A 53,709-nucleotide genomic window follows, 5' to 3' on the forward strand; every position below is an offset into this window, starting at 1 on the left:
CTGCGATGAGCGGGATGTCGAACGTGAACGCGTCGATCTTCCACGTGATGGAGACATCCTCCGGGTCACGGGTTCGCCGCGATGGCACGATCGCCACATCGTCGAAGGAGTACACGCGGCGGGCTCGCTTTGCGCGGCCGATCTCGATCTCAGTCACCTGCCTAGCCTAGCCCTCCCCCGTGCCCGCTGCTGCGGCGCGGCGGCGGGGAGACCCCGACGCGCCACGCCGCTGCGACAGCTAGCGACGGTAGTTCGGCGCTTCCGACACCATCTGCACGTCGTGCGGGTGCGACTCCTTCAGCCCCGCAGGCGTGATGCGCACGAAGCGCCCCTTCGCCTTGAGCTCGGCCACCGTGCGAGCGCCGACGTAGAACATCGACTGGCGTAGGCCACCCGTGAGCTGGAACACCGACTGGCGGATGGAGCCGCGGTACGCGACCTTGCCCTCGATACCCTCCGCGATGAGCTCGTCGTCGCTCGGGACGTCCGCCTGGAAGTAGCGGTCCTTCGAGTACGACGTGCGCTCGCCGCGCGACTGCAGGGCGCCGAGCGAGCCCATGCCGCGGTAGCTCTTGAACTGCTTGCCGTTGACGAAGATGAGATCACCGGGCGACTCGTCCGTGCCAGCGAGCAGCGAACCCACCATGACGGCCGACGCGCCAGCGACGAGCGCCTTCGCGATCTCACCGGAGTACTGCAGTCCGCCGTCCGCGATGACCGGCACGCCCGCGGGAGTCGCGGCGAGCGACGCCTCGTAGACGGCCGTGATCTGCGGCACGCCGACGCCGGCGACGATGCGCGTGGTGCAGATGGAGCCGGGACCGACACCGACCTTGACCGCGTCAGCACCCGCATCCACGAGTGCCTGCGCGCCCTCGCGCGTCGCGACGTTGCCGCCCACGACCTGCACGTGCCCGATGACCGGGTCGCTCTTGAGGCGCCGGATCATGTCGAGCACGCCCGCGGACTGGCCGTTGGCCGTGTCGACGACGAGCACGTCGACCCCGGCCGCCACGAGGCGCTCGGCGCGCTCCCAGCCGTCGCCGAAGAAGCCGATCGCGGCTCCGACGCGCAGTCGCCCGGCGTCGTCCTTCGTGGCGTTCGGGTACTTGTCGCTCTTGTCGAAGTCCTTCACCGTGATGAGCCCGGCGAGCTTGCCCTCGTCGTCGATGAGCGGGAGCTTCTCGATGCGGTGCTTGCCGAGGAGCTTGTAGGCGTCGTCGCCCGAGATGCCGACGGGCGCCGTCACGAGCCCCTCACCGGTCATGACCTCGTGCACGCGCGTCGAACGTTTCTCGGACTCCGGGACGAAGCGCATGTCGCGGTTCGAGATGATGCCGACGAGCTTGCCGGTGACCTCGTCGACCACGGGGAGGCCGGAGACGCGGTACTGCCCGCAGATCTCGTCGACCTCCGCGACGGTCGCGTTCGGCGTCGTCGTGACCGGGTTCGTGACCATCCCGGACTCGGACCGCTTGACTCGATCGACCATCTCGACCTGGTCGTCGATCGACAGGTTGCGGTGCAGGATGCCCATGCCGCCCTGGCGCGCCATGGCGATCGCCATGCGAGCCTCCGTGACCGTGTCCATCGCCGCCGACACGAGCGGGACGCGCAAGGTGATGCCGCGCGTCAGCTGCGTCGTCGTGTCGACCTCAGACGGGATGACGTCGGTGTGCCCCGGGAGCAGCAGCACATCGTCGTAGGTCAATCCGGTGAAGCCAAAGGGGTCCGACTCGGTCATTACGCTCCAGGAGGTATCTGGGATGCGCCGCTCGGCGGCATCCGCGTGTGTGGGGAAACAGCTCAGTGGTGGTGGAACAGCGCGAACCGCGGACGCATTCCCGGGACGTCCCACTCCGCGGCCCTCGGGCCTCAGCCCCGTGTCGGCGGACCGAGCTGGTCAGCCACCGAGGGAATCCTGGCGCCAAGTCTAGCCGTCCGGACGAGGTCGATCGTGAAGAGGATGAGCGCGACCCAGACGATCGCGAACCCGATCCACCGCTCCAGCGGCATGGGCTCCGAGAAGACCGCGACGGCGAGCACGAACTGCAGGATCGGCGCGATGTACTGCATCAGTCCGAGCTCGATGAGGCGAAGACGTCTGGCCGCCGCGGCGAAGAGGAGCAGCGGCACGCTCGTCACCACGCCGGCGAAGAGGAGGACGCCCGTGTTCACCGCCGACACCGTCCCGAACGTGATCCCTCCGCCGAACAGGATCGTCCAGACGAGGCAGATCGCTCCGATGGGGAGGATCAGGGTCGTCTCGACGGCGAGCCCGCTCAGCGCGTCCGCCTGCACACCGACCCGCTTCTTCACGAGCCCGTACAGTCCAAACGTCATGGCGACGCCGAGGCCGAGCCAGGGGATGCGGCCGTAGCCGAGCGAGATGACGAGGACGGCGACGAGCGAGAGGCCCACCGCAACCCACTGCAGCGGGCGCAGCCTCTCGCGGAGGAAGACGAGACCGAGCGCAACTGACACGATCGGGTTCAGGAAGTAGCCGAGCGCGGCATCCAGCGTGTGCCCGGTTGCGACGGCCTGCACGTAGAAGAGCCAGTTCGCGGAGACCAGGACCCCGGCCACGCCGAGGCCGAGCACGACCCGCTTCTTCGAGATGAGTTCCCGGAACGGACGCCATGCACGCATGACGAGCACGCCGAGCAGGCAGAACACGACACTCAGGATGATGCGCCACGCGATGAGCTCGACAGGTGTCGTCGGAGCGGTCGCCACGACGTAGAGGGGCATGAACCCCCAGAGCGCGTACGCGCTGAACGCCAGCCAGAGGCCGGACCGAGGAGATTCCGTCACCTCGCGATCGTACGCCCGAGCCGGCCTCCGGATGCACGAATGGCGCCCACCCGGAGGTGGACGCCATTGCGAGCCAGTCAGTCCCGAAGGACCTGGCAGTCTCAGTGGAGCTGGAGACTAGACGATCTTCGCGAGGATGTCGCGAGCCGAGAGCACGAGCAGCTCTTCGCCGCCGTACTTGACCTCGGTTCCGCCGTACTTGGAGTAGATGACCTTGTCGCCGACCACGAGGTCGAGCGGCACGCGGTTCCCGTTGTCGTCGATGCGGCCGGGGCCGACTGCGACGACTTCGCCCTCCTGGGGCTTCTCCTTGGCGGTGTCCGGAATCACAAGACCCGAAGCCGTGGTCTGCTCGGCCTCGACCTGCTTGATGACGATGCGATCCTCGAGCGGCTGAATGTTCACCGACACGGTTGACCTCTTTCTCAGCGATAGGAAGTTCAGAATTAGCACCCTCCCCATGAGAGTGCTAACTCCGAGTGTAGGGGCGATCCGGCGAGGGTTGCAACGCGGCGCCGTCTTCGGGCGTACGCCGGTAGCGTAGTGAACGTGCAGCGCGACGAACTCCTGGCCCTCCTCACGCCCGAGGCGATGACGCTGCTCGACGATGCCCCGGCCGTCGCGTCGTCCGCAGACGCGCTCGCGCTCGTGACCAGGCTCCGCGCCGCCGGCGGATCGCCCGCGACCGTCGCCGCCGTGGTGACGCAGGCGAAGCTGCGGCGTCGCGCGCTCGCCAAGTTCGGGCCCTTCGCCGAGCGGATGCTCTTCACCGACGCCGGGTTGCAGCAGGCGACCAGGCTGCAGGTCGCGGCCCACCACGCAGACCGGTTCCGTCGAGCGGGCGCGGTCAGCGTCGCCGACCTGGGCTGCGGCATCGGCGCCGACTCGATGGCGTTCGCCTCGCTCGGCCTCGAGGTGACCGCCTACGACCTCGACGAGGTCACGGCGGCGATCGCGGCGCACAACCTCGCACCGTTCCCCAACGCGCGGGTCGAGCACGGCCGGGCGGAGGAGGTCGACCTCGCAGATTTCGATGCCCTCTGGTTCGACCCGGCTCGGCGAACGACCAGCGGCGGAAGCACCGCGCGGCACTTCGACCCCTCTGATTGGAGCCCGGCGCTCGACTTCGTGTTCGCGGCTGGCCGCGAGCGCCCTACAGGCGTCAAGCTCGGTCCTGGCATCGACCACTCGTACCTGCCGGCGGATGCCGAGACCCAGTGGGTGTCGTCTGGCGGCGACCTCGTCGAGGCGACGGTGTGGATGCACGACGCGGCGCGCGCGGGCATCCGCCGGTCGGCGATGGTCATCGGCAAGCGGGGGGCGACCGAGCTCACCAGCAGCGAGGACGTGCACGATGCCGAGGTCGGCGAGCTCGGGGCCGTGCTCTACGAACCCGACCCGGCGATCATCCGTGCCCGCCTCATCGGCGACCTCGCGCGGTCGCTCGAGGCCACCATGATCTCCGAGAGCATCGCGTGGATGACGGCGGACACCTTCGCACCCTCCCCGTTCGCGAGCGCCTTCTCGGTCCGCGAGGTGCTCCCCCTGCATGTGTCATCGCTGAAGAGCGAACTGCGGAAGCGCGATATCGGCGTGCTCGAGATCAAGAAGCGCGGCGTCGACATCGACCCCGCGGAGTTCCGGCGCAGGCTGGCGCTCAAGGGAGCCAGCTCCGCCGTGCTGATCCTCACCAGGATCGGCGACAAGCGAGTCGCGATCCTCGCCGATCGCCTGAGCTGACGGACAGGACCTCAGACGGTCAGGACGACGATGAGCGTCGCGAGGGCGACCAGCACGGCCAGTCCACCGGTGATGAGGCCCACGATCCCGAGCGTGCGCCCGAGGCCCTTGGGCGCACGGAGCCCGGCGATACCGAGCCCGACGGCTCCGAGGCCGAAGACGAGCGAGACGATGTAGGCCCACCCCGGGAGCAGGAGGAGAAGAAGCGAGAGCGCGCCGAGTGCGACCGCGATGATGCCGAGCACGGGCGCTGGCGCCTTCGGCTGCTGCCCGTAGCCCTGTCCACCGAACTGCTGACCGGGCTGCTGGCCGTACTGCGCCTGCTGAGCGGAACCGAACTGTCCCTGCTGCGGCGCGCTGTACTGCGGCTGGCCGTACTGCCCCTGTTGCGCCGGAGCACCGAACTGCGGCTGCCCGTACTGGTCGTGCTGGGGTGCGCCGTAGGCCTGCTGCGCTGGAGCCTGCTGGGCAGACGGCGCCTGCTGCTCGTAGCCCGGGTACCCGGGCTGCTGCTGACCGTAGCCGCCGTCGCCTTGGCCATAGCCTGGCTGCTGACCGTAGCCGCCAGGCTGCTGGCCGAACTGCTGCCCTCCCGGCTGGGCCTGCCCATACTGCTGGGACTGGTCGTATGGTTGCTGGCCATACGGCGCCTGCCCGTTCTGGGGCTGACCATTGTGGGGCTGCCCGCCCTGGTGAGGCTGCTGAGGGTACTGGGGGCCGTTCGGGTCAGACATGGTGTCCTTCTCAGTCGTCGACAAGGCTGCAGGTGCTGTTCAAGCTTAGAGTGCGGGCGGAGACTTCCGCCCGCACTCCTGCCGGTTCTGTCAGCTGGTGATCAGTATCCGTATCCCGACATCTCGTTCAGGAACAGCGCAGCGCCGGCAATAAAAATGATGCCGACGATGGCCGAGATGACGATCGCGGCGATCGAGACCCAGAAGCCCCAGGTGCGGATCGCTCCGGCCTGCGGTTCGCGCTTCTTCGCCATGATCGCGCAGATGAGGCCTGCGACACCGAGCGGGAGCCCGAGGTAGAACTGGCCGAGGAGCCCGAGCAGGACGCCGACTCCACCTAGGGAGAGTCCGACGATGCTGAGCGTGCGCTTCGGCGTCGCCGACTGCGTCGGGTAGCCGGGAGTCGCATAGCCCTGCGTGGCGCCGTAGCCCTGCGGTTGTCCCTGTCCCTGTCCAGGCGCGGACCCGTACGCGGGCGCCTGTCCTGCTGAGGGCGCCTGGGAGTACGGAGCGGCACTGGGCGCGGCAGCTGGTTCGCTCGGCGGCGTGTAGCTCACCGACCCGGAAGCGGCCGACCCGGAAGCGGCCGACCCGGAAGCTGCTGGCGGCGTGTACTGGCTGCCCGCGGCAGAAGGCGGCGTGTAGTCGCCTCCCGAGGACGAAGGCGGCGTGTAGTCGCCTCCCGAGGACGAGGGAGCCGAGGAGTCCGTGCCGGACGCGGCCGGCGGCGTGTAGTCGGTTCCCGAAGCTGCGGGTGCCGAGTAGTCCACGGACTCCGCGGGAGGCGTGTAGGCGGCGGGCGCCTCGTACTGGGGAGGCGTGTTCCCGTCGTCGGGAAGCTTGGGCTTGTCTCCTGGGACCTGGTTGCTGTCGCTCATTGCGGAGCTCCTTCCGGTTCACCGCTCTCGCGGTGTTGTTGGCTGGTGTTCACGTGCGTGGAGCAGGCGAGGGTGCTCTTGCGGGCGTCCGTCAGACCCTAGGTTCCCAGGGTTTGACTGGGAACCGTCACACAAGGTGCGGTCGGTCGTTGACGCTCAGTAGGAGCTGAGGCCGCCGAGGAGTCCGATACCGCCGAAGAAGAGCAGCGCGAGGACGATGAGGAGGAGCAGCCCGAAGACGGAGATGAACCCGAGCACGATGGAGGTGACGGCGAGGGCGCGGCCTCGCGGCTCGCGGCGCAGCGCGATGAAACCGCACACGACGCCAGCGATGCCGACCATCCACCACACGAACTGGAGCACCGGGATCAGCGCGACCAGGAACGAGCCGCCGCTGAGGCAGAGCGCGACGATGCTGAGGGTGAGCGTGCCGGCTACTGGCGGTCGCGGGCCGGCGTATGGGGCTTGCGTGTAGGGGGCGACCGGATAGGCGGGGTGCTGTGCGGGCATGGGCTGCGCACTTCCCGCGTACCCCTGGCCGTACCCCGTCGAGCTGGCTGTGCCTGTCGAGAATCCAGAATCGTAGCCTGACGAGGCGACGTCGGGGGTCGAGAAGAGTGGAACGGATGCGCCGCCACCCCGCTGATCGAGCGAGTCCTGGCGCACATCCGCGGCCCTGTCTTCAGGACGTTCGTTGAGATTCGGGGCGGGGATCCGCGCTCCGTGGCCTTCTGGTGTTGACCAGGTCATGTCCGCTCCTCTCAAAGCGTCTTGGGATGCTCCAACGGTACGGCCGCGGGCTTGGCGGAGCGTCATCCCCGCGGTCAGAGCACCGTCATCCCGCAGGATGACTTCACGGCAGGCAGGACGACCCGCGGCTCTCTGCTTGCCTCAGGCGACGGCGAACGCGAAGCCGACGCAGCCGACGGCGATGACCGCCGCGAGCACGAGAGCCACGACCCAACCGCGATGCCGACGCGCGAGCACTGCCAGCAGCACGGCGACCGCGGCGATGCTCGCACCGGTGTACAGCGGCCAGAGCGGAGACGGCGTCACCGCGACCGAGAGCGCGGTTGCGACGATGCCGGCCGTGAGCGACAGCAGCGCGGAGACGACGAGCGCGAACCGGCTCAGGCCCAGACCTGCGGGCTCAGGCGATCTCGTCGTCGGAGCGGATGCTGACGCGGTCGCGTTGGCCTGGACATGCGCGACGGCCGGGTCGACCTCCACGCGCGGAGCCGACGCCGCGACCGCGGCGGTTTCGGTGCCGGCCTCCGCCGGCGGGTGACCGTCTGCGGTCGTCCGCGGGGTGAGCGCCGAGTAGGCGGCGTTGCTGGTGTCCTCGACCGGGGTGCGGTCGATCGGCGGCAGCTCCACCGGTTTGCGCGGCGGCAGCTTCGGCTGCTCCGGTGTCGTCACGCGATTCCCCCTCCTGCTGAATCCCTCATCGCTGATCCCACCTGCACCCCGAGGGGCGTCGCCACCGGCAGGGTCGAATCCGCGGCGAAGTCGAGCGGCGCCGGCGCCTTGCCCGCGGCGAAGAGCATCGCACCGACCGCGGCGATCATCGCCCCGTTGTCCGTGCAGAGACGGAGGGGTGGGATGCGCAGCTCGATCCCGGCTTCCGCGCAGCGCTCCTCGGCAAGCTCACGCACACGGGCGTTGGCCGCTACTCCCCCGCCGAGAACAAGACGGGGCACGCCGAGTTCGGTGCAGGCGGCGACCGCTTTGGCGGTGAGCACATCGGCCACCGCCTCCCGGAAGCTCGCGGCGACGTCGGCGACGGGCACGGGGTCGCCTGCATCCTCCCGCGCCTCCACCCACCGGGCGACAGCGGTCTTGAGGCCCGAGAACGAGAAGTCGTAGCGATGCTTCTCGAGGTCCTTCGGCTTGGTCAGTCCCCGCGGGAAGCGGATCGCCCTCGGGTCGCCGCCGGCGGCAGCCTTGTCGATCTCCGGACCGCCCGGGTACGGCAGGCGGAGCAGGCGCGCTACCTTGTCGAATGCCTCGCCCGCCGCGTCGTCGATCGTCTCACCGAGCAGCTCGACATCATCGACGAGGTCGCGGACGTGCAGGAGAGACGTGTGCCCGCCCGAGACGAGCAGCGCGACGGCGGGCAGCTCGAGCTGGCCGACATCGTCGCGGAGCACGTCTGCCGCGACGTGGCCGACGAGGTGGTTCACCGCGTAGAGCGGGATGCCTGTGGCGACGTGCAGCGCCTTGGCCGCCGCCGTACCGACCATGAGCGCCCCCGCGAGGCCAGGGCCCTGGGTCACGGCGATGGCATCGAGCTCATCGAGCGTCACCCCCGCTGTCTCGAGGGCCGCGGCGATCGTCGGCACGATGGCATCGGCGTGGGCGCGCGCGGCGATCTCCGGCACGACGCCACCGAAGATGGCGTGCTCATCCATAGACGAAGCCACCTCGTTGGCGAGCAGTTCGCGACCGCGGACGATGCCGACGCCGGTCTCGTCGCACGACGACTCGATGCCGAGCACCAGCGGCTCCCGTCGCGAACCCGCCGCGACGCGCGTTTCCGCAGACACCCGAACCGCTGGCAGCTGGCCGCGCATCACGATCGCATCCACACCCTCTCTTGGGTAGTACTTCGGCCTCCGGCCGATCTCCTCGAAGCCGAGCCCGGAGTACAGGGCCCGGGCCGCCTCACCGTTCTCGCGCACCTCGAGGAACACCTGCTTCGCGCCGCGGCCCTCGGCCCAGGCGAACAGCTCGGCCAGCATCCGCGTCGCCCACCCGCCGCGCCGGAGCCGCTCGTCGACGGCGATCGTCTGCACATCCGCCTCGCCACCGCCCTGCAGCGCCATGACTCCTGCGGCCGCGAGGATCTCACCGGTAGCCGCGTCCTCGACGACGACATACCTCGTGTGCTGGCTCTTGACCTCGCCAGCGAGCATGGACGGCGACCACGGGTCGAGCGGGAACGCCGCCTCGTCGAGCCTCACCATGGCTGGGATGTCGTCATGGGACGCGTCGCGAAGCACGGCCCGCATCATCCGGTCACCCGCTTCGGGCCGTTCGATGGAACGGCATCGGCGCCACGCAGGTAGACGATCGAGTTCGGCTCGGCTTCGAGACCCTGCACCTCGCGGTCGAGCCAGGCGAGGGCGAGGTGAGCGGCCGAGATCGTGCGCGTGTCGAAACGGTGCGCAGCACCGGGAACGGCGTCAGGCCTGTGCAGCTCGCACGAGCTCGCCACCAGGAGGCCCTGCTCGTATCGGGAGCAGGCGAGCTCACCGCGCCGGGCATCCGTCGACACGAGGAGGTCGCCGTTCGCCTCCGGATGCGCGGCACGCCACTCGTGGGCCGCCGCGTCGTGGCTCGGCATCGGGATGAAGCGCGCACCACGAGCGAACGCGAACGTGCGTGCCGCAGCGACCCCCACACGGAGCCCCGTGAACGGGCCGGGGCCCATCCCGCCGATCACCTGCGTGACGTGCTGGGGCGAGAGCCCCGCCTGGGCGAGCACCGTCTGGATGACGTCGCCGACTGCCTCGGCATGGTGGCGGGTGTCAGAGCTGCGCAGCTCACCGAGCACGCGACCGTGCGGGGTGACGATCGCGACATCCGTGCCCGCTGACGTATCGATCGCTAAGAGCATGCGATCGATTCTACGCGGGGGACGCGCCGAACTCGGTGCGCAGCGCGCGCCCGAGCGACTCGCCGACGGGACGGTCCCACACCCCGTGGACGCTCAAGGTCAGACGGCGTGGGTCGAGCGGCTCGTCGTCCGCGTCATCATCATCGTGACCCCCACCCCACAGGGCCCGTTCAGCCTCTGGCACCGCACGGAACGACGCCGTCGAACGGTCGATGGTGAGCTCCAGCCAGCGATCGGCGACCAGCGGCACCGCATCCCGCCCCCACTCGACGACGGTCACGCTCGCAGCCAGATCGAGTCCGAGGTCGTCGAGCTCCGCGGGGTGCCCGAGGCGGTAGGCGTCGACGTGGATGAGCTCGGGCCCGCCCACGAGCGACGGATGGGTGCGGGCGAGCACGAAGGTCGGACTCGTGACCGGTCCACGGACCCCGAGTGCCGAGCCGAGTCCGCGCGCGAACGTCGTCTTGCCTGCGCCCAGTGGGCCGGTGAGCACGAGGACGTCGCCTGCCACCAGCTGGCCGCCGATGATCTCGCCGGCCCGAACCATGTCGTCAGCCGTGGCGAGACCGACGACGGCACTCGGTGCCATCTCAGCTCCCATCTGCCGCCCCCATTCCTTCCCCCTGGAGTTCCCGGCGCACGACGCGGGGGCCCAGCGCCGCCACGAAGGCCCTGGGTTCGACGCCAGACCATGCGGCCCATTCATCGAGGCGGATGTCCTGAGGGCCCGAGCCGAAGACGGAGACCGGCATGCCGATCCACGCCTCCTGATCCTGGAGATCGATGACCACCTGGTCCATGGCCACGCGTCCGACGATCGGTCGCCGCCGGCCACCGACGACCACCTCGGCCCGGCCTGCGACCCGACGGGGAATGGCGTCGGCGTAGCCGAGTGGGACAAGCCCCAGGATGGTGGACTCCTCGGCGACCCAGTCGTAGCCGTAGGAGACGCCGTGCCCTGCCGCGACACGCTTGACGTGCACGAGCTCGCTCGCGAGAGAGACCGCCGCGTGCGCTCCCAGCCCGTCGAACCCGTAGACCGCGCGGGTGCCGGCGTCCCTCGTGCGCTCGTGGTCGACGAGCGTGCTGCTCCGTGCCGACTCCCCGATGTGCGCGAGCTCCGCCGTGGTCGCGACGAGCGGGAGCAGGCCGTGTTCGAGGGCAAGACCGGCGACGAGTCGCGCGCCGAGCCCGTACGCGTCCGCCGAGACGTCGACGCTGAACATCCGAGCCGCCTGGCGAGCTCCCGTCCCATCGGCGAGCGCCTTCGCGAGGCCGCGTGCTCGCTCGCCCATGCGCGTGCGCAGCAGCTCGACGTCGACGGTGAGCTCCCGCCGCGGCGCGAGACCGTCGGTCCGCGCCGGGAAGCCCGCAGCGTCGTCCGGTGCTGCGCCGCCGAGTGCGGACGGGCGGCGCGGGATGCGCGCACTGAGCCGGGTGACGACCTCGTAGTTGATGGTGCCCGCCGCGGCCGCCCAGTCGTCGGCGCTCGCAGAGCGATCCGCGTCGATGACCATCAGGCGAGGCTGCTCGTCACGCGCGGCTGTCTGCTCGGACGGGGCGACGTCAGCGTCGACCGGCTCGATGCGAAGCTCCAGGGCCTCGACCGATGCCAGGCGCCAGCCGGCCCCCGCGTCGTCCGCGAAGAGCAGCGAACCCGGTGCAACCGGGGGCAGCCCGGCTGCATGCCCGACGTCGACTCGAAAACCTCGTTGGTCTTCGCGGATCGGAGCGCTCAGCGCGAGCGCCGGTCGCAGGGCCACGGGACAGTCGGCGTCCGCGGAGAACGGCGAGAGCCCGTACAGCGAGACGCCGAGGCGCACGAGGTCCAAGCGCGCCTCCGGCAACGTCATCGAGCCCGCCGTCGCGGCCAGATGCCGGATCGACGGAGTCAGCCCGCAGCGTTCCGCGAGATCAAGCGCACGCTCGAACGAGGTGAGCTGGGCGACGTCAGCCGCGTGGCCCGCACCCGCGAGGTGGCTGAAGAGCCCGTCGAGCCGGATGATGCCTCGTTGCTCGAGCTCGGCCGCCTTCGTGAACGCGGCTTCCCACTCGAGCACACTGATCCCGTTGCGCCCGAGGCCGGTGTCGAGCTTGAGATGCACCGCCACGGAGCGATCCGAGTGCTCCAGGCGACCAAGACCGATGTCCAGGAGTTCAAGCTGGGCGAGCGAGGAGATGCCCAGCTCGATCTCAGCGCCCAGCGCCGCGAGCCAATCGGTGCGGGCCCCGTGCATCCAAGCGAGGATGGGCGCGGTGATGCCAGCCGCCCGGAGCGCGAACGCCTCAGCGAGGTCGACGACGCCGAGGCGCTCCGCTCCGCCCTCGAGTGCGGCCCGCGCTACGTCGGACGCCCCGTGCCCATAGGCGTTCGCCTTGACGACGGCGAGGAGGGGCGTGCCGGTGAGCTCGGCGACCGCGCGCACGTTCGCCCGGATGGCATCGAGGTCGACCTCGATGCGGGCGCCGGTCACGCGCCGGCTCCAGCGCCGACAGCCCGCTCGGCGATGACAAACGCGGTCGCCGTCGTGCGCTCATGGGTGAGCGAGAGGTGCAGGTGGTCGACACCCACGGCGTCGAGATGCGCGCGGAGCGCGGGCGTCACCGCGAACTCGGGTCGACCCGCGGGACCGCTCTCCACCTCGAAATCGAGGAAGCTGAGCGACCCGATACCGCCGAGCGCCTTCACGGCCGCCTCGCGAGCCGCGAACCGTGCGCCGAGTGACGCCACAGACCGCTCCCGCTCAGCGGGAGTGAAGAGTCGTTCACGCAAGCGCGGCGCCCGCTGCAGAGCCCGCGCGAACCGCGCGAGCTCCACAGTGTCCACTCCGATACCGACGATCACGCTCGACTACTCGACGGTGACGGACTTCGCCAGGTTGCGAGGCTGGTCGACGTCGAGGCCCTTCGCCGTCGCCAGCTCGATCGCGAAGATCTGCAGCGGCACGACCGCGAGGAGCGGCTCGAAGAAGGGCTCTGTCGGCGGAACCGCGATGACCTCGTCGGCGTACGGCAGCACGGCCGCGTCGCCGACCTCGCAGATCGCGAGCACCCGGGCGCCGCGGGCGCGGATCTCCTGGATGTTCGAGACGATCTTCGGGTGCAGCGTGTCGTCGTGGCGAGGGCTCGGCACGATGACGAACACGGGCTGCCCAGGTTCGATGAGCGCGATCGGGCCGTGCTTGAGCTCGCCCGCCGCGAAGCCCTCCGCGTGGATGTACGCGATCTCCTTGAGCTTGAGCGCGCCCTCGAGCGCGATCGGGTAGCCCACGTTGCGGCCCAGGTACAGCACTGAACGGGTGTCGGCCATCCAGTTCGCGAGCTCGTGGATGCGTTCCCGAACGCCGAGGACCGTGCGCACCTTCTCGGGGATCGTCTGGAACTCCGTGAGGAGCTCCTCGCGGCGCTCGTCGGTCATCGTGCCGCGCACGGTGGCCGTGTAGATGCCGAGCAGGTAGAGCGCGGTGATCTGGGCGAGGAACGCCTTGGTCGATGCGACCGCGACCTCGGGTCCCGCGTGCGTGTAGACGACCGCGTCGGACTCGCGCGGGATCGTCGCGCCCTGCGTGTTGCAGATCGAGAGCGTCTTCGCTCCTCGGGACATGGCGTAGCGAACCGCCATGAGCGTGTCCATGGTCTCGCCCGACTGGCTCATCGAGACGATGAGGGTGCGGGAGTCGAGGACAGGGTCGCGGTAGCGGAACTCGTGGGCGAGCTCGACCTGCACGGGTACTCTGGCCCACTTCTCCATGGCGTACGCGCCGACCTGCGCCGAGTATGCGGCCGTTCCGCACGCGACGATGATGATGCGGTGGATGTCGTTGAAGAAGTCGTCCCCGAGCGCATCGAGATCCGGCAGCGCCACTCGACCCTCGACGATGCGACCGCGCAGCGTGTTCGCGACGGCCTCCGGGTCCTCGTCGATCTCCTTGGCCATGAAGCTCGGCCAGCCACCTTTCTCGGCGGCTGACGCGTCCCACGACACCTCGAACGCCTCTGCCGTGGCAGGCTCGCCATCGAACGTCGTGATCTCAACCGAATCCGGTCGCACGAGCACGATCTGCTCCTGACCGACGGCCAGTGCACGCGGCGTGTACTCGACGAAGGCGGCGACGTCGGAGCCAAGGAAGTTCTCTCCATCGCCGAGGCCGATGACCAGCGGCGAGTTGAGACGCGCTCCGACGACGAGTCCGGGCTCGTTCGCGTGCACGGCGAGGAGCGTGAAGGCTCCGTCGAGGCGGCGGACCACGGCGCGGAAGGCCTGCTCGAGGCTGCCGACCTCGCGATAGACGTGGCCGATCATGACGGCCGCGACCTCCGTATCGGTCTCCGACTGGAAGGTGTAGCCCAGCTCGACGAGCTCGGCCTTCAGCTCGGCGAAGTTCTCGATGATCCCGTTGTGAATGACGGCCAGCTTGCCGTCATCGGCGAGGTGCGGATGCGCGTTCGCGTCCGTCGGACCGCCGTGCGTCGCCCACCTGGTGTGGCCGATACCCGTGTGGCCATCGGAAAGCGGGTGGCGCTCCAGGTCCTCACGCAGCACCTTCAGCTTGCCCGCACGCTTGCGGGTCTCGATCTGCCCCTCATCATCGATGACCGCGACACCAGCGGAGTCGTACCCCCGGTACTCGAGTCTTGCGAGGCCGCCCATCAGGATGTCAAGGCTCTCTCGTGGACCAACGTAACCAACAATTCCGCACATACGGGCCATCTTAGGGGCACCGCTCATGCGGGGCCGGACACCGCACTAGACTCGCGTTCTATGTCCGCAACTGGTCAGATTCCGCGCAGCGGAGGAGACTCGCCCTTCGTCGAGATCCTCCGCCAGGACTGGGCCGACCTGGCACCATCCACCCCGATGACGCTCGACGAATCCGACCTCATCCGGCTCCGCGGCCTCGGGGACCACCTTGATCTCGACGAGGTCCGGGACGTCTACGTGCCGCTCTCCCGCCTCATCAACCTGTACGTCTCGAACGCCCGATCCCTGCACCGGGCGACCAGCGGCTTCCTCGGCGAGCGGAGCGCATCCACCCCGTTCGTCATCGGCGTCGCCGGGTCGGTGGCCGTCGGGAAGTCGACGGTGTCGCGCCTGCTGCGCGAGCTCCTGCGCCGCTGGGAGGACACGCCCCGCGTCGAGCTCGTCACCACGGACGGCTTCCTCTACCCCAACGCGGAGCTCGAACGCCGCGGCCTCATGGAACGCAAGGGCTTCCCGGAGTCGTACGACCAGCGGGCGCTGCTGCGGTTCATCACGAAGGTGAAGAGCGGTGCGGCTGAGGCTCGCGCGCCGTTCTACTCGCACCTGAGCTACGACATCGTCCCCGATGCCGAGATCGTCGTGAATCAGCCGGATGTCCTCATCGTCGAGGGGCTCAACGTGCTCCAGCCCCCGCGCGCTCACTCGCTCGCCGTGAGCGACATGTTCGACTTCTCCATCTACGTCGACGCGCGCTCCGAAGACATCGCCCGCTGGTACGAGCAGCGCTTCCTCTCGCTGCAGCGCGGCGCGTTCACGAACCCGAGGTCGTACTTCCGGCGCTTCGCCGATCTCAGCACCGATGAGGCCCTCGAGCATGCCCGCAGCATCTGGTCGCGCATCAACGGCCCGAACCTGCGCGAGAACGTCATGCCGACCCGCTCCCGCGCGCAGCTCGTGCTTCGGAAGGCGAGCGACCACACCGTGCGCAGCGTCCTCCTCCGCAAGGTCTGAGCCCGACTCCTCACGCTCGCACCCTCGGGCGCCCAGGTCGGGGTCTCGTCGTGCGCCGCCGGACCCGGTCGCGCGCCGCGGCGTCGAGGTCTCGGGATGGCGACCTCGCTTCGTTGCGGGAAACTTCCGGCAAGAGAGGAAGCTTCCCATCCCGAGACGACGTGGCACCGCTGGGCGGCCGATCAGCAGGACGCCCCCTCCGAGCTGGCTCGGAAGGGGCGTCCTGACTGCGTGGAGCGGATGCCTAGGCGGTGCGTGCCGCCTGCGCCTGCTCGACCTCGGCGACGACCGCCGCGAAGAGCGCGCCGCTCTCGAGGCCGGTCACCTCGCGAGTGAACGTCTCCGCGTCCAGCGTGGCGAGCTTCTGCTGCAGCTCGACGCTCTCCTGGTCTGCCTCGACGTCGAACCGAAGGGCCGCTCCGATCGCTCGCACGAGGGCGTCGTACGACAGCCCTGCGGCGGCAGCCTCCGATGCCGGACGCACGAAGCGCTCCTTCGCCGAGAGCTTGCGCAGCGGCTGACGGCCGACACGAGCGGGCTGGTCGGGCAGATCACGGTTCGCGAACCTCGAGAGCGTCGTCGCGACGTACTCGGCATGGTCGGCTTCCGAGAAGCCGAACTGCGAGACGAGCACTCGGCTCGTCTCGCCGAGCACCGCTTCGACCTCTGCCGCGACCGCAGGAAGCGCGAGCGCGTCCTGCATGTTCGTGGCACCCGCGACGAAGCCGTGATAGGCGATCGTCGCGTGACCCGTGTTCACCGTGAAGAGCTTGCGCTCGATGTACGGCTCGAGGTCGTCCACGAAGTGCGCTGCCGGGATGTTCGGCTCGGCACCGTCGAACGGCGTCCGGTCGATCGTCCACTCGAAGAAGTCCTCGACGGTGACGTCCACTCCGTCGACAGCCTGCTCGGGAACGATGCGGTCGACGGCGGTGTTGGCGAAGACCGCTCGATCCGCCAGCTCCTCAGCGCCTTCGAGGACAAGCCCCCTGAGCGTGTCGGATGCGCCGATCGCGTTCTCGCACGCCATGACCGCGAGCTTCGGCGCATCAGCCGCGCGGGCTGCGAGGCCCTTGCGGATGACGGGCGCGATGAAACGGAGCACGTTCGGACCGACGGCGCACGTGACGACGTCGGCCGTCGCGATCTCCTGCACGACCTCGTCCTCGTGCGTGGCCGAGTTGATCGCCCTGAAGCGATCGACGACGTGGCTCTTCGCGGATGGGCCGACCTCGTGCACTGTGTAGGTGTCGACCGCCTGAAGGGCGCCGATGAGATCGGCGTTGACGTCGGCGTAGACGACCTCGTACCCGGCTTCATGCAGGACGAGCCCGATGAACCCGCGCCCGATGTTGCCAGCTCCGATGTGGACTGCCTTCATTACTCGTTCACGTCCCCGAGGAGCCGTGCGAGCTCTTCCGGCGTCTCCGCCTTCAGGAGGGCTTCCACGTTGTCCTCGTCGCTGAACACGATCGCGACGCTCGAGAGGATCTCGAGGTGGCCGCCGTCCTTGCCTGCGATGCCGATGACAAAACGAGTCTCGTTTCCGCCCCAGTCGATGGGCTCGTCGTAGCGGATCACGGAGAGGGCGGACCCGAGGATCGAGTCCTTGGCTTCGTTCGTGCCGTGCGGGATAGCGAGGTAGTTGCCCATGAACGTCGAGACGCTCTGCTCGCGATCGTGCATCGCCTGGATGTAGTCCTGCGTCACGGCACCGGCTGCGACGAGCAGCTCGCCCGCTTCCGTGATGGCTTCCTCGCGCGTTCGTGCGGTTCCGCCGAGACGGATGCTGTCGAGGCTCAGTACTTCTGCCATTTTTTCGGTTCCTTTCGATAGGAGGCCCCGAGCTGGAGTGTTCCAGCTCGGGGCCGAGGGTCAATCGATGGCGGGGCTCACTGGTTGGCGAGCCTAGCCACGACCTCGTCATACCTGGGGCTGTTCATGAAGTTTTCCACGGACACGTGGATCGCGTCTGGGGACTTCTGCTTCGCCCGGTCCGTGAGGTCCTGGTGCGTGACGATGAGGTCCGGCGTTGCATCGAGGTTCGCGATCGAGACGTTCTTCACGTTGATCCCCTCGATCCCGGCCTTCTTGATCTTGTTCCTGAGCACGGATGCGCCCATGGCGCTCGAGCCCATGCCGGCATCGCACGCGAACACGACGTTGGTGATCACCCTGGTTCCGACCGCGTCGCCACCGGCCTGCGTGGCAAGACCCGACAGCGCGTCGGACTTCTTGCCCTTGTTCGCTTCGGTCTGCGCGACAGCATCCGCGAAGCTGTTGCCTCCGGCAGCTTCCGCGGCCAGGTCCTTCTTGCGCGAGCTCAGCAGGATCGCGGCAGCGATCGCGAAGGTGACTCCGGCCGAGAACACGACCGACAGGATGACGCCGAGGTGGCTTCCCTGCGCCGTCATGATCATGATCGCGAAGATCGACCCGGGAGAAGCCGGTGCGACGAGACCCGAGCCGAAGATGACGTTCGTGAGGACGCCGGTCGCGCCACCGCCGATGACCGCGAGGATCAGGGCGGGCTTCGCGAGCACGTACGGGAAGTAGATCTCGTGGATGCCGCCGAGGAACTGGATGACGACCGCGCCAGGTGCACTCGCGCGCGCGACGCCGACTCCGAAGAAGCAGAACGCGAGGAGGAGTCCGAGACCGGGGCCGGGGTTCGCCTCGAGGAGGAAGAGGATGCTCTTGCCCGCCTCTTCCGACTGCGCGACGCCGAGGGGCGTGAGGACGCCCTGGTTGATCGCGTTGTTGAGGAAGAGGATCTTCGCGGGTTCGATGAGGATGCTCGCGAGCGGCAGCAGCCCAGCGTTGACGAGTGCGTCGACTCCCTCGCCGAGGCGTTCGGTGAGCCACGTGATGACCGGAGCGATCGCGAAGAACCCGGCGAGGGCCAGAAGCATCGCGAGGATACCGGCGGAGAAGTTGTTGACGAGCATCTCGAAGCCGGCGCGGATCTTGCCGTCCCAGATGCTGTCGACCTTCTTCATGATCCATGCCGCGAGCGGACCCATGATCATGGCACCGATGAACATCGGGATTCCCGCGCCGACGATGACACCCATCGTCGCGATCGCGCCGACGACGCCACCACGCGTGTCGTAGACCATCTTGCCGCCCTGGTAGGCGATGAGAAGGGGCAGCAGGTACGTGATCATCGGGCCGACGAGGCCGGGGAAGGCTGTGCCCTCGGGGTTCTCGTCGCTGATGGTGGCCGGGTCGATCGCCCAGCCACCGAGGGTGCCCCAGAGCTGGCCGTTGGCGGGGAACAGCTCGTTCAGCCAGCCGGTCTCGATGAAGAGCGTGGTGATGAGGCCCCAGGCGATGAACGCCGGGATATTCGGCATGACCATGCCGGAGAGGAACGCACCGAACTTCTGGACGCCGACGCGGGCACCCTTGCGTTCGGTCGTTGTGGCTTCTGCAGTCATTGTTGCTCCAAGCAGTCCCCATGCGCGGGGATCGGAGGGGAGAAGTCAGTGCGACTGTTCCCGGATTTCAAGAATTGGCCGAGTGGCCGGAGCGCGCGCGGCGGCTCAAGCGTCGTGGTCGGTCTCCAGAAGAGCCACGAGCTGGTCGGCGACGGCTTCGTCACCATCAACGGAGAGGGTGATCTCGTCGCCCTTGGAGACGCCAAGCGAGAGAACGCCGAGGATGCTGGCCGCGTTGACGCTCTTGTCGCCCTTCGCGATCGTCACCGGGACGCCCGCTTCGGTTGCTGCCTGCACGAAGATCGCTGCGGGACGTGCGTGAAGGCCGTGTTCCGATGCGACGGTGATCTTGCGTTCGATCATGGAGAGCTCCTTACGATTGGCGGGATTTCCGCGTGTTGAGCATATCCACGCGCGAAGCTCGAGATGCGAGATTGTCACCAAAACTTTGCCTCGGGCTTTGTTTTGTTCGCACACCGAGGTGAGCTCCCCTCGCGGAAGACTCACTGAGGGTGCCAGCGGCGAGGCTGGAGATCAAGAGGAATCCCGCAGAACGAGAACGGGGTTCCGCCGCACCACGTGATGGTGCGGCGGAACCCCGTTCTTGAATGGCGTCCGCGGGTGCCGAGTCTCGCGAATCCGACTCAGAGAGCCAGGCGTTCGCGGACGACTGCGGCAAGCGCCTCCGCGTGACGTTGCGCGGTCTCCTGCTCCCCGGCTTCGATCATGACGCGCACGAGCGGCTCGGTGCCGGACGGGCGCAGCAGCACGCGTCCGCTCTCACCGAGGTCGCGTGCGACCTGGGCGACCGCGGCCTGCAGCGGTTCGTCGGTGGCGCAGTCTTCCTTCCGCACCCCAGGCACGTTGATGAGCACCTGCGGGTAGACGCGCATCACGGATGCGAGTTCGGCGAGGGTCTTGCCCGTGCGCCGCATCTCCGCCGCGATGTGGAGTCCGGTGAGGATGCCATCCCCCGTCGTCGCGTAGTCGGTCAGGATCACGTGCCCCGACTGCTCGCCGCCGAGGGCGAGGCCTCGCTCGTTGAGTTCCTCGAGCACGTAGCGGTCGCCGACCTTGGTCTCGATCATGCGGATGCCTGCTTCGCGCATCGCGATCTTGAGGCCGAGGTTCGACATGACGGTCGCCACGAGCGTGTCTTCACGCAGGGCGCCGCGTCGGCGCATCGAGACGGCCAGGATCGCCATGATCTGGTCGCCGTCGACGACGTTCCCGTCAGCATCGATGGCGAGGCAGCGGTCGGCGTCGCCGTCGTGGGCGATGCCGAGATCAGCCCCGAGCTCCGTCACGGTGCGTGCCAGCTCGCCGAGGTGGGTCGACCCGACACCCTCGTTGATGTTGAGCCCGTTCGGCGCGTTGCCGATGACGGTCACCTGCGCACCCGCGTCCGTGAAGACCTCCGGCGAGACCCCCGCGGCCGCGCCGTGAGCGCAGTCGAGCACGACGTGCAGTCCGCGCAACGGGGACGTGCCGTCTTCGCGCAGCGGAAGGCTGCGCAGCAGGTGGAGCGCGTACCGGTCTTCGGCATCAGCGAACCGCTCGATGCTGCCGACTCCTGCGCCGGTGGGCGTGAGCTTCTCACCGCCGAGCAGCGCCTCGATCTGATTCTCCAGATCGTCCGCCAGCTTGCGGCCCCCACGCGCGAAGAACTTGATCCCGTTGTCTGGCGCTGGGTTGTGCGAGGCGGAGATCATGACACCGAAGTCGGCGCCGATCTCCGCAGTCAGAAACGCAGCAGCCGGCGTCGGTATGACCCCGGCGTCGAGCACGTCGACACCAGAGGAGGCGAGTCCGGCCGCGACCGCGGCCGAGATGAATTCGCCTGAGACCCGCGGATCGCGGGCCAAAACAGCACGAGGCCGCCGCCCGTGCTCGCTAGCAGATGTCGCGAGCACGATGGCAGCGGCCTGGGCGAGGCTGAGGGCGAGCTCGACCGTGAGGTGGTCGTTCGCAAGCCCACGAACCCCGTCCGTTCCGAAAAGCCTAGGCATTCGAAATGTCTGGACTTAGCGCTTCGAGTACTGAGGCGCCTTACGGGCCTTCTTGAGTCCGGCCTTCTTGCGCTCCTTGACGCGAGCGTCACGGGAGAGGAAGCCAGCCTTCTTGAGCTCCGGGCGGTTGTTCTCGCGGTCGATCTCGTTGAGAGCGCGCGCGATGCCGAGGCGGAGTGCACCGGCCTGACCCGAGGGTCCGCCACCCGAGATGCGCGCGATGACGTCGTACGCGCCACCGAGGCTCAGGATCGTGAACGGGTCGTTGATGAGCTGCTGGTGCAGCTTGTTCGGGAAGTAGTCGGCGATGTCGCGGTCGTTGACCGTGATGGTGCCGGTTCCCGGGATGAGGCGCACGCGGGCGATGGCCTGCTTGCGGCGACCGACAGCTGCACCGGGAACGGTGAGTGCCGGACGAGGAGCCTGGACGGCTGCCTCTGCCTCTGGGGTTTCGGTCGAGTAGCTCTGCGGCTGCTCGATGGACTCTGCAATGGTTGCCACTGTGTTCTCTTTCCTAGCTCGGGCCGCTACTGGGCAACCTGGTCGAAGACGTACGGCTTCGGCTGCTGGGCTGCGTGCGGGTGCTCAGCACCTGCGTAGACCTTGAGCTTCTTGAGCTGGTCGCGTCCGAGCGTGTTCTTGGGGAGCATGCCGCGGATCGCCTTCTCGACGGCGCGCGTTGGGTGCTTCTCGAGCATCTCCGTGTAGGAGGTCGCCGTGAGGCCGCCCGGGTAGCCCGAGTGGCGGTAGGCGAGCTTCTTCTGGAGCTTGGAGCCCGTCAGCGCGACCTTCTCAGCGTTGATGACGATGACGAAGTCGCCCATGTCAACGTGCTGAGCGAAGGTTGCCTTGTGCTTGCCGCGGAGCAGTGCTGCCGCGTGGGTTGCGAGACGGCCGAGAACGACATCAGTCGCGTCGATGACCACCCAGTCATGGGTGATGTCACCGCCCTTTGGTGTGTACGTGCGCATGAATGTGCACCTTTCGTCGAAATGAGGAGGTCGTGAATCCCGCTCTGTCGTGATGGTTGCGGATGAGGCGCCGGGAGGCGTGTCCCGGGAAGGCTCAGCCGCGAACGTCACAGTCGAGGGCTCAACTTCGAAGCCGACACCGAAGTGCAGACAACTTGAGTAGCTTACGCCAGCGAACGCGCGTTCGCAATCTCAGGTTGCGCGAGGCGCCGTGCACGGATCGTCCGGAACCGCGCCGCCGCTCCGAACACGCCCACGATCAGCATGGTTCCCACTCCCCCGGCGATCAGGGATGCAGCGAAGAGGAAGGATCCGAGGAAGAAGTCGGGGTCGGTCGGGTCGAGGGAGGGAATCGCCATGCTCACGATGCCGTAGGCGGAGACGATGATGCCAGCTCCGAGCGCGGTCCAGGCCCCGGCTGCCGTCGCTCGTGGCCAGAGTTTCGAGGTCAGGCTCAGCAGGATGAAGACGACGACGGGCAGAGCCAGCGCCGCGTAGCTGATGAGATCGACCATGCCTTCAGTCTGACCGTTCGCGTGAGCCTGGGAATCAGTCGGGAGATGTAGATCCCGTGTCGACGCCCGCAGACCCGCCCAAGGGTTCGACGAGATGCAGTGCCGGGCGCTGCGCCCTCGTCACCTGCTGGCGTGCGAGCAGCTCGTGCTCCGGCGGGTAGCCGACCCCCGTCAGCGTCAGTCCTCGCGCAGAGAGGACGGGGAACGCGCTGCTTCGCTCGGTGGCCTCGAGCAGCGCTGGCACGTCCTTCATGCGGATGCGACCGGCCCCGACCTCAGCGCACATCCCCACAAGTGCGCGCACCATCGAGTGGCAGAACGCATCGGCCTCGAGGTGCGCGACGAGCACGCCGTGTTCATCGCGCATCCACTCGAACCGCTGCAGGGTTCGGATCGTCGTCGCGTTCGGGCGGGGCTTGCAGAAGCCGGCGAAGTCGTGGAGGCCTACGAGGGTCTCCGCCGCCGCCTGCATGAGACCAGCGTCCAGCGCGCGCGTGACAACGGCGGTCCGGTGCCGCTCGATGGGATTCGGGGGCGTGAGCCGATCTGCGATACGGAACTCGTAGCTGCGTGAGATCGCCGAGAAGCGCGCGTCGAAGCCGTCCGGCGCTGGTGACACACGCGCGATGACGACGTCGCTGTCACGCCCGAGGACACCGTTGGTGCGTCGGAGGAGGATCGCGGCGATGTCGTCGTCTGACCGCCGTCGGATGTTGTCGACCGCGCGCTCATCGAGATCGAGGTGCGCGACCTGAGCCGTGGCGTGGACGCCGGCGTCGGTCCTGCCCGCGACCGTGAGGAGCGGCCCGGGCGGGAGTTCGCGGGCTACGAGGCGAAGCGCGTCTTCGAGCGCCCCTTGGACGGTGCGCAGCTCTGGCTGCGCAGCCCAGCCGCTGAACGCTGTCCCGTCGTAGGCGATGTCCAGACGGAACCGTGCTGTGTCTCGCCCGTGCGCCATGAACCCATCTTCCCTTACTCGATCACGATTCTCTGCGACACGACGAAGCCCCCGAGCATTCCGTGTGGATGCTCGAGGGCTTCGGTGTCAGGTCCGACTACTTGGCGTCGTCGGCCTTCTCGTCGGTGTCCGACTCGGCGGCGTCTGCTGCCGCGTCGTTGGCTTCCGTCGGCTGCGTGCCGCCGTCGGCCGTGGGCTCGGACGCCTCGGTGTCACCCGCGGCCGTGTCGACCTCGTCAGCTTCGACCTCGGGCTCAGCAGGTGCCGCGGCCGGCGCGGTCTTCACTGCGGAGGCCTTCGGGGTGACGGGCTCGAGGACGAGCTCGATGACTGCCATGGGGGCGTTGTCGCCCTTTCGGTAGCCGGTCTTGATGATGCGGGTGTATCCGCCGTCGCGACCTTCCATCTGCGGTGCGATCTCCGTGAAGAGCTCGTGCACGACGGTCTTGTCGGTGACGATCTGCAGCACGCGACGGCGTGCGTGGATGTCGCCGCGCTTCGCGAACGTGATCAGGCGCTCAGCGAGCGGGCGGAGGCGCTTGGCCTTCGTCTCGGTCGTCTGGATGCGCTTGTGCGTGTAGAGCTGCGCCGCGAGCGTAGCGAGCATGAGGCGCTCGTGTGCGGGGCCGCCTCCGAGGCGAGGACCCTTGTTGGGCTTAGGCATTCGTCATTCTCTTTCGTGTGAAGTCGGTCTGGCGGGCAGGTCTGTTTAGACGTACTCGCCGGTGTCGTCGCCGGCACCGTAGAAGTGAGCACCCTCGAACCCGGGAACCGAGTCCTTGAGCGAGAGGCCGAGCTCGGTGAGCTTGTCGCGCACCTCGTCGACCGACTTCTGACCGAAGTTGCGGATGTTCATGAGCTGGGTCTCGCTGAGCGCCACGAGCTCGGAAACCGTGTTGATGCCCTCGCGCTTGAGGCAGTTGTACGAGCGCACGGAGAGGTCGAGGTCTTCGATCGGCATCGACAGCTCGTTGGTGAGGACCGCGTCGACCGGCGCTGGGCCGATCTCGATGCCCTCTGCCTGCTCGTTCAGCTCGCGGGCAAGGCTGAAGAGCTCGACGAGCGTGCGACCAGCCGAGGCGATGGCGTCGCGCGGCGAGATGGCCGGCTTCGTCTCGACGTCGACGACGAGGTTGTCGAAGTCGGTGCGCTCACCGGCACGCGTCGCGTCGACACGGTAGGTGACCTTGAGGACGGGCGAGTAGATCGAGTCGATCGGGACCTGTCCGGCCTCGGAGAACTCGTTGCGGTTCTGCGTCGCCGACACGTAGCCGCGGCCGCGCTCGATCGTGAGCTCGAGCTCGAACTTCGCGTCGTCGTTCAGCGTTGCGATGACGAGGTCCGGGTTGTGCACCTCGACACCGGCCGGTGCGGAGATGTCAGCAGCCGTGACCTCGCCAGCCCCCGTCTTGCGGAGGTAGGCCGTGATCGGCTCATCGTGCTCGCTGGAGACGACCAGCTGCTTGATGTTGAGGATGATCTCGGTGACGTCTTCCTTCACACCAGGGATGGTCGTGAACTTGTGGAGGACACCGTCGAGACGGATGCTCGTGACTGCAGCCCCCGGGATGGAGGACAGCAGGGTGCGACGCAGTGAGTTGCCGAGGGTGTAGCCGAAGCCGGGCTCGAGCGGTCCGATCGTGAACTTCGAGCGGTTCTCGGAGAGGCTTTCCTCGGTGAGCGTTGGACGCTGTGCGATAAGCACTATGGGTTCCTTTCGGCAAAGTGTCCGCTATATGACACTTGGCGATTCAGCCGACGCACGTCGTCGACCGGGTGTGGAGTTCGAGCGGGGACGCCGAACATCCGCCACAAGGCCCTCCCTTGCGGGAGAGCCTCGCAGCGGACGAGAGGCTAGACGCGGCGACGCTTCGGGGGGCGGCAGCCGTTGTGTGCCTGGGGGGTGACGTCGTTGATCGAGCCGACCTCGAGGCCAGCGGCCTGAAGCGAGCGGATCGCGGTCTCGCGGCCGGAGCCCGGTCCCTTGACGAAGACGTCGACCTTCTTCATGCCGTGCTCCTGCGCCTGGCGAGCTGCTGCCTCAGCGGCGAGCTGCGCGGCGAACGGGGTCGACTTGCGCGAGCCCTTGAAGCCGACTCCACCGGAGGAAGCCCAGCTGATGACAGCGCCGGACGGGTCGGTGATCGACACGATCGTGTTGTTGAAGGTCGACTTGATGTGAGCCTGGCCCACTGCGACGTTCTTCTTGTCCTTCTTGCGCGGCTTACGAGCGGCGCTCTTTGGGGTAGCCAATGTTCTCTCCTACGAAATCTGCGGGCGCTGTCGCGGCGGCGACTAGCGTGCCTTCTTCTTGCCGGCGACCGTGCGCTTCGGGCCCTTGCGGGTACGCGCGTTGGTCTTCGTGCGCTGGCCGCGCACGGGGAGACCGCGGCGGTGGCGGAGGCCCTCGTAGCTGCCGATTTCGACCTTGCGGCGGATGTCAGCTGCGACCTCGCGTCGGAGGTCACCTTCTACCTTGAAGTTGCCTTCGATGTAGTCGCGGAGCTGGACGAGCTGCTCGTCGTCGAGGTTCTTGACGCGGATGTTGCCGTCGATGCCGGTGTCCTCGAGCGCCTTGAGTGCGCTCGTGCGGCCGACGCCGTAGATGTAGGTGAGTGCGATCTCGACGCGCTTTTCGCGCGGGAGGTCGACGCCTGCGAGACGTGCCATGGGATTTCTCCTGTGGGTTGAGGTGTGATGCACCGGATGGGCCCCGGCCTCGGTCCGAAGGTGTCCCCGTCGGGCTTGACGCCCTCCAGTTCTTACTGGTGCTGTTTCGTATTCAGTTGTGACGTCGAGTGCAGGTGCACTCAGGGGCATCCCTCACGCCGGCCCTGCACGTGAGAGAGGAGCCCCGAGCGATTAGCCCTGGCGCTGCTTGTGGCGCGGGTTCTCGCAGATCACCATGACGCGACCGTGACGGCGGATAACCTTGCACTTGTCGCAGATCTTCTTGACGCTGGGGTTGACCTTCATTGAAGTTCCTTCTGTGATCGCTGGCCTCGTGCTGGGCATACGCATGCCCAGCCGTTCCTTACAGCGTGCCTACTTGTAGCGGTAGACGATGCGGCCGCGGGTCAAGTCGTACGGGCTCAACTCCACGATCACGCGGTCCTCAGGAAGGATGCGGATGTAGTGCTGACGCATCTTGCCCGAGATGTGAGCAAGAACCTTGTGTCCGTTCGAGAGCTCTACGCGGAACATTGCGTTTGGCAATGCCTCGACAACCGAACCCTCGATCTCGATGACGCCGTCTTTCTTGGCCATAGCCTCACTGTCGTTTGCTATTGAATGCACGCTGGTCGTGCGGATGGACGGTGACGACGCGCGCGAAATCGCAACGCAAAAGACACCAAGCGTCAACTCTAGGTGGTCTTCCCGCGGAGTGCAAGTGCGGTCTATACTCCGGCGCCGGCCGGCGCCGTGGGGACGACGCCGAACGCGGCGAGGCCCGTCGCGCCCCCGTCGTGTGCCGTCGAGACCCAGATGCCGTCGGCGTGCACGAGGATCGTGTGCTCCCAGTGGGCGCCGAGCGTTCCGTCTGCTGAGCGGACGGTCCACTCGTCAGCGTCGATGACAACATCGGGCCCGCCGAGCGTGAGCATGGGCTCGATGCAGATGGCGAGACCGGGCTTCACGACTGGCCCGCGGCCGAACACTCGGATGTTGTGCACGGTCGGCTCCTCGTGCATGCTTCGCCCGATGCCATGGCCCGCGAAGTCCTCGAGGATCCCGAAGTCGCCGGACTGCTCGATGGACTCCTCGACCGCGGCGCCGACCTCGGCGAGGTGCTTCGCCGTCGCGAGCTTCGCGATACCTGCCCACAGCGAGCGCTCGCAGGCCTCGCTGAGACGCGTCCCATCTGCCACCGCGGCCGCGTCTGCGCCATCGCCTGGGACGACGAAGGTGCGGGCCGAGTCACCGTTCCAGCCTTCGAACATGGCGCCGGCATCGATCGAGACAAGCTGACCTGATCTGAGCGGCTCAGCGTTCGGAATGCCGTGCACCACTGCATCGTCGACGGAGGCGCAGATCGTGTGGCGGTACCCGGGGACGAGCGCGAAGTTCGGCACGGCGCCGTTGTCGCGCACGACACGCTCCGCGATGGCGTCGAGCTCCAGGGTGGTCACTCCCGGCCGGATCGCCTCGGTGACGGCGTCGAGGGCGAGGGCCGTGATCCGTCCGGCTGGGACCATCGCTGCGAGCTCGGCGGGGGTCTTGTAGATGCTCTTGCGCATCAGGAGAGTCTACGACCCCGGTGAAGGCGGCGACCGCGTCCACACTCAGCCGGTGGCGACGCAGTCGCCGTCGATCCACAGGTACAGCCACCCATCGTTCGTCTCCAGGGTTGCGAGGGCCAGGGCGTCGCTGCTGAGACCGTCTCCCGTCACCGAGGTGCTGTCCGCGATGAACTCGGTGTCCCTGGAGACAACCAGCCCTTGCTGCGTCCAGAGTTCCTCGACCGCGGTCATGTCGATGTCGGCGGTCGGGCTCCTGAAGCTCGCCGAGACCCATGCCTGGACCCCGGGATGCTCCTCATCGCCGCATGCGACCTCATTGACGCCCACGTACTGCGCGTAGTCGGGGTTGTCCTCGAGGGGTTCAGGCACGAGCGCTCTGGTCTCATCTGCAAGGGCTGTGACAGCCGCCTTCACCTCGTCGGCACTCAACGACGAGAACGTCGGGACTACGGGAGCAGCGGGCGACGGCTCGACGTACGTGTCGTCGTAGCCGTACCCGAACTCCGCCTCGTCGTAGCTTCCCTCGTAGCTGATGGAGAGGCTGGAGGACGCGGTCACAACACCGTTCACCACGACCGTGGCGGCGATCAGGAGCATGGCGAGCGTCGATAGAGCCGAGATCGCCAGGGGCCCATAGAGAGGGCCAGCCTGCTCGGCCTTCCCCTCGCGGCGCATCCGGCCCACCAGCAGCCAGACCACCACGGCGACCAGCGCGGGGATCAGAGCGAGGAGCACGATTAGGAGCGCCTGCAGAATCGCTCCCCACACGTAGCTCCCTGCCGTGGCCATCCCGTCGAGGAAGTACGTGGGCGAGAGAATCGCCATGCCGACGGAGGAGAACGGGCTCAGCGCTATCACAGCCGCGAAGACGGGAACCTGCACGACGGCGACGGCGAGCCCGTACAGGCCGATGATCAGCGCGCGGTCTGGCGTACTGGGCGCACGGCCGCCGGCGCCCTGCTGTCGTTGCGGCTCCGCTCGCGCCGGGTCCACGCCAACCTCGGCCGCGCGCTCGTCTGAGCTCTCCATCGTGTTGTCCTCCTGCACGTCATGCACCAGCAGCCCGGCTTGCCGCGACGGCACACCAGATGATTGTGAAGGCAGCGTTCGCCGCTGCCAGCAGACCGGCGGCCACGACGGCGGCGAGTGCCCCGCGCGTCCGGATCCTCGCGAGCCGGACCGAGCCGCCGACGGCCACGGCGAAGATGAGGGCAGGGAAGGCGGCGAGCAGCCCTCCGCGGATCCAGAGCCACGCGGCCGGCAGGTCGCCGGTCGCGGCCGCGAACGGGAACGTGATCGCGACGAGCGGCGCGAGCGAGCTGATCGCGGCGCAGACCAGGACGACGGTGGCCAGCGGCCACGGTTGCGGCTTCTCTGCGAGCGAGGAAGCAGGGGCGCTCGGTGGCGCGGGCAGTTCAGTCATCGGCCACGCCGCATTTCCCCGAGATGGTGAGGGTCAGCCACGGTTCGCCCGGCAGGGTCTCATCCGGCCCCACCAGTGATACGAACGACACGGAGGGATGGTAGGTTCCGCTGGCCACCAGCGTGTCCACGGTCGCCTCGACGAAGAAGCCTTCGCCGCGCACGAGCGCTTCGACGGCCGCCCAGCTCGCGGCGTCGTCAGCTGTCCTGAAGCTGAAGACGTTCTCGTACCTGACCCCCGGATGCGCGTAGTCCCCGCAGTCCTGCGGGTTGGGCTGCGCGCGCAGCGGGAACTGCGAGTCCTCGGTGACCGGCTCGGCAAGCACATCGACGAGCGCATCGACAAGAGCGCTGTAGTCCGCTTCCAGCTCGTTCTGGGTCAGGACCGTCGTGGTCTCTTCGCCGGCGATCCCCCACTGCTCCCAGCTGGCTACCGCGCGCTCGTTGTCGACCCGCTGAGCCGCTGCGGCCATCTCACCGGCGTGGCGTGCGGGGGCAACAACGAGGGTGGAGCTCCCCGCGACCGCGACGAGGCACAGAGCGGTTGTGATCCACGTTCGGCGTCGCGCGTCCCTCACGCGTCGCCGGCGGAGCGAGAGGGCGACGATGCACGTCGCCGTCACCAGCGCAAAGGCGAAGAGGACGCCGGACACCGCTCCGTCGGAAACGAGCGCATCACGCACCGCCGTGAGCGGGGACGCCTCTGACAGCGCGACCGCGGTCAGCACGCCAACGACGGCCGCGACGCCAGCTGCGGCAAGGATCGCCGCGTCCTCAGCGCTGCCCCGCTGCGGTGCAGAACCGTTTGTCATGCATGCACCCCGACCTCTTGGCGCCCCTGATGTGGCGCACCAGAACGACGCTAGTGGGCGGGCCGGGCTTCTCCGGTCACCAGACGACAACGCTTCGGCAACGCTGCGCGTCCGCGCGTCACGGTTCAGTAACGCGCTCCTGGTGCCAGACGGCCCTCTCCCCCGCCGTTGGGAGATCGGGCGGCGGCCCGGCGGAGCGCGCGGGTGTCGACGAGAGGTGGATGGGGTTCGCCACCGACCGCACACGCTCTCCTTCCTCGTCCGTCAGCTCGAGGACCGCCTCGAGCCCGAGCGACTCCGCGAAGGCGAACGCCTCCGCGACGTCGTTCACCAGACCGGCTGGAACCCGAGCGTCGCTCAGACGCCCCACCCAGTCGCGGGCATCATCTTCGCCAAGTCGGGCGCCCAGCAGCGCTCTGAGCTCCGACCGGTGGTGCACGCGGAGCTGATTCGAGGAGAAGCGGGCATCGGTGGCCAGCTCCGAGCAGCCCAAGGTCTCGACGAGGGACGCGAACTGACGATCGTTGCCGACGGCGATCACGAGTGGCCGGTCGCGAGCATCGAACAGCTCGTACGGAGCGATGCTCGGGTGCGCGTTGCCGAGCCGCGCAGGAGCCTCTCCCGTCGCCAGCGTGCTGGACGCCTGATTTGCGAGCGCCGACAGGAGGCTCGTCATGAGATCGACCTCGACCCGCTGCCCGGCGCCGGTCCTGTCCCGCTCACGAAGAGCGAGAAGTATCCCGGTCACCGCGTTCAAGCCTGTCAGCACGTCGACGAGCGCGACGCCGGCCTTGCTCGGCTCGCCGTCCACGGGCCCGGTGATGCTCATGAGGCCGCCGACGGCCTGCACCAGCAGGTCGTACCCCGGCAGCTCCGCACCGCCGGCGGCGCCGAATCCCGTGACCGAGCAGTACACGGTGGACGGGTTCTCACCGCGCACCGTCTCGTAGTCCAGCCCGAAGCGCGCCATGACCCCCGGTCTGAAGTTCTCCACCACAACATCGGCCTCGACGGCGAGGCGTCTCGCCGTCGCCACGTCAGCCCCGTCGGTCAGGTCGAGCAACAGCGACCGCTTGCCCCTGTTCACGCCCCCGAAGTACGTCGACTGCCCACGCGCGTCGACCGGCGGCGTCCACGCGCGCGTCTCGTCACCGCCGGGCGGCTCGATCTTGATGACGTCCGCGCCGAAGTCGGCCAGCATCATCGTCGCGTATGGGCCCGCGAGCACCCGCGAGAAGTCCGCGACCCGCACCCCGCTCAGCACGCCGTCGTGTTCGCGATCCGGAAGCATCGGCCGTGCCTACCTGAAGGCCGGGATGCCGGTCAGCTTGCTGCCGAGGACGAGGGTGTGGATCTCGTCTGTCCCCTCGTAGGTGCGCACCGACTCGAGGTTGTTCGCATGACGCAGCGGCGAGTAGTCGAGGGTGATGCCGTTGCCGCCCAGGATGGTCCTCGCCTCACGTGCGATGGCGATCGCCTCGCGCGTGTTGTTGAGCTTGCCAGCGGAGATATGGTGCGGTTGGATGCGGCCGGCGTCCTTGAGGCGTCCGAGCTGGAGCGCGAGCAGGAAGCCCTTGTTGATCTCGAGCGCCATATCGACGAGCTTCTGCTGCGTCAGCTGGAAGCCGGACAGCGGACGATTGAACGGCTGCCGCTCCCCCGCGTACGCGAGCGCCGCCTCGAAGCTGTCCCTGGCCGCTCCCATGACGCCCCACGCGATGCCGTAGCGCGCTTCGTTGAGGCACTCGAAGGGCCCGCGCAGCCCGCGTGCCCCGGGGAGCATCGCATCGGCAGGGACCCTGACCGAGTCCAAGACGATGTCGCACTGCACGGAGGCGCGCATCGAGAGCTTCGGGCCGATCGGCGTCGCCGAGAACCCAGCGGATGCCGTCGGCACGAGGAAGCCGCGGACGCCGTCGTCGGTCTGCGCCCAGATGACCGCGAGCTGAGCGAGCGACGCCAGGCCGATCCAGCGCTTGGCCCCGCTGATCACCCAGTCGTCGCCGTCCCGCCGGGCGAATGTACGCATGGTCCCCGGGTCAGATCCAGCCTCTGGCTCGGTCAGGCCGAAGCATCCGATGACCTCGCCCGCCGCCATGCGCGGAAGCCACTCGTTCTTCTGATCCTCGCTGCCGTGCTTCCAGATCGCGCTCATCGCGAGGGAGCCCTGCACGGAGACGAACGTGCGGATCCCCGAGTCGCCGGCTTCCAGCTCGGCGGCAGCGATGCCGTACTCGACTGCGCTGCGTCCGGCGCACCCGTACCCGCTCAGGTGCATGCCGAGCAGTCCCTCGCTCGCAAGCACCGGCACGAGGTCGATCGGGAACACGGCATCCTCGTACCAGGAGGCGATTCGCGGCCGCACGTGCTCGTCCACGAGGAGCCGCACCCGTCGACGCGAGGCCAACTCCTCCTCGCTCAACAGCACGTCGAAATCGACGAGGTCATGGGGCTCAGCTGAGGGCGAGGGCATATGCGTCTCCATTCCTGGACAACCTTGTCTACAGGGCTCATGCAGCGCCTCCCGAGTGAGAGGCCCGACAGGGCAACGCTAGCCGAGAAGCTTCGCGCAGAACCAGGGACGAAAGGCCCGAGACGACGCCCGCCGTGTGCGATCGGCCCTCAACCACGAAGGACCCGCCCGGAGTCTCCTCCCGGCGGGCCCTTGGTTGTGGTGCTGTGTCGTGCTTACTTGCCGCTCAACCGATGCAGCGGGTGACGCAGGCCACGCTGCTCGAGGGCGGCGAAGATCCGGTTGCGAACTTCCTCGACGGTGCCGAAGCCATTGACGCTCACGAGCACACCGCGCGCTGCGTAGGTCTCGAGAAGCGGCGCAGTCTCCTGCAAGTAAACGTTCTGACGGTGGCGGATGGCCTCTTCCGTGTCGTCCGCGCGACCCTGCTCGAGTGAACGACGGCGGAGACGCTCGACGACGCTGTCCACCTCGACCTTGAGCTCGATGACCGCGTCGATGGCGGTGCCCTCCTCCGCGAGCAGCTGCGTCAGGAAGGCGACCTGCTCCAGGGTGCGGGGGTAGCCGTCGAGCAGGAAGCCAGCCGCGGCGTCTGCCTCGGTCAGGCGGTCGCGCACGAGCTCGTTCGTGAGGGAGTCGGGAACGAGGTTGCCGCTCTCGATGATCTCGCGAACCTGGAGGCCGAGGTTCGTGCCGTTCTTGATGTTGGCACGGAAGATGTCGCCCGTGGAGATGGCGGGGATGCCGAAGGCCTCAGCGATGCCGACGGCCTGGGTTCCCTTGCCAGCCCCTGGAGGTCCGACGATGAGCAGGCGGAAGGTCTGGTCGTCATGTGTCATCGGAGAAGCCCCTCGTAGTTGCGTTGTTGGAGTTGAGCGTCGATCTGCTTCACCGTCTCGAGTCCGACACCGACCACGATGAGGATCGAGGCGCCGCCGAACGGGAAGTTGGCGTTCGCGTTGACGGTGGAGAGCGCGATGAGCGGGATGAGCGCGAGAACGCCCAGGTACAGCGAGCCCGGGAACGTGATGCGCGTCAGCACGAAGTTGAGGTACTCGGCAGTCGGTCGACCGGCGCGGATGCCGGGCACGAAGCCGCCGTGCTTGCGCATGTTCTCTGCGACTTCCTCAGGGTTGAAGGCGATCGCGACGTAGAAGTACGTGAAGCCGATGATGAGGAGGAAGTACACCGCCATGTAGAGCGGGTGGTCTCCGGTCGTGAAGTTGTTCATGACCCAGGTGACCCACTCGGGCGGGGTCTCCCCCGCTGCCGGCTGGTTGAACTGCGCGACGAGCGCGGGCAGGTACAGCAGCGACGAGGCGAAGATGACCGGGATCACGCCGGCCTGGTTCACCTTGATGGGGATGTATGTGCTGTTGCCGCCGTAGGTGCGGCGCCCGACCATGCGCTTCGCGTACTGGACCGGGATGCGCCGCTGGGACTGCTCGACGAACACGACGGCCATCATGATCAGGAGACCGATCGCGATGACGATGACGAGCGTCGTCATGCCACCGGTTCCGGCCGCGATGGCGCCGAACGCAGAGGGGAACGAGGCGGCGATCGAGGTGAAGATCAGGAGCGACATGCCGTTGCCGACGCCGCGCTCCGTGATGAGCTCCGCCATCCACATGATGACGGCAGTGCCTGCCGTCATGGCAGCGACCATGAGCACGATGCGGACCATGTTGATCACGGCGTTCTCGGGCGTCGCCGCCGACTCATTGAGCATGTTGAGGACGTTCTCGCAGGCTGCGTTGCCCGTGCCGAAGAGCGTCCCGGACTTCGCGACTGTGGCGAGCGTCGTCGCCTGCAGGATCGCGAGGGCGATCGTCAGGTAGCGCGTGTACTGCGTGAGCTTCGACTGGCCCGCCTGACCCTCCTTATGGAGTGCCTCGAAGTGGGGGATGACCACACGCAGCAGCTGCGTGATGATCGATGCCGTGATGTACGGCATGATGCCCAGCGCGAAGATCGACAACTGGAGCAGCGCACCACCGGAGAACAGGTTGACCATGTCGTAGAGACCGGCCATCTGCGTCCCAGTGTCGAGACACTGCTGCACGTTGACGTAGTTCACAAAGGGGCCAGGAACCGTGGTGCCGATCCGGTAGATGGCGACCATAGCGAGCGTGAAGAGGATCTTGCGACGAAGATCCGGAGTCTTGAACACTCGTGCGACGGCACTGAACACTACGTTCCTGCTTTCATTTCTCGTGAAAGAGACAAGCGGGGGTCGGCAACCGCCGACCCCCGCTTGGAGTTACTACTTGACGGAACCGCCGGCAGCAACGATCTTCTGCTCTGCTGAGCTGGAGACCTTGTCGACCGCGACGTTCAGCTTAACCGCAATCTCGCCATTGCCGAGCACCTTGACGGGCTCGTTCTTGCGAACTGCGCCCTTTGCCACGAGGCCGGCGATGGTGACGTCGCCGCCTTCGGGGAAGAGCTCAGCCAGCTTGGAGAGGTTGACGACCTGGTACTCGACGCGGAACGGGTTCTTGAACCCGCGCAGCTTCGGCGTACGCATGTGCAGTGGCATCTGGCCACCTTCGAAGCCGATGCGCACGGTTGTACGCGCCTTCGACCCCTTGGTGCCGCGACCAGCGGTCTTGCCCTTGGAGCCCTCACCGCGACCGACGCGCGTCTTGGACTTCTTGGCGCCGGGAGCGGGACGGAGGTGGTGGACCTTGAGCTGCGGCTCGGAGGTCACGTCCTTCTCGTTCTCGTTCTTGCTCATTCGGAAATCTCCTCAACTGAGACCAGGTGAGCGACAGTCTTGACGTAGCCGCGGTTCACCGAGTTGTCCGGCCTCACGACGGTGTCGCCGATGCGCTTGAGGCCGAGCGAGCGCAGGGTGTCGCGCTGGTTCTGCTTCTCGCTGATCTTGGACTTGATCTGGGTCACCTTGAGACTCGCGGCCATCAGGCACCAACCTTCTGTGCTTCGGCTGCTGCCTTGGCCGCGTTGGCCTCGGCACGCAGGATGCGCTGCGGGACGACCTGGTCGACAGGCAGGCCACGGCGAGCTGCGACTGCGCGCGGCTCCTCGAGCTGCTTGAGGGCCGCGACGGTCGCGTGCACGATGTTGATCGTGTTCGACGAGCCGAGCGACTTCGACAGGACGTCATGGATGCCCGCGCACTCGAGTACGGCGCGGACGGGGCCACCGGCGATAACACCGGTACCTGCAGCGGCGGGACGGAGCAGGACGACGCCTGCTGCTGCCTCGCCCTGCACGGGGTGCGGGATCGTCTTCAGGACGCGGGGGACGCGGAAGAAGTTCTTCTTCGCCTCTTCGACGCCCTTGGAGATGGCCAGCGGGACCTCACGGGCCTTGCCGTAGCCGACGCCCACGAGACCGTTGCCGTCTCCGACGACGACGAGCGCGGTGAACGCGAAGCGACGACCGCCCTTGACGACCTTGGAGACGCGGTTGATGGTGACGACGCGCTCCAGGAACTGGCTCTTGTCATCGCGGGAGTTGCGGTCACGACCGCCACCCTGGCCGCGCTCGCCGCGACCGCCGCCGCGACGGTTGTTGTCGCGTCCGCTGCCGCCTTCGCGCTGTGCCGACTCACTCGACGCGGCCGTCTCAACGGGCGTGTCGGTCATGTTGTCGGGCGTGTTGGTGTCGATTTTCTCGGTCACAGGTTCAGCCCTGCCTCTCGTGCTCCATCAGCGATGGCCGCGACGCGACCGGCGTACTTGTTGCCGCCGCGGTCGAAGACCACGCTCTCGATGCCGGCGTCCTTGGCGCGTGCGCCGACGAGCTCGCCGACACGCTTCGCCTTTGCGGACTTGTCGCCCTCGAACGCACGCAGCTCAGCTTCCATGGTGGATGCGGATGCGAGCGTGATGCCCTTGGTGTCGTCGACAACCTGGACGAAGACGTGACGCGCGGAGCGCGTGACGACGAGACGGGGACGCTGCGCGTCGCCGGAGACCTTCTTGCGAAGGCGGACGTGGCGGCGACGGGTCGCTGCCTGCTTGCTCTTTCCTCGAGTTCCGAGTCCCATGGTTACTTACCTGACTTTCCGGCCTTGCGGCGGATCTGCTCGCCCTCGTAACGCACGCCCTTGCCCTTGTAGGGCTCGGGGAGGCGGAGCTTGCGGATGTTCGCTGCGACCTCGCCGACAGCCTGCTTGTCGATTCCGACGACCGTGAGCTTGTTGTTGCCCTCGACCTGGAACGTGATGCCCGCCGGGGGCTCGACGTTGATCGGGTGCGAGTAGCCGAGTGCGAACTCGACGCCCGTGCCCTTGGAAACGATGCGGTAACCGGTTCCAACGACCTCGAGCTTCTTGGTGTAGCCCTCGGTGACGCCGATGATGTTGTTGTTGATGAGCGTGCGGGTCAGGCCGTGCAGTGCACGTGACTCACGCTCGTCGTTCGGACGCGTGACGAGAACCTGACCGTCTTCGAGCTTGACCTCGATGGGGTTCGCGACGACGAGCGCGAGCTCGCCCTTCGGGCCCTTGACGGTGACGTTCTGCGCGTCGATCTTGATGTCAACGCCAGCTGGGACGCTGATCGGGAGACGACCAATTCGTGACATGACGGATTACCACACGTAGGCGAGGACTTCTCCGCCTACGCCCTTCTGCTCGGCCTGACGGTCCGTGAGGAGACCGGAGGAGGTGGACAGGATGGCAATGCCGAGGCCGCCGAGGACGCTTGGCAGCTCGGTCGAGCGCGCGTAGACGCGAAGACCTGGCTTGGAGACGCGCTTGATGCCGACGATCGACCTCTCGCGGTTCGGACCGAACTTGAGCGAGAGAGTGAGGGTCTGGCCCACTCGTGCATCTTCGACTGTCCAGTCGGTGATGTAACCCTCGCGCTTGAGGATGTCGGCAATGTGGGACTTGAGCTTCGAGCTCGGCATCGACACGGAGTCGTGGTGCGCCGAGTTCGCGTTGCGCAGTCGCGTCAGCATATCTGCGACGGGATCTGTCATCGTCATGATGAGTGCCTTTCGCCTGGTTTCGCGGGGCCGTACACGGCCCCGCGACCTGTGGTGGACGGGCGGTTGCGGTTGCAACAGCCCGATGGGGTCACGGCTGCTGCCGTGACCCTCGGGTGTTCAGACTAGTTCTGCTGGAGACCGGCCTGGAACGGGAAGCCGAGCTTGCCCAGGAGGGCGCGTCCTTCTTCGTCGTTCTTCGCCGTCGTGACGACGGTGATGTCCATACCGCGTGTGCGGTCGATCTTGTCTGGATCGATCTCATGGAACATTACCTGCTCCGTGAGGCCGAAGGTGTAGTTTCCGTTGCCGTCGAACTGGCGGTCGCTGAGACCACGGAAGTCGCGGATACGGGGAAGGGCAAGCGAGAGCAGGCGGTCGAGGAACTCCCACATGCGGTCGCCGCGCAGCGTGACGTGCGCGCCGATCGGCTGACCTTCGCGCAGCTTGAACTGCGCGATGGACTTCGTGGCCTTCGTGACCTTGGGCTTCTGGCCCGTGATCGCCGTGAGGTCCGTGATGGCACCCTCGATGATCTTGCCGTCGCGAGCTGCCTCGCCAACACCCATGTTCACGACGATCTTCACGAGACCCGGAACCTGGTGGACGTTGCTCACGCCGAGGTCTGCCTGCAGCTGAGCCTTGAGCTCTTCGCGGTACTTCAGCTTGAGACGGGGCTGGATTTTGCCAGCCTCCGTGGCGATGTCAGTCATATCTACTCGTCGTCCTTCTTCTTCGGTGCGGCGGCCTTGGCCTTCGTCGCAGGCTTCTTCTCGGCCTTCTCAGCCTTGTCAGCCTTGGCGGCCTTCTCTGCCTTGGCAGGCTTGGCTGCGCGACGCGAGGGCTTGAAGACGCGCGTGCGCACCGTCTTGGTGACGCCGTCCTTCGTGACCTCTTCGACCTGCACACCGGTGCGAGCCGGCTGCTTGGTCTCGGGGTCGACGAGTGCGACGTTCGAGATGTGGATGGGGGCCTCGACGGTCTCGATGCCACCCGTCTTCGTGCCACGCTGCGTCTGTCCGACGCGAACGTGCTTGGTCACGAAGTTGATGCCCTGGACGAGAATGCGGTTCTCATCGCGGAGCACCTCGAGCACTTCGCCCTGCTTGCCGCGGTCTCCACCGCGAGCCTGGCTCGTGCCTGAGATGACCTGGACCAGGTCTCCCTTGCGGATCGTTGCCATGGGTTAAATCACCTCCGGCGCGAGCGACACGATCTTCATGAACTTCTTGTCGCGGAGCTCGCGACCGACCGGTCCGAAGATTCGAGTGCCACGCGGCTCGTTGTCACCCTTGAGGATGACCGCTGCGTTCTCGTCGAACTTGATGTACGAGCCGTCGGGACGACGGGTCGACTTGATCGTGCGAACGATGACGGCCTTGACGACCTCACCCTTCTTGAGGTTGCCGCCGGGGATCGCGTCCTTGACGGTCGCGACGATGACGTCACCGATTCCCGCGTAGCGGCGGCCGGAGCCACCGAGTACGCGGATCGTGAGGAGTTCCTTGGCGCCGGTGTTGTCGGCGACGCGGACTCGGGATTCTTGCTGAAGCATCTGTCAAATTCCTTCGCTGAGCGGTCGAAGAGGCGAGGCCTACTTCGCCTTCTCCAGGATCTCGACCAGGCGCCAGCGCTTGGTAGCGCTGAGGGGACGGGTCTCTGCAATCAGGACGAGGTCGCCGATGCCGGCCTGGTTGTCGGCGTCGTGCGCCTTGACCTTGCTCGAGCGGCGGAGCACCTTGCCGTAGAGGGGGTGCTTGACGCGCTCTTCGACCGAGACGGTGATGGTCTTGTCCATCTTGTCGCTCGTGACGTAGCCGCGCCGGGTCTTCCGGTAGTTGCGCTCGTGCGCCTCTTCCGTTGCCTCGGGCTGTGTCGTGCTTTCAGCCATTACTTGGTCTCCTCGTTCTCAGCCTCGGGCGCAGCCTCAGGGGCTTCGGCCTTCTTCGAAGCCTTCGTGGCCTTCGACTTCTTGGCCGGCTTCTCGACCGGGGCCGGGGTTGCGCGGATCCCGAGCTCACGCTCGCGGATCACCGTGTAGATGCGCGCGATGTCGCGCTTGACCTGACGGATGCGTCCACGCTCTTCGACCTGGTTGGTCACGGCCTGGAAGCGCAGGTTGAACAGCTCTTCCTTCGCCTTCTTGAGCTCTTCGACGAGACGTCCGTCTTCGAAGTTGTCGAGCTCGGTGGTGGCGAGCTCCTTGGTACCAATCGCCATGATTACTCGCCTTCCTCGCGCGAAATGATGCGTGCCTTGAGCGGCAGCTTGTGGATGGCGCGTGTGAGGGCCTCGCGAGCGAGCTCCTCGCTGACGCCGGCGACCTCGAAGAGGACGCGGCCGGGCTTGACGTTCGCGACCCAGGAGTCGACTGCACCCTTACCGGAACCCATGCGGGTCTCGGCGGGGCGGGCGGTCATCGGGCGGTCCGGGTAGATGTTGATCCAGACCTTGCCGCCACGCTTGATGTGGCGGGTCATCGCGATACGAGCTGCCTCGATCTGACGGTTCGTGACGTAGGACGGCGTGAGCGCCTGGATGCCGAACTCGCCGAACGAGACGGTGTTGCCACCCTTCGACATGCCGCTGCGGTCCGGGCGGTGCTGCTTACGGTGCTTGACTCGACGTGGAATCAACATGGTTACGCCTCAACTCCTGCGGCGACCTGCTTCTCGTTGTCGCGGCGCGGGCCACGGCGGGAGCGGTCGTTACGGTCCCCACGGGACGACTTCTGGTTGGCCTGTTCGCGGGCGAGTTCCTTGTTGGTCATGTCGCCCTTGTAGATCCACACCTTGACACCGATGCGACCGTACGTGGTCTTGGCCTCGTAGAAGCCGTAGTCGATGTTGGCGCGGAGCGTGTGCAGCGGAACGCGTCCCTCACGGTAGAACTCCGAGCGGCTCATCTCAGCGCCGCCGAGGCGGCCCGAGACCTGGATGCGGATGCCCTTGGCACCTGCACGCTGAGCGCCCTGGAGGCCCTTGCGCATTGCACGGCGGAAGGCGACGCGAGCAGAGAGCTGCTCGGCGATGCCCTGCGCGACGAGCTGAGCGTCAGCCTCGGGGTTCTTGACCTCGAGGATGTTCAGCTGGATCTGCTTGCCCGTGAGCTTCTCGAGGTCGGCGCGGATGCGCTCGGCCTCGGCTCCGCGTCGTCCGATGACGATGCCGGGGCGAGCCGTGTAGATGTCGACGCGAACGCGGTCACGTGTGCGCTCGATCTCGATGCGCGAGACGCCTGCACGGTCGAGCGACTTCTGGAGGTACTCGCGGATGCGAATGTCTTCCTTGACGTAGTCGCTGTAGCGCTGACCCGGCTTGGTCGAGTCTGCGTACCAGCGGCTGACGTGGTCGGTCGTGATTCCGAGACGGAAGCCGTACGGATTGATCTTCTGGCCCATTACTTGCTGCTCCCCTTCTCGGCCTCGGCGAGCTCCGGCGTCGCCAGCACAACCGTGATGTGGCTTGTGCGCTTGTTGATGCGGAATGCTCGTCCCTGTGCACGCGGACGGAAGCGCTTGAGGGTTGCACCCTCGTCTACGAACGCCTTGGCGATGTAGAGGTCGCGCTCGTCAAGGAACTCGCTGTCCTTGTCCGCCTTGACTCGTGCGTTGGCGATTGCTGATGCAACGACCTTGTAGACCGGCTCAGAGGCACCCTGAGGTGCGAACTTCAGGATTGCGAGCGCTTCGAGCGCCTGCTTGCCGCGGATCAAGTTGACGACGCGACGAGCCTTCTGAGGGGTGACGCGGATGTGCCGCACGCGTGCGGTTGACTCCACCATATTTTCCTCCTTCACGTCGCCGCGTTAGCGGCGACGACCCTTCTTGTCGTCCTTCTCGTGTCCACGGAAGGTGCGGGTCGGTGCAAACTCGCCGAGCTTGTGGCCGACCATGGTTTCGGTGACAAACACGGGGATGTGCTTGCGACCGTCGTGCACGGCGATGGTGTGGCCGAGCATGTCCGGCACGATCATCGATCGGCGCGACCAGGTCTTGATGACGTTCTTCGAGCCAGCTTCGTTCTGCTTGACCACCTTCTGGAAGAGGTGTTCGTCGACGAAGGGGCCCTTCTTGAGACTGCGAGGCATCTTCTGATCTCCTACTTACGCTTCTTGCCGGCAGGGCGACGGCGGACGATGAGCTTGTCGCTCTCCTTGTTGGGGCGACGGGTGCGGCCTTCTGGCTTACCCCAGGGGCTCACCGGGTGACGTCCACCGGAGGTGCGACCTTCACCACCACCGTGCGGGTGGTCGACCGGGTTCATGACGACACCACGGACCGTGGGACGAACGCCGAGCCAGCGCTTGCGGCCGGCCTTGCCCAGGTTGATGTTCGACTGCTCGGCGTTGCCGACCTCGCCGATCGTCGCGCGGCAGCGCACGTCGACGTTGCGGACTTCGCCGCTCGGCAGACGCAGCTGGGCGTAGGGGCCGTCCTTCGCGACGAGGCGGACGGATGCTCCGGCCGAGCGCGCCATCTTCGCGCCGCCGCCTGGGCGGAGCTCGATGGCGTGGATGACCGTACCGGTCGGGATGTTCTTCAGCGGGAGGTTGTTGCCCGGCTTGATGTCGGCGCCAGCGCCCGACTCGACGATGTCGCCCTGCTTGAGCTTGTTCGGAGCCAGGATGTAGCGCTTGGTTCCGTCGAAGAAGTGCAGCAGCGCGATGCGAGCGGTGCGGTTGGGGTCGTACTCGATGTGAGCGACCTTGGCGTTCACGCCGTCCTTGTCATTGCGACGGAAGTCGATGACGCGGTACTGGCGCTTGTGGCCACCACCGATGTGACGGGTCGTGATGCGTCCCTGGTTGTTGCGGCCACCCGACTTGGTCAGGGGGCGGAGCAGCGACTTCTCGGGAGTCGAGCGCGTGATCTCGGTGAACTCGGACACCGAGGCTCCACGACGGCCAGGCGTCGTGGGCTTGTAATTGCGAATAGCCATGTGAATTCGTCCTCTGTGCTCTCGATTAACCGGCGTTCGAGAAGATGTCGATGGTGCCGGACTTGAGCGAGACGATGGCGCGCTTGGTGTCCTTGCGCTTGCCGAGCCCGAAGCGGGTGCGGCGCGTCTTGCCCGTGCGGTTCAAGGTGTTGACCTTGTCGACCTTGACGTCGAAGATCTGCTCGATGGCGAGCTTGATCTCGGTCTTGTTCGAACGAGGGTCGACCTCGAAGGTGTACTTGCCCTGGTCGATCAGGCTGTAGCTCTTCTCGGAGATCACCGGCGCGAAGATGATGTCGCGCGGGTCCTTGTTGTTTGCGCTCATGCGCCCTGCTCCTTGCTGGTCTTGCTCTCGACGAACGCGTCGTAGGCAGCCTTCGTGAAGAGGATGTCGTCCGAGACGAGCACGTCGTAGGCGTTGAGCTGGTCAACGAACAGGACGTGGAGCGCCGGGAGGTTGCGCACGCTCAGGAGGCTGAGCTCATCGCTGCGGTCGAGGACGACGAGGATGTTGCGTCCTGCCGCGACCTTCGCGATTGCTGCTGCTGCGACCTTGGTCGAGGCCTTCTCACCCGTGACGAGGGAGTCGACGATGTGCAGGTGGCCACCGCGTGCGCGGTCGCTCAGTGCCCCGATGAGGGCTGCTGCGATCATCTTCTTGGGGGTGCGCTGCGAGTAGTCGCGCGGCGTCGGCCCGTGGACGATGCCACCGCCCTTGTGCTGCGGCATGCGGACCGAACCCTGACGGGCGCGGCCGGTGCCCTTCTGCTTGAACGGCTTGCGGCCTGAGCCGGAGACCTCTCCACGGTTCTTCGTCTTGTGCGTGCCCTGACGAGCAGCTGCACGCTGTGCGACGACAACCTGGTGGATCAGCGGGACGTTGGTCTGCGCGTCGAAGATGGCGGCAGGCAGTTCGACCGTGCCGGACTTCTTGCCGGCTGCGTCGGTGACGTCAATCTTGGTTGCCATAGGAAACTAGGCCCCCTTCACTGCGTTGCGAACGAAAACGAGACGACCCTTGGGGCCGGGGACAGCACCCTTGACGAGGAGGATGCCCTTCTCGGCGTCGGCTGCGTGAACCGTGAGGTTCTGGACGGTGACGCGGTCGCCACCCATCCGGCCAGCCATGCGCGTGCCCTTGAAGACACGGCTGGGGGTCGCGGAGGCACCGATGGAGCCGGGGCGACGGTGGTTCTTGTGGGCACCGTGAGATGCGCCGACACCGGAGAAGTTGTGACGCTTCATGACACCGGCGAAGCCCTTGCCCTTGCTGGTGCCGACGACGTCGATCTTGGTGCCGGGCTCGAACGTGTCTGCGCCGAGCTCCTGACCGATCGTGTACGTCGCTGCGTCAGCGGTGCGGAGTTCGGTGATGTGACGGCGCGGCGTGACGCCCGCTGCTGCGAACTTGCCGGCGGCCGGCTTGTTCACCTTGCGCGGGTCGATGGCGCCTGCGGCGATCTGGACGGCTTCGTAGCCGTTCTTTTCGACGGTCATGATCTCGGTGACGACGTTGGTGCTCACCTGGATGACCGTGACGGGGACGAGACGGTTGTCAGCGTCCCAGACCTGGGTCATGCCGAGCTTCGTGCCCAGCAGTCCCTTGAACGTCTTGGTAGCGGTAGACATGTGTTTCCCTAGAGCTTGATCTCGATGTTGACGTCGGCCGGAAGGTCGAGACGCATGAGCGAGTCGACGGCCTTCGGCGTCGGGTCGACGATGTCGATCAGACGCTTGTGGGTGCGCATCTCGAAGTGCTCGCGGCTGTCCTTGTACTTGTGAGGGCTACGGATCACGGCGATCACGTTCTTCTCGGTAGGCAGGGGCACCGGACCGATGACGGAGGCGCCAGCACGGGTTACGGTGTCGACGATCTTGCGCGCCGAGCTGTCGATGACCTCGTGGTCATACGACTTCAGTCGAATGCGGATCTTCTGTCCCGCCATGGTTGACTCTCTCTCTCAATGACGTGCCGCCATTGCGGCTTCGCATGCAACCCCGTGGCGTCTTCACGCCGGGATTCGCACCACTGTTTTTCTGTCAAGTTCACCTGCTCGGAGCACAGGAGTGTACTCAAGCTGATGGACGGCCTTCCGGACTCGACCTCGGTGAGGTGTTGTCCTTTGGCCGGAGCTTTGCTCTGCTGCCGGTGGCCTAAGCTGCACACCAGGCGTCTTGCGACGCGGGGCGCTTATGCACTCTCCGGGCAGTGATTCGAACACACGACTAGCGCCGGGCCCCGAAATACTGAACTCACCGAGTTTAGACCGGACGGACCTGTTCTTGCAACCCGGGCGTGTCGCGCCGTCGAGATCGGTGGCTCAGAAGCCGTGCGGGGCCAGAACTCGGTCCGCGATGACCTTCGACAGGTAGAGCGAGTATTGCCTGCCGATGTGCGTCGGATCGCTGTGAACCGGAGTCCCGGCGACCACGCTCGGGCACGACGCCAGGTCGAGGTCGCAGAACCAGGCTGTCGTGGGCACCACATCCGCACCGGACTCCCCCATCTCGGTCGCGAGCTCGTCGACGCGCTGCTGGCGCTCGTCGCCGAACGGCGTCTCGCAGGCCCTGGCTGCCTCCGAGACCGTCGACGCCTCCATGCACTCGTCGAGGTCCTGCGTCGGCGGTACCGAATCGAGCCAGACGACCTCGATGCCGAGATCGGTGAGGGCTCTCACGTAGTCGCTGCTGCCCCGTCCGAGGTCCGCTCCGACGTCGTCGCCGAGGTGCTCGTATCCGTCACCGACCCACCAGGCACCGTACGTGACCACGACCACATCCGGGAGACGCTCAGTCGCCTGTTCGACCACCCAGGAGTTGTGTCCCTCACACGTCTCCCGGTAGTGATCGATGCTGTCCAGTCCAGCTCCGGAGGTGAACGGGCACATCGACAGCCCCATGAGCTGCAGCTTCGTGTCCTCGCCGAGGGCGTCTCGGAATCCGGGCGCCCAGGTCACGGCCTGGGAGTCCCCGACGATCCACACCTCGCGTTCCGCATCCGGACTTCCGTAGGCGCAGCGATCAACCGCTTCGTCCGACGCGACCGACACGCAGTCGTCCAGCTCCCACTCTTCGCTGCGCGCTTCCGCTCCGCTGAGAAGCCTGCCGTCCGGGACGGTGGGATCTGCGATCGCATCCGCGATGACCGCCGAGAGCTCGTCGAGGTTGTCGACGGCAGGCGCGAGTTCGATCGCCTCGATGGCGTCCTCGTGGACCTGCGGAGCGACCTGGACGCCGATGAAGGCGAGGAGTGCGACCAGGGGAACGGTGACGGAGGTGATGAGCCTCGGGTTCGGCTTCCACTTCGGGGCAGTCGCATCGATCTGGGCGAGCGGGTTCCTGATCCTCCCCAGGAGCTTGAGCCCGCGGGAGGTCGCCCACGCGATGGCGATCGAGACGGCGAGGAGGAGCAGCCCATCGAAGAACGAGACCGGCTCAGCTCGGCCTGGGAAGACCTCGACGAACAGCTTGAGGATCGGCCAGCTCCAGAGGTACAGCCCGTACGAGAAGCCGCCGAGCCAGACCAGGGGCCTCCAGGTCAGCAGTCGGTTGCCTCCAGCAGGGTCTCCCGACGCCCCGGCGATGAGGACGAGCAGCGCCCCGCCGACCGGGTAGAGCGCGATGAGTCCCGGATACGGCCAGGAGCTCGGCAGGAGACCTGCGGTCAGCACGAGCGCGAGACCCAGGCTGCCGACGATCGCCCGGAGCGTCTTCGGCAGGTGGATCCGCGTGATGACGAGCGCGGCGACGGCCCCGATCCCGAACTCCCACAGGCGGGCCCATGTGCTGTAGTACGTCGGGACCGGGTCGACCGCCACCCCGTTGAGGGCGTAAGCGAAGGAAGCTGCGGTGAGCAGCGCGAACCCCACGATGGCCACGCGCCGCACGGGCCACTTCGCTAGCTTCGCGACGGCGCCGAGCAGCAGGACGAACCCCAGCAGGATCAACGTGGACTGGCCCTGCACCGACATGGCCCAGAAGTGCTGGACCGCTGACTTGTCGTGGCCCGCAGCGATGTAGTCGGTCGCGTCCCCGGCGAGTCGCCAGTTCTCCCAGTAGGTGGCGGCGGCGAACAGGTCGGTGACATTGCGCTGGAAGGACAGCGCCGGGGCCGTCAGCAGGAGAACGACTGCGACGACGAGGAGGACGAGACCGGCCATGGGGAACAGGCGTGTGGCCGTGCGCTTCACGTACTGCCAGGCTCGGATGCTCCCCCGACGCTCGAGTTCACCGACGAGGGTCGTGGCCAGCAGGAATCCGCCGAGGACGAAGAAGAGGTCGACGCCGCCGGAGACGGTGCCGAACCAGATGTGGAACGACGCGACGAGGAGGGACGCGATCGCCCGCAGCCCTTGGATGTCGGTGCGGTAGCGGTTCGGCGCAGACCGAGCGGTCGCGCTCGTGGGGCGTTCTGCGCGTACGGACATTCGTCGAGCTCCTGGGGCTGCGCTGAGGCGGTGGGCGTTCCTCCGCTCGTGCGTCGAGGAGCTCATCGGAGGGGATCGAGAGGCTGCGGAGCTTCGCTCGTCACACGGTTTCTGATTCTAACCCGGTTCCCGAATCGGTGAGCTGCGGTGACGACCCGCGAGCAGTCACGAGCCGTTCGGACGCGGAGAACGCAAAAATGGGGCCGGACCCGAAGGTCCGACCCCACTCTGCAGTGAGCTGGAAGCTTACTTGTTGATCTTCGTCACCGTGCCGGCGCCGACGGTGCGGCCACCCTCACGGATCGCGAAGCCGAGGCCCTCTTCCATGGCGATCGGCTGGATGAGCTCGACGGTCATGTCCGTGGTGTCACCAGGCATGATCATTTCCTTGCCCTCGGGCAGGGTGATGACGCCGGTCACGTCCGTGGTGCGGAAGTAGAACTGCGGGCGGTAGTTCGTGAAGAACGGGTTGTGACGGCCACCCTCGTCCTTCGAGAGGATGTATGCGGTTCCCTCGAAGTTCGTGTGCGGCGTGACGGAACCGGGAGCGACGATGACCTGACCGCGCTCGACGTCCTCACGCTTGGTGCCACGGAGGAGCAGACCACAGTTCTCACCGGCCCACGCCTCGTCGAGCTGCTTGTGGAACATCTCGATACCCGTGACCGTCGTCTTGACGGTCGGGCGGAGGCCGACGATCTCGACGTCGGAGTTGATCGAGAGCGTGCCACGCTCGGCGCGACCCGTGACGACGGTTCCACGACCGGTGATCGTGAAGACGTCCTCGACGGGCATGAGGAACGGCTTGTCCTTGTCGCGGACGGGCTCCGGCACGTTGTCGTCGACAGCCTGCATGAGCTCGACGATCTTCTCGGCCCACTTCTCGTCGCCCTCGAGCGCCTTGAGGCCCGAGACCTGAACGACAGGTGCGTCGTCGCCGGGGTAGTCCTGGCTCGAGAGGAGCTCGCGAACCTCGAGCTCGACGAGCTCCAGGATCTCCTCGTCGTCAACCATGTCGGCCTTGTTCAGCGCGACGACCAGGTACGGCACGCCGACCTGCTTCGCGAGCAGCACGTGCTCACGCGTCTGAGCCATGGGGCCGTCGGTTGCGGCAACCACGAGGATTGCGCCATCCATCTGCGCAGCGCCCGTGATCATGTTCTTGATGTAGTCGGCGTGACCCGGAGCATCGACGTGAGCGTAGTGACGCTTGGGCGTCTCGTACTCGACGTGGGAGATGTTGATCGTGATACCGCGCTGACGCTCTTCCGGAGCGGAGTCGATCGACGCGAAGTCACGCTGCACGTTGGTCGCCGAAGGGTACTTGTCAGCAAGCACCTTCGAGATCGCTGCGGTGAGCGTGGTCTTGCCGTGGTCGACGTGACCGATCGTTCCGATGTTTACGTGCGGCTTGGTCCGCTCGAACTTGGCCTTAGCCACTGTGGTCCTCCTAGGACGTCGTTGGTGCCAGTCCGCGAATGACGCAGAATGACTTCCGGGTTTTCAGTGATGAATGTTACCCGCTCGGGCGACGCGTTGCGTCACCCGAGCAGGTTCGGGCTACTCGCCCCGGTTCTTCTGGATGATCTCCTCGGCAACAGCCTTGGGGACCTCGGCGTACGTTTCGAACGTCATCGAGTACACGGCGCGACCAGAGGTCTTGCTGCGCAGGTCTCCGATGTATCCGAACATCTCCGACAGCGGCACGAGTGCACGCACCACCTTCACACCACTGGCATCTTCCATCGACTGGATCTGGCCGCGGCGCGAGTTGAGGTCGCCGATCACGTCGCCCATGTACTCCTCAGGAGTACGGACCTCGACCGCCATGAGCGGCTCGAGGATGACGGGACCGGCCTTGGGAGCTGCTTCCTTGAACGCGATCGAGCCCGCGATCTTGAACGCCATCTCCGAGGAGTCGACGTCGTGCGCAGCACCATCGAGGAGCGACGCCTTGACGCCGACCATGGGGTAGCCGGCGAGGACGCCGACCTGCATCGCATCCTGGATGCCAGCATCCACGGATGGGATGTACTCACGAGGAACGCGACCACCGGTGACGGCGTTCACGAACTCGTAGGTCTTGTCCGCGTCCATCTCAAGCGGCTCGAGCTTGATCTGGATCTTTGCGAACTGGCCGGAGCCACCCGTCTGCTTCTTGTGGGTGTAGTCGAACTTCTCGACGACCTTCGTGAGCGTCTCGCGGTAGGCGACCTGGGGCTTGCCCACGTTCGCCTCGACCTTGAACTCGCGCTTCATGCGGTCGACGAGGATGTCGAGGTGGAGCTCGCCCATGCCCTTGATGACCGTCTGACCGGTCTCCTGGTCGAGCATGACGCGGAACGTCGGGTCTTCCTCGGCGAGCTTCTGGATGGCCGTTCCGAGCTTCTCCTGGTCGGCCTTGGTCTTCGGCTCGATGGCGACCTCGATGACGGGCTCCGGGAAGGTCATCGACTCGAGGACGATCTGCTTGTCAGGGTCGCTCAGGGTGTCACCGGTCATGGTGTCCTTGAGGCCGATGACGGCGTAGATGTGTCCCGCGGTCATCGACTCGACCGGGTTCTCCTTGTTGGCGTGCATCTGGAAGATCTTCCCGATGCGCTCCTTCTTGCCCTTCGAGGAGTTGACCACCTGCGCGCCGGACGGGACGTGTCCCGAGTAGACGCGCGTGTAGATCAGTCGACCGAAGAACGGGTGCACGGCGATCTTGAAGGCGAGAGCAGCGAACGGCTCGTCGGCGCTCGGACGACGTGTGAGCTCCTCCGACTCGTCGCGCGGGTTCATGCCGATGACGGCAGGAACGTCGAGCGGCGACGGAAGGTAGTCCACGACTGCATCGAGCATGGGCTGGACGCCGCGGTTCTTGAACGCGGAGCCGCAGAGCACGGGGTACATCTCGCTCGTGACGGTGAGCTTGCGGATGGCCGCCTTGATCTCGGGGATCGAGATGTCCTCGCCCGCGAAGAAGCGCTCCATGAGCTCGTCGTCGGTCTCGGCGACAGCCTCGAGGAGCTTCGTGCGGTACTCGTCCGCGCGCTCCTTGAGGTCTTCCGGGATCTCCAGGGTCTCGTAGGCGGCACCGAGGGTGGTGTCACCCTTGGAGTCGCTCGGCCAGACCTTGGCGTTCATCTCGACGAGGTCGACGATGCCGATGAAGTCGTTCTCAGCGCCGATGGGGAGCTGGATCACGAGCGGCTTCGCGCCGAGGCGGTTGACGATCGTGTCGACCGTGAAGTAGAAGTCAGCGCCGAGCTTGTCCATCTTGTTGACGAAGCAGATGCGCGGAACGTCGTACTTGTCGGCCTGGCGCCAGACGGTCTCCGACTGGGGCTCGACACCCTCCTTGCCGTCGAACACGGCGACTGCACCGTCGAGGACGCGGAGCGAGCGCTCCACCTCGACGGTGAAGTCGACGTGACCGGGCGTGTCGATGATGTTGATCTGGTTCTTCTTCCAGAACGACGTCACAGCAGCCGAGGTGATCGTGATGCCACGCTCCTGCTCCTGCTCCATCCAGTCCGTCGTCGAGGCGCCATCGTGCGTCTCGCCGAGCTTGTGGTTGACACCGGTGTAGAACAGGATGCGCTCGGTGGTTGTCGTCTTGCCGGCATCGATGTGCGCCATGATGCCGATGTTGCGGACCTTGTTCAGGTCAGTAAGCACGTCCTGTGCCACGGGTGTCCTCCGAAAGGATTGAAGCGAGAGTGGTGAGGGCTACCAGCTGCTGGATTACCAGCGGTAGTGCGCGAAGGCCTTGTTGGACTCGGCCATCTTGTGCGTGTCTTCACGGCGCTTCACCGCGGCACCGAGGCCGTTGGATGCGTCGAGGATCTCGTTCGTGAGGCGCTCGGTCATCGACTTCTCGCGACGGTTCTTCGCGTAGCTCGTGAGCCAGCGCAGTGCGAGCGTGTTGGCACGGTGAGGCTTGACCTCGACCGGGACCTGGTACGTCGAGCCGCCGACGCGACGCGAGCGGACCTCGAGCGTGGGGCGCACGTTGTCGAGCGCCTTCTTCAGGGTCGCGACCGCGTCCTGGTCCGACTTGGCGGCAACGCCCTCGAGCGCGTCGTACACGATGCGCTCGGCGAGGCCCTTCTTGCCGTCAAGCAGGATCTTGTTGACGAGCTGGCTGACGATGGGGGCGCCGTACACGGGGTCGGCGACCACGGGGCGCTTGGGGGCTGGACCCTTACGTGGCATTACTTCTTCTCCATCTTCGCGCCGTAACGGCTGCGAGCCTGCTTGCGGTTCTTCACTGCCTGGGTGTCGAGTGCACCGCGGACGATCTTGTACCGCACACCCGGGAGGTCCTTCACACGACCGCCACGGACGAGCACCATCGAGTGCTCCTGGAGGTTGTGGCCCTCACCTGGGATGTAGGCGGTCACCTCGGTACCGTTCGACAGCTTGACACGAGCGACCTTACGGAGCGCCGAGTTCGGCTTCTTGGGCGTCGTGGTGTAGACGCGGGTGCAAACCCCGCGCTGCTGAGGGTTGGCCTTCAGGGCTGGCGTCTTGGACGCCGACGCCTTGGGGCGGCGGCCCTTGCGGACCAACTGCTGAATTGTTGGCACGAATAATCTCCTTGGTTTTGTACTGCGTGATCGTGGTAAGCACGATTCCTGTGCCTACGAGGCACTGTTTGCCTCTTGATAACCGACCGGCGGTACAAAATCTCTGGTATCGCTGGTTGGTGAAGCGGTGGCAGTCGAGGCGACTGGCGTTGCTTACAGTTGCGCGCTTCGCTGCAGATTCTTCGCAGTTTCAGCGTTCGCACGGTTTTGGGCGCGACAGGGCGCGCGCACCGAAAAATCCTACCCCGTCAGTTTTGCAGGGTCAAGCGGGACCCCGACCGGGCCGCGTCGGCCGTGACGTCGAGAGCACCGCCGCGAGGATGACGAGCGCCGCCAGGGGGACGATCGAGAGCCCGAAGGGGCCAACGGAGAGCCCGATGGCGACCTGGCTCGGGAGCGGTGAGATGGCGTCCGGGTCTCCGGCCTCTGCTCGGGACCCCGTGGCTGCGATGCCGGCCGCGATCGCGAAGGCGAGCCAGGCGAGGATGCTCCCGGGGGCGGCGAGCCAGAGCACGCCCGGCCTGCCTCGGTACCGTCTGCGGAGCGCCAGCGCCACGGAGGCGGCCACCACGACCGTTCCTGCCGCCACAGCGAGCGGGGCCACGAGCACGCTCACACCGGGCAGGTCGATGACGTCGCGGTCCAGGCCGAGGGCGACGAAGCCCCAGGTTGCTATGACCAGGGAGGCGAAGACGAGGCTGCTGACGGCTCCCCACGTGACGGCCCTCCCCCAGGTCGAACCCGGGTCGGGAGGGAGCTCCGCGTCGTGGCGTTCGATCATGGGACCGCTGCCGTCCAGGTCAGGCCGCGAGCTCGACCTGGAGTCCGCGGACGATCACCGCGATGTCCTTGCCGATGTGCGCCGATTGGGCGGCCGTGCTCGTGCCGACCGCGGTGACGATCTCCGTGAGCGGCCCGCGATGCAGGACGACCATCTTCGAGCGGACCTCGAGCCCGCCCAGCCTCGGGTCCCGCTGCGTCGACTCGACGTAGTGCATGAGCTGTGGTTCCGTGCCGGACTCGGCGAGGCGCTCCTTGCCGCCGCCCTGCGTGATGCGCTGACGCAGCACTGTCAGCGCATCCTCGTGCGAGACGGTGCCAGGCCACCGCTCGATCGTCACGAGCACATTCGGGTTGAAGCCGTTCGTCGCGACGAGGTGCCGCGCACCGAGCACCGAGCCAGCCCACTGCAGCGGCTCCCACCCGGCGGGCACGTCGATCGCCACCTCGGGGAAGGCCGGGAACTCGGCGCTCGGCAGCGTGAGTCTGCGCAGCTGGTCACCGCTCACTCGGCCACTCCGTTCGCATCCGCGGTCTCAGCGGAGCGCTCCGCCATGCGCTTCTCGTACCCGAGCTGCGCCCTGCGGTTGGCTCGCGACACCCGTCGCCCTCGAGCCGCGGCGATGCCGCCCACCCAGGTGAAGGCCTCCCTGGCCGCGATCGCAGCGACCAGCGCGGACAGCAGATGCTCGGAGGCCCTGAACTTCGCGAGGACCTCGTCGAGCTGGATGCTCGTGATGGGGAGCCCGTCAGCGAGGTGCTGCTGGAGAGCCGCTCCGAAGTAGTAGCCGGCCGCCACGAGCACCGCTGCCATGAACCCGCCGAGGACGTAGGCCCACCAGCCGGCGCGGTTCACGATCAGTGCCCACAGCACGCCGAACGCGGCGAAGACCGTGACGGGAACCGTGAAGGCCGCGGTGATCGCGAACTCGGAGGCCTCGCCGATGGGGTCGAGCCCCGTGTTGAACGCCGTCCGCAGCAGGGCGAAGGCCAGCAGGTAGAGGGCTGCGAACACCACCGAGGCGACCACGGCGACGAACACCGCGAACATCCGGTTCCCGCGCTTCTTCGGCTTCACCGGGGCCAGGTCGTCGCTGTCCGTCGGTGCGGAGAGTCGGAGTGGCGCGAACGTCGAGTCGTCGTCTGCCTGCGTGGCGGACGCGTCGGCGTCCGGCCTGGCGGAGTCGGTGTCCACGCGCTCGTCGGTCGCGTGCGTCGACTCGACCGCCCGTGCGGCTTCGGAACGGTCCGCGGCATCCGTCTCGAGGACGGCGTCGGCGCCAGCGTCAGCGTCGACGTCGGCATCGGCGTCAGCCGCGTCTTCGGTCGGCGCGTGGGTCACAGCTGCGGCATCTGCTTCGTCGAGGACGTCCACGCGCTCCGTGACGGTGACCGCTTCCACGGTCTCCCCGTCCTCGGCGAGCTGCTCGGTGACCGTCTCCGTGACGACCACGTCCGCACGCGTGACCTCCCCCGCGACAGGGGTGGCCCCGTCGAGGGCCTGATGGTCGTCAGACGGTTCCGGATCGACCGCTGCCTGCGCCGATGGGCGGGCTGCGCTCGAGGCCGCGACACGGGCAGCTGTGCGGTCTATCTCGAGGGTGCGGCGCGGAGACTCACGCTCCTCGTCGGGCGCAGTGGCAGATCCGGCGGCGTCCACCGTGATGGCCGAGACCGAGGCGGCGCC

At 66.9% G+C, this 53,709-nt stretch carries 67 protein-coding genes (2 of these 67 running past the window's edge); 2 read left to right on the forward strand and 65 right to left on the reverse strand.

What is annotated here, in order from left to right; genetic code table 11:
* From C5B97_RS14130 to groES, 4 genes are all read right to left on the reverse strand, one after another.
* Positions 1 to 157: the 5' end (the start) of a GuaB3 family IMP dehydrogenase-related protein gene (locus tag C5B97_RS14130; protein ID WP_104254001.1), read on the reverse strand. The gene continues 968 nt to the left of window position 1, outside the view; the window shows 157 of its 1,125 coding nt (coding positions 1-157); it begins with the start codon at positions 155 to 157; its stop codon lies beyond the left edge, outside the window.
* Between the two features lie 81 nt (positions 158 to 238).
* The gene (guaB, locus tag C5B97_RS14135) at positions 239 to 1,744 is read right to left on the reverse strand and encodes an IMP dehydrogenase (RefSeq protein ID WP_104312689.1); all 1,506 of its coding nucleotides are present in this window, start codon (positions 1,742 to 1,744) and stop codon (positions 239 to 241) included.
* Positions 1,745 to 1,875: 131 nt separating this feature from the next.
* Entirely contained in the window at positions 1,876 to 2,814 is a 939-nt protein-coding gene (gene rarD, locus C5B97_RS14140; RefSeq protein WP_258068284.1) for an EamA family transporter RarD, read from the reverse strand.
* Between the two features lie 117 nt (positions 2,815 to 2,931).
* Positions 2,932 to 3,225: a co-chaperone GroES gene (groES, locus tag C5B97_RS14145; RefSeq protein ID WP_068479200.1), complete on the reverse strand. Its 294-nt coding sequence runs from the start codon at positions 3,223 to 3,225 to the stop codon at positions 2,932 to 2,934.
* Between the two features lie 138 nt (positions 3,226 to 3,363).
* Between groES and C5B97_RS14150 the strand changes: the two genes are divergently transcribed.
* On the forward strand, positions 3,364 to 4,554 hold the full coding sequence (locus C5B97_RS14150) for a class I SAM-dependent methyltransferase (protein ID WP_104312778.1): 1,191 nt from the start codon (positions 3,364 to 3,366) through the stop codon (positions 4,552 to 4,554).
* 11 nt (positions 4,555 to 4,565) lie between these two features.
* On the opposite strand, the gene C5B97_RS14155 is transcribed toward C5B97_RS14150, so the two are convergent.
* From C5B97_RS14155 to glmS, 10 genes are all read right to left on the reverse strand, one after another.
* Entirely contained in the window at positions 4,566 to 5,288 is a 723-nt protein-coding gene (locus C5B97_RS14155; protein ID WP_104312690.1) for a hypothetical protein, read from the reverse strand.
* Positions 5,289 to 5,389: 101 nt separating this feature from the next.
* Complete coding sequence (locus C5B97_RS14160; RefSeq protein WP_104312691.1) at positions 5,390 to 6,166, reverse strand: hypothetical protein; 777 nt, start codon at positions 6,164 to 6,166, stop codon at positions 5,390 to 5,392.
* 156 nt (positions 6,167 to 6,322) lie between these two features.
* The gene (locus C5B97_RS14165; protein ID WP_146080826.1) at positions 6,323 to 6,916 is read right to left on the reverse strand and encodes a DUF4190 domain-containing protein; all 594 of its coding nucleotides are present in this window, start codon (positions 6,914 to 6,916) and stop codon (positions 6,323 to 6,325) included.
* Positions 6,917 to 7,057: 141 nt separating this feature from the next.
* Entirely contained in the window at positions 7,058 to 7,585 is a 528-nt protein-coding gene (locus C5B97_RS14170) for a hypothetical protein (protein ID WP_104312693.1), read from the reverse strand.
* Positions 7,582 to 9,168 (reverse strand): tRNA (adenosine(37)-N6)-threonylcarbamoyltransferase complex transferase subunit TsaD, encoded by a 1,587-nt coding sequence (tsaD, locus tag C5B97_RS14175; protein WP_258068285.1) that lies wholly within the window; start codon positions 9,166 to 9,168, stop codon positions 7,582 to 7,584. Before tsaD ends, C5B97_RS14170 begins: the two co-directional genes overlap by 4 nt.
* A gap of 8 nt (positions 9,169 to 9,176) precedes the next feature.
* Positions 9,177 to 9,785 (reverse strand): tRNA (adenosine(37)-N6)-threonylcarbamoyltransferase complex dimerization subunit type 1 TsaB, encoded by a 609-nt coding sequence (gene tsaB, locus C5B97_RS14180; RefSeq protein ID WP_104312694.1) that lies wholly within the window; start codon positions 9,783 to 9,785, stop codon positions 9,177 to 9,179.
* A gap of 10 nt (positions 9,786 to 9,795) precedes the next feature.
* Entirely contained in the window at positions 9,796 to 10,374 is a 579-nt protein-coding gene (gene tsaE / locus C5B97_RS14185) for a tRNA (adenosine(37)-N6)-threonylcarbamoyltransferase complex ATPase subunit type 1 TsaE (protein WP_104312695.1), read from the reverse strand.
* A gap of 1 nt (position 10,375) precedes the next feature.
* Positions 10,376 to 12,259, reverse strand: a complete 1,884-nt coding sequence (locus C5B97_RS14190; RefSeq protein WP_104312696.1) for an alanine racemase — start codon at positions 12,257 to 12,259, stop codon at positions 10,376 to 10,378.
* The gene (locus C5B97_RS14195) at positions 12,256 to 12,630 is read right to left on the reverse strand and encodes a holo-ACP synthase (protein WP_104312697.1); all 375 of its coding nucleotides are present in this window, start codon (positions 12,628 to 12,630) and stop codon (positions 12,256 to 12,258) included. Before C5B97_RS14195 ends, C5B97_RS14190 begins: the two co-directional genes overlap by 4 nt.
* A 6-nt stretch (positions 12,631 to 12,636) precedes the next feature.
* Positions 12,637 to 14,487, reverse strand: a complete 1,851-nt coding sequence (gene glmS / locus C5B97_RS14200) for a glutamine--fructose-6-phosphate transaminase (isomerizing) (protein ID WP_104312698.1) — start codon at positions 14,485 to 14,487, stop codon at positions 12,637 to 12,639.
* A gap of 60 nt (positions 14,488 to 14,547) precedes the next feature.
* On the opposite strand from glmS, the gene coaA reads away from it, so the two are divergent.
* A complete protein-coding gene (gene coaA / locus C5B97_RS14205; protein ID WP_104254010.1) occupies positions 14,548 to 15,498 on the forward strand; it encodes a type I pantothenate kinase in 951 nt (316 codons plus the stop codon).
* A 244-nt stretch (positions 15,499 to 15,742) separates the two neighbouring features.
* On the opposite strand, the gene C5B97_RS14210 is transcribed toward coaA, so the two are convergent.
* The 51 genes from C5B97_RS14210 to C5B97_RS14460 form a co-directional block, all read right to left on the reverse strand.
* Positions 15,743 to 16,879: a mannitol-1-phosphate 5-dehydrogenase gene (locus C5B97_RS14210; RefSeq protein WP_104312699.1), complete on the reverse strand. Its 1,137-nt coding sequence runs from the start codon at positions 16,877 to 16,879 to the stop codon at positions 15,743 to 15,745.
* Positions 16,879 to 17,313 carry a PTS sugar transporter subunit IIA gene (locus tag C5B97_RS14215; protein ID WP_104312700.1) on the reverse strand — a complete coding sequence of 145 codons (435 nt, stop codon included), beginning with the start codon at positions 17,311 to 17,313 and terminating at the stop codon, positions 16,879 to 16,881. Before C5B97_RS14215 ends, C5B97_RS14210 begins: the two co-directional genes overlap by 1 nt.
* Before the next feature lie 77 nt (positions 17,314 to 17,390).
* Positions 17,391 to 18,938 (reverse strand): PTS mannitol transporter subunit IICB, encoded by a 1,548-nt coding sequence (locus tag C5B97_RS14220; protein WP_104312701.1) that lies wholly within the window; start codon positions 18,936 to 18,938, stop codon positions 17,391 to 17,393.
* Positions 18,939 to 19,043: 105 nt separating this feature from the next.
* Entirely contained in the window at positions 19,044 to 19,301 is a 258-nt protein-coding gene (locus C5B97_RS14225) for an HPr family phosphocarrier protein (protein ID WP_068479230.1), read from the reverse strand.
* A 281-nt stretch (positions 19,302 to 19,582) separates the two neighbouring features.
* A complete protein-coding gene (glmM, locus tag C5B97_RS14230) occupies positions 19,583 to 20,947 on the reverse strand; it encodes a phosphoglucosamine mutase (protein WP_104312702.1) in 1,365 nt (454 codons plus the stop codon).
* A gap of 15 nt (positions 20,948 to 20,962) precedes the next feature.
* Positions 20,963 to 21,448, reverse strand: coding sequence for a 30S ribosomal protein S9 (gene rpsI, locus C5B97_RS14235; RefSeq protein ID WP_104242637.1), 486 nt, complete (start codon positions 21,446 to 21,448; stop codon positions 20,963 to 20,965).
* A 26-nt stretch (positions 21,449 to 21,474) separates the two neighbouring features.
* Complete coding sequence (rplM, locus tag C5B97_RS14240; protein ID WP_068479234.1) at positions 21,475 to 21,918, reverse strand: 50S ribosomal protein L13; 444 nt, start codon at positions 21,916 to 21,918, stop codon at positions 21,475 to 21,477.
* Between the two features lie 164 nt (positions 21,919 to 22,082).
* Positions 22,083 to 22,433 carry a hypothetical protein gene (locus C5B97_RS14245; RefSeq protein ID WP_104312703.1) on the reverse strand — a complete coding sequence of 117 codons (351 nt, stop codon included), beginning with the start codon at positions 22,431 to 22,433 and terminating at the stop codon, positions 22,083 to 22,085.
* Positions 22,434 to 22,467: 34 nt separating this feature from the next.
* On the reverse strand, positions 22,468 to 23,391 hold the full coding sequence (locus C5B97_RS14250; protein WP_104312704.1) for a tRNA pseudouridine(38-40) synthase TruA: 924 nt from the start codon (positions 23,389 to 23,391) through the stop codon (positions 22,468 to 22,470).
* A 97-nt stretch (positions 23,392 to 23,488) separates the two neighbouring features.
* The gene (gene rplQ, locus C5B97_RS14255; RefSeq protein ID WP_104312705.1) at positions 23,489 to 24,055 is read right to left on the reverse strand and encodes a 50S ribosomal protein L17; all 567 of its coding nucleotides are present in this window, start codon (positions 24,053 to 24,055) and stop codon (positions 23,489 to 23,491) included.
* Positions 24,056 to 24,100: 45 nt separating this feature from the next.
* A complete protein-coding gene (locus C5B97_RS14260) occupies positions 24,101 to 25,096 on the reverse strand; it encodes a DNA-directed RNA polymerase subunit alpha (protein ID WP_104254019.1) in 996 nt (331 codons plus the stop codon).
* Between the two features lie 149 nt (positions 25,097 to 25,245).
* Positions 25,246 to 25,644, reverse strand: coding sequence for a 30S ribosomal protein S11 (rpsK, locus tag C5B97_RS14265; protein WP_068479244.1), 399 nt, complete (start codon positions 25,642 to 25,644; stop codon positions 25,246 to 25,248).
* A 42-nt stretch (positions 25,645 to 25,686) separates the two neighbouring features.
* Positions 25,687 to 26,061 carry a 30S ribosomal protein S13 gene (rpsM, locus tag C5B97_RS14270; RefSeq protein WP_068479246.1) on the reverse strand — a complete coding sequence of 125 codons (375 nt, stop codon included), beginning with the start codon at positions 26,059 to 26,061 and terminating at the stop codon, positions 25,687 to 25,689.
* Between the two features lie 192 nt (positions 26,062 to 26,253).
* On the reverse strand, positions 26,254 to 26,367 hold the full coding sequence (gene rpmJ, locus C5B97_RS14275; protein ID WP_008361054.1) for a 50S ribosomal protein L36: 114 nt from the start codon (positions 26,365 to 26,367) through the stop codon (positions 26,254 to 26,256).
* Between the two features lie 69 nt (positions 26,368 to 26,436).
* A complete protein-coding gene (gene infA, locus C5B97_RS14280; RefSeq protein WP_066056559.1) occupies positions 26,437 to 26,658 on the reverse strand; it encodes a translation initiation factor IF-1 in 222 nt (73 codons plus the stop codon).
* 131 nt (positions 26,659 to 26,789) lie between these two features.
* Complete coding sequence (gene map / locus C5B97_RS14285) at positions 26,790 to 27,629, reverse strand: type I methionyl aminopeptidase (protein WP_104312706.1); 840 nt, start codon at positions 27,627 to 27,629, stop codon at positions 26,790 to 26,792.
* A gap of 45 nt (positions 27,630 to 27,674) precedes the next feature.
* Entirely contained in the window at positions 27,675 to 28,661 is a 987-nt protein-coding gene (locus C5B97_RS14290) for a hypothetical protein (RefSeq protein ID WP_146080827.1), read from the reverse strand.
* Positions 28,662 to 28,680: 19 nt separating this feature from the next.
* A complete protein-coding gene (locus tag C5B97_RS14295; protein WP_104312708.1) occupies positions 28,681 to 29,055 on the reverse strand; it encodes a hypothetical protein in 375 nt (124 codons plus the stop codon).
* Positions 29,048 to 29,866, reverse strand: a complete 819-nt coding sequence (locus C5B97_RS14300) for a hypothetical protein (protein WP_104312709.1) — start codon at positions 29,864 to 29,866, stop codon at positions 29,048 to 29,050. Before C5B97_RS14300 ends, C5B97_RS14295 begins: the two co-directional genes overlap by 8 nt.
* Before the next feature lie 118 nt (positions 29,867 to 29,984).
* Positions 29,985 to 31,157, reverse strand: a complete 1,173-nt coding sequence (locus C5B97_RS14305; RefSeq protein WP_104312710.1) for a CaiB/BaiF CoA-transferase family protein — start codon at positions 31,155 to 31,157, stop codon at positions 29,985 to 29,987.
* Between the two features lie 9 nt (positions 31,158 to 31,166).
* Entirely contained in the window at positions 31,167 to 32,339 is a 1,173-nt protein-coding gene (locus C5B97_RS14310; protein ID WP_258068286.1) for an acyl-CoA dehydrogenase family protein, read from the reverse strand.
* A 215-nt stretch (positions 32,340 to 32,554) separates the two neighbouring features.
* Positions 32,555 to 33,178, reverse strand: a complete 624-nt coding sequence (locus C5B97_RS14315; protein ID WP_104312712.1) for an adenylate kinase — start codon at positions 33,176 to 33,178, stop codon at positions 32,555 to 32,557.
* Positions 33,175 to 34,533: a preprotein translocase subunit SecY gene (gene secY, locus C5B97_RS14320; protein WP_104254027.1), complete on the reverse strand. Its 1,359-nt coding sequence runs from the start codon at positions 34,531 to 34,533 to the stop codon at positions 33,175 to 33,177. The genes C5B97_RS14315 and secY overlap by 4 nt, the downstream gene beginning before the upstream one ends.
* 72 nt (positions 34,534 to 34,605) lie before the next feature.
* The gene (gene rplO / locus C5B97_RS14325; RefSeq protein WP_104312713.1) at positions 34,606 to 35,079 is read right to left on the reverse strand and encodes a 50S ribosomal protein L15; all 474 of its coding nucleotides are present in this window, start codon (positions 35,077 to 35,079) and stop codon (positions 34,606 to 34,608) included.
* A complete protein-coding gene (rpmD, locus tag C5B97_RS14330; RefSeq protein WP_104312714.1) occupies positions 35,076 to 35,264 on the reverse strand; it encodes a 50S ribosomal protein L30 in 189 nt (62 codons plus the stop codon). Before rpmD ends, rplO begins: the two co-directional genes overlap by 4 nt.
* Positions 35,264 to 35,953 carry a 30S ribosomal protein S5 gene (gene rpsE, locus C5B97_RS14335; protein ID WP_104286337.1) on the reverse strand — a complete coding sequence of 230 codons (690 nt, stop codon included), beginning with the start codon at positions 35,951 to 35,953 and terminating at the stop codon, positions 35,264 to 35,266. Before rpsE ends, rpmD begins: the two co-directional genes overlap by 1 nt.
* 32 nt (positions 35,954 to 35,985) lie before the next feature.
* Entirely contained in the window at positions 35,986 to 36,357 is a 372-nt protein-coding gene (gene rplR / locus C5B97_RS14340) for a 50S ribosomal protein L18 (protein ID WP_068479263.1), read from the reverse strand.
* Positions 36,358 to 36,359: 2 nt separating this feature from the next.
* Entirely contained in the window at positions 36,360 to 36,896 is a 537-nt protein-coding gene (gene rplF, locus C5B97_RS14345; protein WP_104254028.1) for a 50S ribosomal protein L6, read from the reverse strand.
* A 6-nt stretch (positions 36,897 to 36,902) separates the two neighbouring features.
* On the reverse strand, positions 36,903 to 37,301 hold the full coding sequence (rpsH, locus tag C5B97_RS14350) for a 30S ribosomal protein S8 (RefSeq protein WP_068479267.1): 399 nt from the start codon (positions 37,299 to 37,301) through the stop codon (positions 36,903 to 36,905).
* Between the two features lie 125 nt (positions 37,302 to 37,426).
* The gene (gene rplE, locus C5B97_RS14355) at positions 37,427 to 38,014 is read right to left on the reverse strand and encodes a 50S ribosomal protein L5 (RefSeq protein ID WP_104254029.1); all 588 of its coding nucleotides are present in this window, start codon (positions 38,012 to 38,014) and stop codon (positions 37,427 to 37,429) included.
* 2 nt (positions 38,015 to 38,016) lie between these two features.
* The gene (rplX, locus tag C5B97_RS14360; protein WP_104312715.1) at positions 38,017 to 38,484 is read right to left on the reverse strand and encodes a 50S ribosomal protein L24; all 468 of its coding nucleotides are present in this window, start codon (positions 38,482 to 38,484) and stop codon (positions 38,017 to 38,019) included.
* A gap of 3 nt (positions 38,485 to 38,487) precedes the next feature.
* Positions 38,488 to 38,856 (reverse strand): 50S ribosomal protein L14, encoded by a 369-nt coding sequence (rplN, locus tag C5B97_RS14365; protein ID WP_104254031.1) that lies wholly within the window; start codon positions 38,854 to 38,856, stop codon positions 38,488 to 38,490.
* A gap of 39 nt (positions 38,857 to 38,895) precedes the next feature.
* A complete protein-coding gene (gene rpsQ, locus C5B97_RS14370; RefSeq protein WP_104254032.1) occupies positions 38,896 to 39,192 on the reverse strand; it encodes a 30S ribosomal protein S17 in 297 nt (98 codons plus the stop codon).
* Positions 39,192 to 39,521 carry a 50S ribosomal protein L29 gene (gene rpmC, locus C5B97_RS14375; RefSeq protein WP_104254033.1) on the reverse strand — a complete coding sequence of 110 codons (330 nt, stop codon included), beginning with the start codon at positions 39,519 to 39,521 and terminating at the stop codon, positions 39,192 to 39,194. The genes rpsQ and rpmC overlap by 1 nt, the downstream gene beginning before the upstream one ends.
* Positions 39,522 to 39,523: 2 nt before the next feature.
* Positions 39,524 to 39,940, reverse strand: coding sequence for a 50S ribosomal protein L16 (gene rplP, locus C5B97_RS14380; protein ID WP_068479279.1), 417 nt, complete (start codon positions 39,938 to 39,940; stop codon positions 39,524 to 39,526).
* 2 nt (positions 39,941 to 39,942) lie between these two features.
* Positions 39,943 to 40,701: a 30S ribosomal protein S3 gene (rpsC, locus tag C5B97_RS14385; RefSeq protein WP_068479282.1), complete on the reverse strand. Its 759-nt coding sequence runs from the start codon at positions 40,699 to 40,701 to the stop codon at positions 39,943 to 39,945.
* Positions 40,701 to 41,084 carry a 50S ribosomal protein L22 gene (gene rplV, locus C5B97_RS14390; protein ID WP_104254034.1) on the reverse strand — a complete coding sequence of 128 codons (384 nt, stop codon included), beginning with the start codon at positions 41,082 to 41,084 and terminating at the stop codon, positions 40,701 to 40,703. Before rplV ends, rpsC begins: the two co-directional genes overlap by 1 nt.
* A 24-nt stretch (positions 41,085 to 41,108) precedes the next feature.
* The gene (rpsS, locus tag C5B97_RS14395) at positions 41,109 to 41,390 is read right to left on the reverse strand and encodes a 30S ribosomal protein S19 (RefSeq protein ID WP_068479286.1); all 282 of its coding nucleotides are present in this window, start codon (positions 41,388 to 41,390) and stop codon (positions 41,109 to 41,111) included.
* Between the two features lie 11 nt (positions 41,391 to 41,401).
* Positions 41,402 to 42,241, reverse strand: a complete 840-nt coding sequence (rplB, locus tag C5B97_RS14400; RefSeq protein WP_104312716.1) for a 50S ribosomal protein L2 — start codon at positions 42,239 to 42,241, stop codon at positions 41,402 to 41,404.
* Positions 42,242 to 42,266: 25 nt separating this feature from the next.
* Positions 42,267 to 42,566 carry a 50S ribosomal protein L23 gene (gene rplW, locus C5B97_RS14405; protein WP_068479290.1) on the reverse strand — a complete coding sequence of 100 codons (300 nt, stop codon included), beginning with the start codon at positions 42,564 to 42,566 and terminating at the stop codon, positions 42,267 to 42,269.
* On the reverse strand, positions 42,563 to 43,210 hold the full coding sequence (gene rplD, locus C5B97_RS14410; protein ID WP_104254036.1) for a 50S ribosomal protein L4: 648 nt from the start codon (positions 43,208 to 43,210) through the stop codon (positions 42,563 to 42,565). Before rplD ends, rplW begins: the two co-directional genes overlap by 4 nt.
* Positions 43,211 to 43,216: 6 nt before the next feature.
* Entirely contained in the window at positions 43,217 to 43,870 is a 654-nt protein-coding gene (gene rplC / locus C5B97_RS14415) for a 50S ribosomal protein L3 (protein WP_104254037.1), read from the reverse strand.
* An 8-nt stretch (positions 43,871 to 43,878) separates the two neighbouring features.
* Positions 43,879 to 44,187, reverse strand: a complete 309-nt coding sequence (gene rpsJ / locus C5B97_RS14420) for a 30S ribosomal protein S10 (protein ID WP_068479296.1) — start codon at positions 44,185 to 44,187, stop codon at positions 43,879 to 43,881.
* A 375-nt stretch (positions 44,188 to 44,562) separates the two neighbouring features.
* On the reverse strand, positions 44,563 to 46,668 hold the full coding sequence (locus tag C5B97_RS14425; RefSeq protein ID WP_181027024.1) for an acyltransferase family protein: 2,106 nt from the start codon (positions 46,666 to 46,668) through the stop codon (positions 44,563 to 44,565).
* A 246-nt stretch (positions 46,669 to 46,914) separates the two neighbouring features.
* Positions 46,915 to 48,108: an elongation factor Tu gene (tuf, locus tag C5B97_RS14430; RefSeq protein ID WP_068479300.1), complete on the reverse strand. Its 1,194-nt coding sequence runs from the start codon at positions 48,106 to 48,108 to the stop codon at positions 46,915 to 46,917.
* Positions 48,109 to 48,228: 120 nt separating this feature from the next.
* Complete coding sequence (gene fusA, locus C5B97_RS14435) at positions 48,229 to 50,343, reverse strand: elongation factor G (RefSeq protein WP_104312718.1); 2,115 nt, start codon at positions 50,341 to 50,343, stop codon at positions 48,229 to 48,231.
* Between the two features lie 54 nt (positions 50,344 to 50,397).
* Complete coding sequence (rpsG, locus tag C5B97_RS14440; RefSeq protein ID WP_104254040.1) at positions 50,398 to 50,868, reverse strand: 30S ribosomal protein S7; 471 nt, start codon at positions 50,866 to 50,868, stop codon at positions 50,398 to 50,400.
* Positions 50,868 to 51,242, reverse strand: coding sequence for a 30S ribosomal protein S12 (gene rpsL / locus C5B97_RS14445; RefSeq protein ID WP_068479306.1), 375 nt, complete (start codon positions 51,240 to 51,242; stop codon positions 50,868 to 50,870). The genes rpsG and rpsL overlap by 1 nt, the downstream gene beginning before the upstream one ends.
* 262 nt (positions 51,243 to 51,504) lie before the next feature.
* Positions 51,505 to 52,023 carry a hypothetical protein gene (locus C5B97_RS14450; protein WP_104312719.1) on the reverse strand — a complete coding sequence of 173 codons (519 nt, stop codon included), beginning with the start codon at positions 52,021 to 52,023 and terminating at the stop codon, positions 51,505 to 51,507.
* A 19-nt stretch (positions 52,024 to 52,042) separates the two neighbouring features.
* Positions 52,043 to 52,531, reverse strand: a complete 489-nt coding sequence (locus tag C5B97_RS14455; RefSeq protein WP_104312720.1) for a hypothetical protein — start codon at positions 52,529 to 52,531, stop codon at positions 52,043 to 52,045.
* Positions 52,528 to 53,709, reverse strand: partial view of a hypothetical protein gene (locus C5B97_RS14460; protein ID WP_104312721.1) — the 3' portion only. The gene runs 606 nt beyond the window's last position; only the last 1,182 of its 1,788 coding nucleotides appear in the window; the start codon falls outside the window, past its right edge — the gene reads right to left on this strand; the stop codon is at positions 52,528 to 52,530. The genes C5B97_RS14455 and C5B97_RS14460 overlap by 4 nt, the downstream gene beginning before the upstream one ends.

This window comes from Pseudoclavibacter sp. RFBB5 (genome assembly GCF_002931555.1).
Classification (GTDB): Bacteria; Actinomycetota; Actinomycetes; order Actinomycetales; family Microbacteriaceae; genus Pseudoclavibacter.

Excerpts from the sequence above, each read along its gene's own strand:
- C5B97_RS14450 (WP_104312719.1), bottom strand. The coding sequence starts at position 52,023 with ATGATCGAACGCCACGACGCGGAGCTCCCTCCCGACCCGGGTTCGACC.
- rpsH (WP_068479267.1), bottom strand. The coding sequence starts at position 37,301 with ATGACGATGACAGATCCCGTCGCAGATATGCTGACGCGACTGCGCAAC.
- C5B97_RS14295 (WP_104312708.1), bottom strand. The coding sequence starts at position 29,055 with ATGACTGAACTGCCCGCGCCACCGAGCGCCCCTGCTTCCTCGCTCGCA.
- rplE (WP_104254029.1), bottom strand. The coding sequence starts at position 38,014 with ATGACTGACATCGCCACGGAGGCTGGCAAAATCCAGCCCCGTCTCAAG.
- C5B97_RS14215 (WP_104312700.1), bottom strand. The coding sequence starts at position 17,313 with ATGGCAGAAGTACTGAGCCTCGACAGCATCCGTCTCGGCGGAACCGCA.
- rpmD (WP_104312714.1), bottom strand. The coding sequence starts at position 35,264 with ATGGCCGCGAGTCTCAAGGTGACCCAGATCAAGTCCAAGATCAGCGAG.
- glmM (WP_104312702.1), bottom strand. The coding sequence starts at position 20,947 with ATGCCTAGGCTTTTCGGAACGGACGGGGTTCGTGGGCTTGCGAACGAC.
- C5B97_RS14160 (WP_104312691.1), bottom strand. The coding sequence starts at position 6,166 with ATGAGCGACAGCAACCAGGTCCCAGGAGACAAGCCCAAGCTTCCCGAC.
- C5B97_RS14210 (WP_104312699.1), bottom strand. The coding sequence starts at position 16,879 with ATGAAGGCAGTCCACATCGGAGCTGGCAACATCGGGCGCGGGTTCATC.
- C5B97_RS14245 (WP_104312703.1), bottom strand. The coding sequence starts at position 22,433 with ATGGTCGATCTCATCAGCTACGCGGCGCTGGCTCTGCCCGTCGTCGTC.
- rplW (WP_068479290.1), bottom strand. The coding sequence starts at position 42,566 with ATGAGCGCAAACAACAAGGACCCGCGCGACATCATCTTCGCGCCGGTG.
- C5B97_RS14315 (WP_104312712.1), bottom strand. The coding sequence starts at position 33,178 with ATGACACATGACGACCAGACCTTCCGCCTGCTCATCGTCGGACCTCCA.
- infA (WP_066056559.1), bottom strand. The coding sequence starts at position 26,658 with ATGGCCAAGAAAGACGGCGTCATCGAGATCGAGGGTTCGGTTGTCGAG.
- rplB (WP_104312716.1), bottom strand. The coding sequence starts at position 42,241 with ATGGCTATTCGCAATTACAAGCCCACGACGCCTGGCCGTCGTGGAGCC.
- rpmC (WP_104254033.1), bottom strand. The coding sequence starts at position 39,521 with ATGGCGATTGGTACCAAGGAGCTCGCCACCACCGAGCTCGACAACTTC.
- guaB (WP_104312689.1), bottom strand. The coding sequence starts at position 1,744 with ATGACCGAGTCGGACCCCTTTGGCTTCACCGGATTGACCTACGACGAT.
- C5B97_RS14250 (WP_104312704.1), bottom strand. The coding sequence starts at position 23,391 with ATGGCGCACGGGCGAGACACAGCACGGTTCCGTCTGGACATCGCCTAC.
- rpsJ (WP_068479296.1), bottom strand. The coding sequence starts at position 44,187 with ATGGCGGGACAGAAGATCCGCATTCGACTGAAGTCGTATGACCACGAG.
- rpsQ (WP_104254032.1), bottom strand. The coding sequence starts at position 39,192 with ATGGCTGAAAGCACGACACAGCCCGAGGCAACGGAAGAGGCGCACGAG.
- rpsE (WP_104286337.1), bottom strand. The coding sequence starts at position 35,953 with ATGACCGACACGCCCGTTGAGACGGCCGCGTCGAGTGAGTCGGCACAG.
- rpsM (WP_068479246.1), bottom strand. The coding sequence starts at position 26,061 with ATGGCACGTCTCGCAGGCGTCGACCTCCCGCGCGAAAAGCGCGTCGAG.
- rplC (WP_104254037.1), bottom strand. The coding sequence starts at position 43,870 with ATGTCTACCGCTACCAAGACGTTCAAGGGACTGCTGGGCACGAAGCTC.
- rplQ (WP_104312705.1), bottom strand. The coding sequence starts at position 24,055 with ATGCCTAAGCCCAACAAGGGTCCTCGCCTCGGAGGCGGCCCCGCACAC.
- C5B97_RS14310 (WP_258068286.1), bottom strand. The coding sequence starts at position 32,339 with ATGCCCTCGCCCTCAGCTGAGCCCCATGACCTCGTCGATTTCGACGTG.
- rplR (WP_068479263.1), bottom strand. The coding sequence starts at position 36,357 with ATGGGACTCGGAACTCGAGGAAAGAGCAAGCAGGCAGCGACCCGTCGC.
- C5B97_RS14290 (WP_146080827.1), bottom strand. The coding sequence starts at position 28,661 with ATGGAGAGCTCAGACGAGCGCGCGGCCGAGGTTGGCGTGGACCCGGCG.
- rplX (WP_104312715.1), bottom strand. The coding sequence starts at position 38,484 with ATGGCAACGATCCGCAAGGGAGACCTGGTCCAGGTCATCTCAGGCACG.
- rpsC (WP_068479282.1), bottom strand. The coding sequence starts at position 40,701 with ATGGGCCAGAAGATCAATCCGTACGGCTTCCGTCTCGGAATCACGACC.
- C5B97_RS14165 (WP_146080826.1), bottom strand. The coding sequence starts at position 6,916 with ATGACCTGGTCAACACCAGAAGGCCACGGAGCGCGGATCCCCGCCCCG.
- rpsS (WP_068479286.1), bottom strand. The coding sequence starts at position 41,390 with ATGCCTCGCAGTCTCAAGAAGGGCCCCTTCGTCGACGAACACCTCTTC.
- coaA (WP_104254010.1), top strand. The coding sequence starts at position 14,548 with ATGTCCGCAACTGGTCAGATTCCGCGCAGCGGAGGAGACTCGCCCTTC.
- glmS (WP_104312698.1), bottom strand. The coding sequence starts at position 14,487 with ATGTGCGGAATTGTTGGTTACGTTGGTCCACGAGAGAGCCTTGACATC.
- C5B97_RS14220 (WP_104312701.1), bottom strand. The coding sequence starts at position 18,938 with ATGACTGCAGAAGCCACAACGACCGAACGCAAGGGTGCCCGCGTCGGC.
- C5B97_RS14225 (WP_068479230.1), bottom strand. The coding sequence starts at position 19,301 with ATGATCGAACGCAAGATCACCGTCGCATCGGAACACGGCCTTCACGCA.
- map (WP_104312706.1), bottom strand. The coding sequence starts at position 27,629 with ATGCGCAAGAGCATCTACAAGACCCCCGCCGAGCTCGCAGCGATGGTC.
- rplO (WP_104312713.1), bottom strand. The coding sequence starts at position 35,079 with ATGAGCAAGAACGAGAACGAGAAGGACGTGACCTCCGAGCCGCAGCTC.
- C5B97_RS14425 (WP_181027024.1), bottom strand. The coding sequence starts at position 46,668 with ATGTCCGTACGCGCAGAACGCCCCACGAGCGCGACCGCTCGGTCTGCG.
- tsaE (WP_104312695.1), bottom strand. The coding sequence starts at position 10,374 with ATGGCACCGAGTGCCGTCGTCGGTCTCGCCACGGCTGACGACATGGTT.
- rplF (WP_104254028.1), bottom strand. The coding sequence starts at position 36,896 with ATGTCACGAATTGGTCGTCTCCCGATCAGCGTCCCAGCTGGCGTTGAC.
- C5B97_RS14305 (WP_104312710.1), bottom strand. The coding sequence starts at position 31,157 with ATGCTTCCGGATCGCGAACACGACGGCGTGCTGAGCGGGGTGCGGGTC.
- rplM (WP_068479234.1), bottom strand. The coding sequence starts at position 21,918 with ATGCGCACGTACACACCAAAGGGCGGTGACATCACCCATGACTGGGTG.
- rpmJ (WP_008361054.1), bottom strand. The coding sequence starts at position 26,367 with ATGAAGGTCAACCCCAGCGTCAAGAAGATCTGCGACAAGTGCAAGGTT.
- rpsG (WP_104254040.1), bottom strand. The coding sequence starts at position 50,868 with ATGCCACGTAAGGGTCCAGCCCCCAAGCGCCCCGTGGTCGCCGACCCC.
- rplP (WP_068479279.1), bottom strand. The coding sequence starts at position 39,940 with ATGTTGATTCCACGTCGAGTCAAGCACCGTAAGCAGCACCGCCCGGAC.
- rplD (WP_104254036.1), bottom strand. The coding sequence starts at position 43,210 with ATGGCAACCAAGATTGACGTCACCGACGCAGCCGGCAAGAAGTCCGGC.
- rplV (WP_104254034.1), bottom strand. The coding sequence starts at position 41,084 with ATGGTGGAGTCAACCGCACGCGTGCGGCACATCCGCGTCACCCCTCAG.
- rplN (WP_104254031.1), bottom strand. The coding sequence starts at position 38,856 with ATGCTTCAGCAAGAATCCCGAGTCCGCGTCGCCGACAACACCGGCGCC.
- tsaB (WP_104312694.1), bottom strand. The coding sequence starts at position 9,785 with ATGCTCTTAGCGATCGATACGTCAGCGGGCACGGATGTCGCGATCGTC.
- C5B97_RS14300 (WP_104312709.1), bottom strand. The coding sequence starts at position 29,866 with ATGACAAACGGTTCTGCACCGCAGCGGGGCAGCGCTGAGGACGCGGCG.
- C5B97_RS14155 (WP_104312690.1), bottom strand. The coding sequence starts at position 5,288 with ATGTCTGACCCGAACGGCCCCCAGTACCCTCAGCAGCCTCACCAGGGC.